Origin of the sequence: Rhodovulum viride, assembly GCF_003265965.1 — a bacterium.
Taxonomy (GTDB): Bacteria; Pseudomonadota; Alphaproteobacteria; order Rhodobacterales; family Rhodobacteraceae; genus Rhodovulum; species Rhodovulum kholense.
Window position 1 is genome coordinate 1 of the sequence record NZ_MUAV01000026.1, and the last position, 54,279, is coordinate 54,279.

Sequence of the window (54,279 nt, forward strand, 5' to 3'; positions counted from 1 at the left end):
CATGTCGGCCCCGAAAGGTTGCCGACATGGCCCGTCCGGCTCCTCAGTGGCGGCGGACGCGGACGCTGGTTTCGACCCCCAAAGCTTTGGCCAGCGACGCGAACCGCGCCTCGGCCACCTCGCCGAACAGGGCCTCGGACCCGGCGGCGAGGATCAGTTCAAGTTGCTTCTTCTTGGGGTAATGACGCAGCTCGGCCAGGCTGTCGGGCGCCTGCAGCGAGAACATCGCCCCAAAGCGCATCGCCTTGCCCAGCACCTCGGCCTGGCGGATCTGCTCGGGCTCGAGCAGCGCGAAAAGCGGCTCGAACCGGCTGCCCGCGCGGCTGTTCTTGTAGCGATGCAGCAGCGACACGCCGAGAAACACCCGTTCCCAATGTTCCAGCCCGCCCAGATTGGCCTGGGTCGCAGATTCGAAGCAGACCTCGTGGCGGTAGTCGGGATGGGCGCGCCAGGCGGTGTCGTGCAGCAGGCAGGCGGCGCGGATCAGGCGCCGCTTTTCGGGCCCGGCCGCGCCGAAGAGGGGCAGGATGAAGTTGTAAAGCCGGTTGCCGAAGCCCGGCAGCCGGGCCGAGGTCTGTTCGGCAAAGCGGCAGGCCTCGATCAGCGGGTCGCGGGCGCGCAGATCTGCGGGCATCTGTTCGAAAAGCAGCCCCTCGCGGATGCCGTAGCTCGACACAGCGATCTCGCGCGGGCGCAGATGGCCGACCAGCTTCTTCAGCACCTGCGCCGCATAGGGCACCAGCGCCATGCGGTCGGGCGAGGTGCCGGTCTTCTGGCGCAGCGCCTCGGTATCCGACGTGGCGATCCAGTCGATGGTTTCGGCCAGCGAGGTTCGCGTCATCCGGTATTCGTGCAGCACCGTCAGCGGATAGCCGCGCCGCTCCATGTCGAGCCGGGCGATGGCGCGCCAGGACCCGCCGACCAGGTAAAGCCGGGGCGGCGCGATCGGCATCGGTGCGGCCAGACGCTCGATCTCCTGCCCGATGTAGCGGTCGAGCCCCTTCTTGCCGCCGGGCACGTCGCGCAGCTTGAGCGGGCCCAGAGGCGAGGTGCCGCGCTGTCCGACGATGCCGCCCTTGAGCTCTGCCAGTTCCATCGAGGACCCGCCGATGTCGCAGACGATGCCCTCGGCGCCGGGCCAGCCCAGAAGCACCCCCTGGGCCGACAGCCGCGCCTCTTCGGTGCCGTCGATCACCCAGATCTTCAACCCGGTGGCGCGTTCGATCTCGGCGCGGAATTCGGGGCCGTCCTCGGCGTCGCGCATGGCGGCGGTGGCGACCACGGTCAAGGGCGCGGCGCCCATCGCTTCGGACAGGATCTCGAAGCGTTTCAGCGCGGCCAGCGCCCGGCGCCGCCCCTCGGGCGACAGGCGGTTGGTTTCGCTCAGGCCCGCGCCGAGCGCGCACATGACCTTTTCGTTGAAGAAATAGGCGGGGCTGCGGGCCGCGCCATCGAACACCACCATCCGGACCGAGTTCGACCCGATATCGACGACGCCGACGCGCGACAGCGCACGGGCCTCTGGCCCGCCGAACAACGCGCGTCCGAAAGGATCCCACGCCTCGGGGCGATCCTCGGCCTGTCCGTCCATGAATTGCCTCTCCTCGGGACCGCAGGGGGACTCTGCCAAAACTGGCGAGGTGGGGTCAATCCTTGACCTTCGCCAGCTGCCGCACATCGGCCGCCCCGGCCGAGCCCCGCCCCGAGAGCGAGGCGTTCTCCATGAAGAAGCGGTGGCAGTTGAAGGCATCGGGTCCCGCTTCGGCGCGCACGAAGCTGCCATCGGGCTGCATCACCCAGCTTTGCGCCTCGTCGGCGAGATTTGCCGTCATGATCTGGTCGGTGATCTGCGCCTTGACCGTGGGGTTGGTGCATTCGACCAGCGTCTCGACCCGCCGGTTGAGGTTGCGGCCCATCCAGTCGGCCGACGAGATATAGACGCGGGCGCGGTGCGAGGGCAGGCCGTGGCCGTTGCCGAAGCAGACGATGCGCGAATGTTCGAGGAACCGGCCGATGATCGACTTGACCCGGATATTCTCGGACAGGCCCTTGATGCCGGGCCGGATGCCGCAGATGCCGCGCACCACAAGCTCGATTTTCACGCCCGCATTCGAGGCCGCGTAAAGCGCGTCGATCACGTCGGATTCGATCAGCGAGTTCATCTTGGCCCAGATATGCGCGGGCCGCCCGTTGCGGGCATGGTCCGATTCCTCGGCGATCCGCTGCATCAGCGTCGATTTCAGCGACAGCGGCGAGATCGACAGGTTTTCCAGATGGGCGGGCTCGGCATAGCCGCCGACATAGTTGAAGACCTTGGTCGCGTCGCGTCCCAGCGCCGCATCGCAGGTGAACAGCGACAGGTCGGTATAGATCCGAGCCGTGATCGGGTGGTAGTTGCCGGTGCCGAAATGGGTATAGGTCACCAGTTGGTCGCCCTCGCGCCGCACGACCGTGCTGATCTTGGCATGGGTCTTGTAGTTGATGAAGCCGTAGATCACATGCGCGCCCGAGCGCTCCAGCCGGCGCGACTGGCGGATGTTGGCGGCCTCGTCGAAGCGCGCCTTCAACTCGACCAGCGCGCTGACCGACTTGCCGTCCTCGGCCGCCTCGCACAGCGCCTCGACGATGGGCGAGTTCTTCGAGGTCCGGTAGAGCGTCTGCTTGATCGCCACCACATCGGGGTCGCGCGCGGCCTGTTGCAGGAAGCGCACCACCATGTCGAAGGTCTCGTAGGGGTGGTGCAGCAGCATGTCCTTCTGGCGGATCGCGGCGAACATGTCGCCGTCATGGTCCTGGACGCGTTCGGGCACACGCGGCGTGAAGGGCGGCCACAAGAGATCGGGCCGCTCGTCGATGACCAGTTCCTTCAGATCGGCGACGCCGATGATCCCGCGCACCTCGATCACCTCTTCCTCGGTGATGTGCAGCTCGCGGATGATGACCGAGCGCAGCCGTTCGGGCGCGCCCGCCGACAGCTTCATGCGCACGACCTCGCCGCGGCGGCGGCGTTTCAGCGCGACCTCGAATTCGCGGACCAGATCCTCGGCCTCGTCCTCGACCTCGAGATCGCTGTCGCGCAGCACCCGGAAGGTACAGCTTCCGACCTCGCGATAGCCCGGGAAGAGCGAGCCCAGATGCACCAGCAACAGCTCTTCCATCGGCAGGAAGCGCTGCTGGCCGTCCTCGGCGGGCAGCCGCACGAAGCGCTGGATCTGATGCGGGATCGGCAACAGCGCCTGCAGCGGATGGCCGTCGCGGTCGCGTTCAAGCTGCAGCGCGAGGCAGAAGCCCGTGTTGGGGATGAAGGGGAAGGGGTGCGCCGGGTCGATCGCCAGCGGCGAGAGCACCGGAAACACCTTTTGCAGGAAGTAGTCTTCCAGATGCGCGCGGTCGGCCGCGGTCAGCCGCGAGCGGGTCAGGATGTGGATGCCCGCATCCTCCATCTCGCGCTTGAGCTTGTTCCAGGCGGTCTGTTGCGATTGCAGGAGCTTGCGCGCGTCGCGGTCGATCAGCACCAGCTGTTCGGCGGGCGTCAGCCCGTCGGCCGCGGGCACGATATTGCCCTTCTTGGCCAGCTCGCGCAGCCCCGCGACCCGGACGGTATAGAATTCGTCGAGGTTCGTCGCCGAAATCGAGACGAAGCGCACCCGTTCCAGAAGCGGAACCCGCGGGTTCGACGCCTCTTCGAGCACCCGCCAGTTGAAGCCCAGCCAGGACAGTTCGCGGTTATAGAAACGCTTGGGGCCGATCCGTTGGGGTTCGGGGATCTCGACCGGTTCGGGAAACGGGGCAACGAGGAAATCGGCTTGGGTCATGGCGGGCTTATGAGCAATCACTGTGACGGATGCATGACAGTTAATCATCCCCTCCGGGGCCGTTGTCCAGCACCTCGCGGGCCAGGCGGGGGCCGGGCTTGCGGCGGCTGGCCAGGGCCTCGCGGTCGATGGCGGCAACGGTTTCGGCGGCGGCGGCGAAGGACCGTTCCATCCGGTCCACCAGATAGCCGATCAGGTCGGGGCTGACGGCGATCTGGCGGTCGGCGAACAGCTTGACCAGGACCGCCGCCAGCAGCGTGTCGTCGGGCGGCTCCAGATGGGCGGTGGCGGCGGCCTCGACCCGGCTGGCCAGATCCGGCAGGCACAGCCCCCAGTCGCGGGGCGCCCGGCGCGCGGTCATCAAGAGCGTGCCGCCCTCTGCCGCCAGCAGGTTGTGCAGATGGAACAGCGCATCTTCGGCCTGCCTGCGGCCCGCGATCCGGTCGGCATCCTCGACCGCCACGGCCCCGGCGGCCGCCAGTGCGGGCAGTTCGGCCTGCGGCAGGTCGCGGGCATGGATCACCTCAGCCGAGGCCAGATCGGCCCACACATGCACCAGATGGGTCTTGCCCGAAGCCTCGGGGCCGATCAGCACCAGCTTGCGCGCTGGCCAGTCGCGCCAGCCGTCGATCTGCTGCACCGCCAGCGCGTTGGGCGGGGCCACGAAGAAGGCGGCCCGGCCGCGGGCCGGACGCACAGGAAGCTCTAGCGCCAGTTGCCGGACCATCTCAGGCCGCGTCCTCGTCGCTGTCGGGGGCGGGGGCGTCGTCGCGCCCGGCCATGCCTCGGTAAAGTCGGCTGTCCATGTATTGCGAGATGAAGAACCGGGTCAGCACCCCCAGGGCCGCCGCCACCGGCACCGCCGCCAGCAGCCCGACGAAGCCGAACAGCGATCCGAAGGCCGACAGCGCGAAGATCAGCCAGACCGGATGCAGGCCGACCGACCCGCCGACGAGCTTCGGCGTCAGGATATGGCCCTCGACCTGCTGGCCCGCGAGGAAGATGCCGCCCGCGATGGCGATCATCCACCACTCGCCCCAGAACTGGAACAGCGCGAGCCCCAGCGCCAGCGTGCCGCCCACCACCGCGCCGACATAGGGAATGAACGAGATCATCCCGGCGACGAAGCCCACGATCAGCCCGTAATTCAGCCCCAGAAGGCCCAGCGCCACCGCATAGAACACGCCCAGGATCAGGCAGACCGTGCCCTGGCCGCGGATGAAGCCCGCGAGCGTCCGGTCGATCTCGCCCGCGAGGCGGCGGATCACCGGCGCATGGTCGCGCGGCAGAAGCCGGTCGACCTCGGCCACCATCCGGTCCCAGTCCATCAGCAGGTAGAAGGTGATGACCGGCACCAGCACGACCAGCACCACCATGTCGACGATGCTGACGACCGAGGTCAGCACCCCGTTCAGAAGCTCGCCGCCCTTGGCCTGCACCGCCTCGCCGATGCCGGTCAGGGTCTTGCGGACGGTCGAGCCGTTATCCGCAAGCGAGGGGAAGCGCTCGGTCAGGAAGGCATGCAGATGGCTGGCGAGGTCGGGTGCGGCATTGACCAGCGCCACCGCCTGTTCGATCATCGAGGGCAACACCAGCAGCGCGCCCAACACGAAGATCACCAAAGCGCACAGCGTGATCGTCACCGTCGCGCCGACCCGCGAGAACCCCGCCCGTTCCAGCCGGTCGGCCACCGGGTCGAGGAAATAGGCGACCGCCATCCCCACCAGGAAAGGCATCATCACGTCGCCCAGCAGCATCAGGATCAGCACGATCGCCGCTGCCGCGATGCCCCAGTATTTTGCCTGTGCCCGGACCGGCAAGCCCATCCGCCATCTCTCCCGTATCGGTTGCAATCCGTCTTCGCCCAGACCGGCCTGCCTTGCAAGGGCGGCGCTTGTCTGGCCGTCCGCGATGACATAGGAGGGCAGGGACGTCAATTCACGAGGCCCGACCCGAAAATGCGCCTGTCCCGCTATTTCCTGCCCGTCCTGAAGGAGACCCCTTCCGAAGCCCAGATCGCGAGCCACCGGCTGATGCTGAGGGCGGGAATGATCAAGCAGGCCTCGGCCGGGATCTATTCCTGGCTGCCGATGGGCTTCAAGGTGCTCAAGAAGCTCGAGGCCATCGTCCACGAGGAACAGATCCGCGCGGGCCATATCCCGATGCTGATGCCGACGCTGCAATCGGCCGATCTGTGGCGCGAAAGCGGGCGCTACGACGCCTACGGTCCCGAGATGCTGCGGATCCGCGACCGTCACGACCGCGACATGCTGTACGGTCCCACCAACGAGGAGATGATCACCGACATCTTCCGGTCGCATGTGGGCAGCTACAAGGATCTGCCGCTGACGCTGTACCACATCCAGTGGAAGTTCCGCGACGAGGTCCGCCCGCGTTTCGGCGTGATGCGGGGCCGCGAATTCTACATGAAGGACGGCTACAACTTCGACATCGACTATGACAGCGCGATCCATGCCTATAACCGGCACATGGTCAGCTATCTGCGCACCTATGAACGGATGGGGCTGAAGGCGATCCCGATGCGCGCCGACTCGGGGCCGATCGGCGGCGACGACACCCATGAATTCCTGGTGCTGGCCGACACGGGCGAATCCGAGGTCTTCTATGACAGCGCTATCCTCGATCTGACCTTCGGCGACCGGCGCGTGAATTACGACGACCGCGCCGAATGCGCGCAGATCGTCAAGGAATGGACGACGCCCTACGCCCGCACCGACGAAACCCATGACGCGGCGCTTTACGACGCGATCCCCGAGGCGCGGCGGCGCAGCTCGCGCGGGATCGAGGTCGGCCAGATCTTCTATTTCGGCACCAAGTATTCCGAACCGATGGGCGCGACCGTCGTCAACGACAAGGGCGAACGGGTGCCGGTGCATATGGGCAGCCACGGCATCGGCGTCTCGCGTCTGGTCGGCGCGCTGATCGAGGCCAACCATGACGACCGGGGCATCATCTGGCCCGAGGGCGTCACCCCCTTCCATTGCGGTATCGTCAATCTCAAGCAGGGCGATGCCGAGGCCGACGCGGCCTGCAAGGGGATCTACAAGGCGCTGTCCGACAAGGGGCTCGAGCCGCTTTACGACGACCGCGAGGAACGCGCGGGCGCCAAGTTCGCCACCATGGACCTGATCGGCCTGCCCTGGCGGATCACCGTGGGCCCGCGCGGGCTGAAGACCGGCGTGGTCGAACTGACCTCGCGCCGGACCGGCGACAGCGAAGAGATGAGCCCCGAAGCTGCTGTTGCCCGGGTCGCCGAGATCTACGCGCCCCACCGGACCGGGTCGCACTGGGAGCCGATGGCGAAATCGAGCTTCCACACCTGGCTCTGAACCCCCGGGCGATCTGACGGGACGCAGCGGCGGGGGCTTGCGCTGCTGCGCGCGTTGGACCATTCACGCAGCAAAAGAGGTCCGGCAATTCTTGTCCCGACCGGCACTGGATGACGGGCGGGGTGCGGGATGCGCGCTGGAAAGCGGCTGGACGCTGCGTGGCGAGGGGTCCGCTACGATTTCGGGAAACCGGACTGCGCGGTCGACGTGACCTTTCGGAAAATGGAAGCCGACACCACGGTCCTGAGGGGCGCCTTGATCCGTCAAGGCTGACGGACAACCCCGGCCGGGCGATCCGGCCGGGGTCATTCCATATGGCGTCAGGCGGCGCGGCTGCGGCGGCGCAGCGCGCCCAGCCCGCCGAGCCCCGCCAGCGCGGTGCCGAAGGGCAGCAGCGCCGCGGGCAGCGGCACAGGCGCCACCTCGAGGTCGAGCCGGGCCGAGATTTCGGCATTGGACGAGATCCAGAGATACTGGTTGGCGCCCAGATCCGAGGTGCCGCCCATCGCGAAAAGACCGCCAAGCGCTGCGTTGATATCGTCAAGCGCGCCGGTCAGGTCGACCGAAACCTCGGGCATCACGCCGCCGCCGTTCGGCAGGGCGATCGAGGCCGCGCCATAGATCGTTCCGCTTGCCAGATCGGTATAGGCGCCCGCGCCCCCGGTGCCGCCAGTCAGGGCGCCGATATCGGTCGAGACGTCGTAAAGCGTGTAGGTCGCGCTGGTCGTGCTGCCCGAGGCGTAGCGGCCGTCGGCCAGGATCGTCAGCACGGCGCCGGTCACCTTGCCCGCGATCGAGGACAGATCGAACGCGAACCAGTTGTTGCGCGTCTGGTCCTCGATGATCGAATTGAGGTCGGGCGTGGCGCCCCGGTTGGAATAATACCCGCTGTCATAGGCGTCGAGCGTCACGACAGAAGCCTGGGCCGAAGCCGTCGCGCCGATGGCGGACGCGCATGCCAGAAGAGCCCGCTGAAGACGGAGTTTGGTCACGATATCACTCTCGATTTACTACTGTTCCCCCGCGCCGTTGGCGCAGCCCGACAGAAGCTTGGGGCCGGGGGCGAGTCAAAGGAAATACCCAGGATTTACATAAAATTCACGTAGTCGACGGGGGGAGCAGGGGGCCTTCAGGCCAAGGCGAACCCGTCGATCAGCCGCTTTCGCGCCAGGGCGGCGCCTGCGATCTTTCCATGTTCGCGGTAGTTGACAAGCCCGAGGCGCCCGGGATGCGGCAGCCTCCGGATCTCGATCCGGTCCGGCAGGTCCAGATACCGCGCGCTGGTCCAGGCCTGCCGCCCCAGAAGCAGCACAAGATCCACGCCCGCCTCCAGAATGAGCCGTCGGTTATGGGCCGCGCCCTGCTTCAGAAGCCGCGCGGGCCGGCTGGCCGGGGCATCGTACCAGGGGATGGCGTTCATCGGCAGATAGGCCGATAGGGGAATGCCGTTGGCCTCAAGTGCCTCCCGGCAGAGGGTCGCGGTCGGGTCGCCGTTCAGAACCCCGATCTCGCCGGTCTTCTGGGCGTTGCAGCCCGATCCGTGAATGGTGCCCGGGTCTTGCAGGATGGCGCCCAGCCGGTAGGGGCCAGAATGATAGGGCGCGATCCTCGGGATCACGCGTGGCGCGTCGGACAGGGCAGTCGTCATCGGCAGGCGGGCCTTTTCTGCGACGGGGACAAGCGCGTCCCTGGCCCCAGAAGGCCCGCCATGGCCCGCGCCCGTCAAGCCTTCACGAACGCGCGGGCGTTCCGGCGCGGCCTTGACCCCGATCCGCAAATCCTGCTCTTTGCGCCCGGAACGCCGACCGGAGAGCCCATGACCGCCGCCCCCTTCGCCCGCTTCGAATGGATGATCGCCTGGCGCTATCTGCGCGCCCGCAAGGCCGAGGGCGGGGTCAGCACCATGACCTGGATCAGCTTGCTGGGCATCACGCTGGCGGTCTTCGCGCTGATCGCGACGCTGGCCGTGCGCTCGGGCTTTCGCGAGGAATTCGTCGATACGATCCTCGGGGCCAATGCCCATGTCACGGTCTATGCCGCCAGCGAGGTCAACGAGGCCGGTGTGCGGACCCGCACCATCCCGGATTACGACCCCATCGCCGAAAGGCTGCGGGCGGTGCCCGGCGTGACCCGGGTGGCCCCCCTGATCAAGGGGCAGGTGATGGCGGCCTCGCCCGGCGGCACCGCGGGCGTCGAAGTCTTCGGCATCGCCCCCGCCGATCTGGCCACGATCCCGCGCATCGCCCATCCCGAGGCGCATGCGGGATCGCTCGACCGCTTCGCCGAGGGCATCGCCATCGGTTCTGGCGTCGCGCGCGAGCTGGGGGTCGGCATCGGCGACCGGGTCCGGCTGATATCGCCCGACGGGGTCAAGACGCCCTTCGGCACCTCGCCCCGGGTCAACGCCTACGAGGTCACCTACATCTTCACCGCCGGGCGCTACGACATCGACCGCACCCGCGTCTACATGCCCTTCGCCGAGGCCCAGAGCTATTTCAACCGCGAGGGCGTCGCCGACGAGTTCGAGGTGATGGTCGCGGACCCCGAACATGTCGACGACCTGACCTCGGCGCTGTTGCGCGCGGCGGGCGAGCGGGCGCTGATCTGGAGCTGGCGGGACGCCTCGGGGTCCTTCCTGCGCGCGCTCGATGTCGAGGACAACGTGATGTTCATCATCCTCTCGATCCTCGTGCTGATCGCGACCATGAACATCGTCTCGGGGCTGATCATGCTGGTCAAGAACAAGGGCCGCGACATCGGCATCCTGCGCACGGTGGGGTTGTCGGAAGGCTCGATCCTTCGGGTCTTCTTCATCTGCGGCGCGTCGGTCGGTGTGGCGGGGACGCTGCTCGGGGTGATCCTGGGCTGCCTTTTCGCGATCTATATCGACCCGATCTTCTCCTTGGTGAACTACGTGTCGGGCGGGGGCGTCTGGGACCCCTCGATCCGGGGCATCTACAACCTGCCCGCCAAGCTGGAACTGCAGGACGTGCTGTCGGCGGTCCTGCTGTCGCTGGGCCTGTCCTTCGTCATCACGATCTTCCCGGCCCGCCGCGCGGCCCGGATGAACCCGGTCGAGGCCCTGCGGTATGAGTGAACCTGTCCTGAGCCTCGACGCGGTCGAGAAATGCTATAATCGCGGTTTGCCGGGCGAGGTCTCGGTGCTGCGGGGCGCCTCGCTGTCGGTGGCGCCGGGCGAGGTCGTGGCCCTGGTCGCCCCCTCGGGCGCGGGCAAGTCGACGCTTCTGCATATCGCGGGGCTGCTCGATACGCCCGACAGCGGCGCGGTGCGGATCGCGGGGGCCGACATGACCGGGCAAAGCGACCGCCGCCGAACGGCGGCGCGCCGGGCCGATATCGGCTTCGTCTATCAGTTTCACCACCTGCTGCCGGAATTCACCGCGCTGGAAAACATCCTGCTGCCGCAGCTGGCGGCGGGCACGCCGCGCGCGGCGGCCGAAGCGCGGGCGATGGACCTTCTGACCCGGGTCGGCATCGCGCCCCGTGCCGGGCACCGGCCGGCGGCACTGTCGGGGGGCGAACAACAGCGCGTGGCCTTCTGCCGGGCGCTGGCCAACCGTCCGCGGCTGCTGCTGGCCGACGAGCCCACGGGCAATCTCGATCCCGGCACCTCGGACACTGTCTTCGGCGCGCTGATGGAGCTGGTGCGCGAGACCGGGCTGGCCGCGCTGATCGCGACCCATAACCTCGATCTGGCCGCGCGGATGGACCGGACCCTGCATCTGGAGACCGGACGGCTGGTCTGAGGGGCTGGCTCAAAGGGTCGGGGGACCGCTTCCGCCAAGGAAATGGCCGATGGCCTCGCGCAGCGCCTCGGCCTCTGGCAGGTCGGGCGGGCAGAGCGCGAAGGCCCCGGCCAGTTCGACCCCGATGAAGAAGGGCAGGTGCAGCGCCCGTTCGCGCGACGGAACCGCCGCGATCGGCGCCAGCAACGCGTCGAGATCGGCGCCATGGATGCCAAAGCGGATATCTGCGGTCTCGGCGCGCGGGTGGCCCACGCGCAGCGCCACCAGAAACCGCGCGATGTCGCGCACCAGCGGCATCCAGCCCGGATCGCCCAATGCCAGCCCATAGACCGCCCCGTCGCCCAGAAGCAGGTTGCGCGGCTGAAAGTCCCCGTGACAGCGGGCCTGGGTGATCGGGCGGCCCGCGACGGTCGGCAGAAACGCCTCGAGCCGGTTCGACAACTCGTCCGCCAGACGCCGGTCGGTCCGGCCGGTTCGCTTGGCGGCCAGTTCCTCGCCGCGCCGCCGCAGCCAGTAACGCCCGCCAAAGGAAAGCTGCCGCCGTTCGGTCGAGACCAGAAGAGCCAGCCAGCTGCCGGCGCGCCCGATCATCTCGTCGCGCCCGGGCCCGGCCAGCGCTTGGCTCATCGGACGACCCTCGATCAGGCGCTGCACCAGAAGCCCCTCGCCGGGCCAGGCCGCGACCAGCGGCGGCACCCGGAACGGGCCATGTCCCATATGAAGCGCCAGGCGTTGCAGATCGCGGCGCAGCGCGCGGGCGCGCTCGGGTCCCTTGGGGCCGCGCAGCAGGGTCAGTTCGGCCGGGTGGCCGTCGTAGCGGCCGATAAAGACGGCCTTGCGGGCATCGGTCTCGGTCACCCGCTCGATGGCAAAGCGGGCGATGCCGGGGCGTCGCGCCTGGATCTCCTGCACCTCGGGCGTTGCATCCAGGAGGTATTCCAGCCCGAATATATTTCGCGTCATGCGGGAAGTTTCGCCGTTGCGTGACGCAACGTCAATATCCGGACGCGTTCGGCGGCGCGAGGTCCGGCCAGGACCGCGACCGAACCGGAACCGGCCCGCGTTGAGCCCCGGGGGACGAGGCGATATGCTTGGTTCCGATCCGGCGGGGGCCTGACCCGCGGGATCGCAAAAACTGGCGCGCAATCCGGGAGAGCGGTGCGATGGAGGCCGGCGACGGCGACGATCGGGCGACCGGGACCGATCCCCGGGGCGCCCCCGGGGCGGTCGCGGACCAGCGGCGGATCATCCATGTCGACATGGACGCCTTCTTTGCCTCGGTCGAGCAGCGCGACCGGCCCGAGCTTCGCGGCCGGCCCGTCGCGGTCGGGCATGGCCGCGCCCGGGGCGTGGTGGCGGCGGCCAGCTACGAGGCGCGGGCCTTCGGCGTGCGGTCGGCCATGCCCTCGGTCACGGCCCTGCGGAAATGCCCCGAGCTGATCTTCGTGCCGCCCCGGTTCGAGGTCTACCGCGCGGTCTCGGCCCAGATCCATGCCATCTTTGCCGCCCATACCGATCGGGTCGAGCCGCTGTCGCTGGACGAGGCCTATCTCGACGTGACCGAGGCCTGTGCCGCCGGGCGCCCCGCCACCGGGATCGCCGAAGAGATCCGGGCCGAGATCCGCGCGGCGACCGGGCTGACCGCCTCGGCCGGGGTGAGCTACAACAAGTTCCTCGCCAAACTTGCCTCGGATCAGAACAAGCCCGACGGGCTGACCGTCATCCCGCCCCATCGCGCCGAGGCCTTTGTGGCGGCGCTGCCGGTGGGGCGGTTTCACGGCGTGGGGCCGGTGACGGAACAGAAGATGCACCGTCTCGGCATCCGCACCGGCGCCGATCTGCGGGCCCGGAGCCTTGCCTTTCTGCAGGCCCATTTCGGGTCGTCGGCCGCGCATTATCACGCCATTTCGCGGGGGATCGACACGCGCCCGGTGCGGCCCGACCGGCCGCGCAAGTCGATCGGCGCCGAGACGACCCTGTCGGAGGATCTGGTCGATCTTGGCGCGGCGGTCGAGGTGGTGCGGCGTCTGGCCGGGAAGGTCGCGCGGCCCGCCGCCGAAAAGCGGCTGTCCGGGCGGACCGTCACGCTCAAGGTCCGCTTCACCGATTTCGAACAGCTGACCCGGCGCCGCACCCTGTCGCGGCCGCTGGCCGAGGCGGGCGAGATTCTGGCGGTGGCCGAAAGCCTGTTGGCGGAAATCCATCCGTTTCGCCGTCCGGTCCGGCTTTTGGGTGTGACGCTGTCGGGCTTCGAGCCGCCTTCGGGTGAAACCGGTCAGCAGCTTGATCTTTTCGACGCGGTGGATGCGCCGCTGCAAGAGACCGGCGGCACCCAGTCCCGCGCCGGGACGCCCTCTCGCTGAGATGGGCGGCCCTTGCCGGTTCGGAGTGCCGATCCGGAAGGACGGCACTCTCGGGGTCATGCGCCTTTGAGCGCCCTCAGTCGGGCGCTCCGGCCGGCGCGGCTGGGGATATCAGGCCGCCAAGCCGTGCCGGGGCAGGGGCCGGCGCCTGGCAGAGTGGCCAGGGCCGGGGCGATCACTGCCCGGCCGCGCTCGCCCCCGTGGCGCGTGGCTCTCCGTTGGCGTCGGGATGACGGCCGCCCATCCGCGGGGCAAGTTCTCTTGCGCCCCGCGACAACCAAGCCCCGGGGGGCGGTGCGCCTAGGTCGGGCGGGCGGGGAGGGGGGCGGCCTTGCGGCAAGAAAGCCGGTACATGCCCCGGAACGTCTCGGGGTAGCGGTCCTCGAACCGGCCCCAGGCCGCAAGATCGGTGCCGGTGGGATCGTCGGGCGTCTCGTCGCGATAGCGCCGCATGACATCCGCGTCGAGCCCGGAAAAGCCGAGGAACTCCAGGCCGTTCCGATCCAGCATCTCGGCCAGTTCAGAGGTGATGTAATCGCGTTCCTGTACGTGAAAGATCAGGTCGCGCAGTTCCGATGTCGCGTAGAAGTCGCGAAAGCTGCAAAGCTCGGGCGCTTCGGCATAAAGCCGGTCGAGGAAGAAATCTCGTCGAAAGGCCCGCATGCCGTCAAGATCGGGACGATAGCCGACCGTGGCGATGCGGCTGCGCATCGCGATCACGGCCCGGCGGGCGGGGCGGCTGTAAAGACCGAGGCGCAGGAACCCGCCGGGACGGAGCGCCTTGACCAGAACCGCAAGGCCGGCCTCGGGGTCGCGCATGTGGTGCAGCACGCCCATCGCCTCGATCAGGTCGAAGGCGTCTTCGAGCCCGCCGAGCTTGAGGATGTCGGCATGGGCGAAGCCCAGGTTCTCGACGCCGCGCGCCCGCGCCTCTCGCAAGGCATAAGCCAGGCTTGCCCGGCTGAGGTCGATGGCCAGCACCGCTCCGCCGAGCAGGCTCAGGGCCAGCGAGATGGGATGCTGGCCGGTCCCGCAGCCCGCCACCAGCACCCGGGCCCGCGCGGGGGCAGAGGCGGTCAGGGCGGGTGGGATGGCAAGCTCTCTGGTCAGATAGGTCTTGAAATCGACCGGCGTGCGGCGGCCCAGGTGGCGCCAGCGCGGATAGGGGTTTTCCTCGTATTGGGCCTGAACGGCGGCCGAGGTGGCATCCTCGATCGCGGTCAGCGTCTCGATCCGGGGGATCAGGGCCTCTTCCTGCAGCCGGTCGAAGACCAGCAGCCGCAGCGTCGGGTCGAGCCTCTCGAGCCCCTGCGCCGCCTGCAGCGTGACCCAGGCGCGCAGCGCGGGGATGCGGTCGAGCGGCCGGTAGGCGCCCAGCACGAAAAGCGGCAGCGCCGGAACGTCCGCGCCCTCGGCAATGGCGGTCTCGATCTGGCGCTGGACCGTTTCAAGCGCCTCGGTTTCGGCCTCGGCCTCGATCCAGATGTATTCGCAGGTAAAGCTGTGCCGGGCCAGCGCCTCGGCCAGCGCGATCTGCCGGGCCGACACCGCGCGGCCGTCCCTCGCGGCCTCAAGCAGGTCGCGGCGGAGCGCGATCAGGAAGGGTTCCAGCGCGAGGCTGACGTTGAGCCGGTGATAGAGATGGGCGATGGTCAGGTTCAGAAGACCCGGCGGCACGTCGACTTTTCCGTCGGCCTTGGCTGCGAGCGCCATGAAACGCCCGGCCAGATAGGCCGAAGCGAAGCTCTGGATGGTCAGATTGCAGACCGAGGGCTCGGCCAGCGCCCGGGCCAGCGCGGCCTCGAACCGGGCGGACCGGGCGCGTTCCATGTCCGCCTTGGCCAGCGTCGCGACGAAGGCGCGCAGCGCGGCCGGGTCGGACGGCGCGCGGTCGAGTGCCGCAAGCGCCGCCGATACGCTTCCGCGCGGCGGTTTCGCCCCCACCCGGGCGCGGCTTGGAATGGGTCTGGCATGGATCGACATGGGCGGTTTCTGTCCTTTGGCGATGTCGCCGCCAGATGACCACCGCGCGGTTAAAACCGCGTGTATTGCGGCCCGCCCGGGCTAGATATCGACCTCATCGACGAAACGGGCATTCTCCTGGATATACTGAAACCGCAGCTCGGGTTTCTTGCCCATCAGCCGTTCGACCAGATCGGCGGTCTCGCCCGGTTCGTCCTCGTCGATCGACACCCGGATCAGCTTGCGCGAAGCCGGGTCCATCGTGGTTTCCTTCAGGTCCTTGGCATCCATCTCGCCCAGCCCCTTGAACCGGCTGACGTCGATCTTGCCTTTGCCGCCCAACCCCTTGGCCAGCCACATCTCTTTCTCGGCCTCGTCAAGCGCGTAGATCCGTCGCGCGCCCTGGGTCAGCCGGAACAGCGGCGGGCAGGCGAGGTACAGATGCCCCTGGTCGATCAGCGGGCGCATCTGGGTGAAGAAGAAGGTCATCAGCAGGGACGCGATATGCGCGCCGTCGACATCGGCATCGGTCATGATGATGATCTTGTCATAGCGCAGATCGTCGATGTTGAAGCGCGTCCCCAGCCCGGTCCCCAGCGCCTGGGTCAGGTCGTTGATCTCGGCGTTGGACCCCAGCTTGGACGAGGCCGCGCCCAGCACGTTCAGGATCTTGCCCCGAAGCGGCAACAGCGCCTGGGTCTTGCGGTCCCGCGCCATCTTGGCCGACCCGCCGGCCGAGTCGCCCTCGACGATGAACAACTCGGTGCCGTCGCGGCTGGTGGCCGAACAATCGACCAGCTTGCCGGGCAGGCGCAGCCGCTTGGTGGCCGATTTGCGCTGGGTCTCCTTCTCGGCCCGGCGGCGCAGCCGTTCCTCGGCGCGCAGCACGAGGAAATCGAGGATCGCCCCCGCGGCCTTGGTGTCCGAGGCCAGCCAGTTGTCGAAATGGTCGCGCACCGCGCCCTCGACCATGCGCTGGGCCTCCGTGGTGGCAAGCCGGTCCTTGGTCTGGCCGACGAATTCGGGCTCGCGGATGAAGGTCGAGACGATCGCACAGCCGCCGGTCATCAGGTCGTCGCGGGTGATCTGGGCGGCCTTGCGGTTGTTGGCCAACTCGCCATAGGCGCGCAGCCCCTTCAGGATCGCCGACCAGAAGCCGGCCTCATGGGTGCCGCCCTCGGGCGTTGGGATGGTATTGCAATAGGACTGGATGAAGCCGTCGCGCGAGGGCGTCCAGTTCACCGCCCATTCGACCGAGCCGGGCTGGCCGAACTTTTCCTGAAAGCCGACCTTGCCCGCGAACGGGCGGTCGGCATAGGTCGAGGCGCCTTCGAGGGTCTCGCTGAGGTAGTCTGCCAGCCCGCCGGGGAAGTGAAACACCGCCTCCATCGGCGTGTCGCCGTCGGGAATGGCGGTCTTCCAGCGGATCTCGACGCCCGAGAACAGATAGGCTTTCGAGCGGACCATCTTCAGCATTCGTGCCGGGCGGAAGCGGTGATGGCCGAAGATCTGCTCGTCGGCATGGAAGGTGACCGTGGTGCCGCGGCGGTTCGCGGTGGCGCCCAGCTTCTCGACCGGACCAAGCGGCACCCCGCGCGAGAAATCCTGCGCGAACAGCTCGCGGTTGCGCGCCACCTCGACCCGAAGCCGGTCCGACAGCGCGTTGACGACCGACACACCCACGCCATGCAGCCCGCCCGAGGTCTCGTAGGCCTTGCCCGAGAACTTGCCGCCCGCATGCAGCGTACAGAGGATCACCTCAAGCGCCGACTTTCCGGGAAATTTCGGATGCGGGTCGACCGGGATGCCGCGGCCGTTGTCGCGGATCGTCACCGAATGATCGACATGCAGCTCGACCTCGATCCGGGTGGCATGGCCCGCGACCGCCTCGTCCATGGCATTGTCCAGCACCTCGGCCACCAGATGGTGCAACGCCCGCTCGTCTGTGCCGCCGATATACATGCCGGGGCGCTTGCGGACGGGCTCGAGACCCTCCAGCACCTCGATCGAGGAGGCATCATAGGTGTCCCGGCTGGCGCCGGAGAGCAGATCGTCAGGCATTCTTCGCTCTATCTTGTGGATGTGCGCGCGCATCATCGCAGGTTTGGGGGGCGGGGGAAAGGGCGGCCTGTCCTTGCCGCGCTGCCCCGAAAGACAGCCGGTCTCGCGCAACAAACCGGCTCGAAACAGGGCACCTTCTTCGATTGCGGGCCATCTATCGCGCGGGGTCAGGGTTTTGTAACCGTTTTTTGAAATTTCTCAAACCGGAGCCGACCGTTTCGGGTTAGACTGGTTCCAGTTCCCCGGGAAGGAGTCGTGCATGGATCAGCTCAGCCCGCCGGCGGCGCAGTCTTCTGCGACGTTGCCCAAGACGGAGGAGAACGAGACGGGTCAGGCGCCCCTGCCGACCGTCGCAGAGCCTGCCGCCCCGGCGTCGGTCCCGCGCAAATCCACCCCGAAGGCCGCACCGCCGGTCGCCACGGCGGCCAATATCGCGCATGCCTTCGAATCCGGCGAATATCCCTATCGCACGAAGATGTCGCGCCGCAGCTACGAGGCGCAGAAGGCCAAGCTGCAGGCCGAGTTGCTGAAAGTGCAGCTCTGGGCGCAGGAGACCGGCCAGAAATTCGTGATCCTGTTCGAGGGTCGCGATGCCGCCGGCAAGGGCGGCACGATCAAGCGGTTCATGGAACATCTCAATCCGCGGGCCGCCCGGGTCGTGGCGCTGAACAAGCCCACCGAGGAAGAAAAGGGCCAGTGGTTCTTTCAGCGCTATGTGCGCGAGTTGCCGACCGCGGGCGAGATGGTGTTCTACGACCGGTCCTGGTACAACCGGGCGGGGGTCGAGCGGGTGATGGGCTTCTGCACCCCGAACGAGTATCTCGAATTCATGCGCCAGTCGCCCGAGCTTGAACGGATGTTCGTGCGCTCGGGGGTGCGGCTTTACAAATACTGGTTCTCGGTGACCCAGGAAGAACAGCGGCGGCGGTTCCGCGCGCGCCAGACCGACCCGCTGAAACGCTGGAAGCTGTCGCCCATCGACAAGGCCAGCCTCGACAAATGGGACGATTATACCGAGGCCAAGGAGGCGATGTTCTTCTATACCGACACCGCCGACGCGCCCTGGACGATCATCAAGTCGAACGACAAGAAGCGCGCGCGGCTGAACTGCATGCGCCACTTCCTGCACGGGCTCGACTATCCCGGCAAGAACCCCAAGGTCGCTCATGCGCCCGATCCGCTGATCGTCGGCCGGGCCGAACATGTGATCCACAAGGCCGAACATATCCTCGGCACCTCGCTGCATCCCGACCTGCGCAAGGGGCGCGAGGACTGATCCCTCCCGCCTTGCCCGCCCCGCACGGCGCGCCATATGGGCGGGCAGGGAGACTGGCCCATGTGGAACGACCGTTACGCCGGAGAAGACTATCTGTTCGGGACCGAGCCTTCGGCCCTGCTGAGGCACGAGGCCGCCCGGCTGCCGCCCGGCGCCGAGGTGCTGTCGGTCGCCGAGGGCGAGGGGCGGAACGCGGTCTGGCTGGCCGGGCAGGGGCACAAGGTGACTGCGGTCGAGGCCGCGCCCAACGCGCTGGCGAAGGCGCGGCGGCTGGCCGAAGCGCGCGGCGTGACGCTCGACCTGCGCGAGGCCGATATCGACCGCTGGGACTGGGCGCCCGAGGCTTTCGACGCGGTTCTGGGCATCTTCATCCAGTTCGGCGACCGCGCAGCCCAGGACCGGATCTTCGCGGGGATGCGCCAGACGCTGAGGCCGGGCGGGCTGGTTTTGTTGCAGGGCTATGCACCGCGGCAGGTGGGCTATGGCACCGGCGGGCCCGGCGATCCGGAGAAGATGTATACAGAGCCTCTCCTGCACGACCGCTTCGCCGGGTTCGAGATCCTGCTGCTGCGCGATTACGACACCGATCTTGCCGAGGGGCGGGGCCATTCCGGCCGCTCGGCGCTGGTCGAGATGGTTGCCCGAAAGCCGCGCCCGGAGGGCTGAAACCGGGCGGTCCGGCGGGGCCTCTTGCCGGGCTCGCGGGGCGGCGATATGCCCCGGGGATGGCCTCCGTTCTGCCCCTTCCCCTGTCCGCGCATCTGCGCGCGACCCTCGTGCTTGGGCTGCCGCTTGTCGGCAGCCACCTCGCGCAATTCGGCATCTCGCTGACCGATGCGGTCATGCTGGGCTGGTACGACGTGGGCGCGCTGGCGGCCGAGGTGCTGGCAACCTCGTTGTTCTTCGTGCTGTTCATCGTGATCTCGGGCTTTGCCTGGGCGGTGATGCCGATGATCGCCACTGCCGCGGCGGCGGGCGACGAAACCCAGGTGCGGCGCGTGACCCGGATGGCGCTGTGGATCTGCCTTGGCGTCGGGCTGCTGAGCCTGCCGGTCTTCTTCGTTTCGGAACGGCTTTTCCTCGCGCTGGGCCAGACCGCCGATCTGTCGGCGATGGCGCAGGACTATCTGGCCATCGCCGGGCCGGGTCTTTTGCCCGCGCTGGTGGTGATGGTGCTGAAAAGCTATCTCTCGGCGCTGGAACGCGCCCGCGTGGTGCTGTGGATCACGCTGGGCGCGGTGGCGGTCAACGCGGTCGGGAACTACCTGCTGATCTTCGGCCATTTCGGCCTGCCCGAGCTGGGTCTGCAAGGCGCGGCACTGTCCTCTCTGATCGTGAACGTCGTGTCGATGGCGGCGGTGGTGCTTTATGCGCTTTGGGCTACGCCGGAACACGAGCTGTTTCGCCGGATCTGGCGCCCCGACTGGGAGGCGTTCTGGCGCGTCTTCCGGCTGGGCTGGCCCATCGGGCTGACGAGCCTCGCCGAGGTCGGGCTCTTCGTCGCCTCCTCGGTGATGATGGGCTGGATCGGCGAGGTCGCGCTGGCCGCGCACGGGATTGCCGTGCAGATCTCTTCGGCGATCTTCATGGTTCATCTGGGGCTGTCGAACGCGGCGACGATCCGGGCGGGTGCGGCGCTGGGGCGGGGGGATCGGACCGGGCTGTACCGCGGCGCGGTGGCGGCCCTCGGGGTGTCGGCCGTCGCGGTGGCACTCTCCGTGGTGGCCTTCCTCGCCTGGCCCGAGGTGCTGGTGGGGTTCTTCCTCGACCCGGCCTCGCCCGACCGGGCGGCGGTGCTGGCGGTCGGCACCGGGCTTCTGGCGGCGGCCGCGCTGTTCCAGCTGGTCGATGCGGCGCAGGTGATGGCGCTGGGCCTCCTGCGCGGGGTGCAGGACACGCGGGTGCCGATGGTGATGGCGGGGATCAGCTACTGGCTGGTCGGCATGCCGGTCAGCTACGGGCTCGGGTTCGGGCTCGGCTGGGGCGGCATCGGCATCTGGCTCGGGCTCGCCTCGGGGCTGGCGCTGGCGGGTGTGCTGATGATGACCCGCTTCTGGTCGCGGGACTGGGTGCCCGCCCGCTGAGGCGAAGGCCCGCCGCCCCGGAAGGGCAGCGGGCGGCTGTTCAGCTCAGGCTGGCGCAGAAGTCCTGGATCCGGGTGCAGGCCTCTTTCAGCGCCTCGTCCGAGGTCGCGTAGCTGACGCGGAAGTTGGGCGACAGACCGAAGGCCGCGCCGAAGACGACGGCCACGCCCTTTTCTTCCAGAAGCGCGGTCGCGAAGACCTCGTCATTCTCGATCTTCACACCGGCGGGCGTGGTCTTGCCGATGCAGCCCGCGATCGACGGGTAGACGTAGAACGCCCCTTCGGGCACCGGGCAGTCGATGCCCTCGGCCTGGTTCAGCATCTCGACCACCATGTCCCGGCGGCGCTGGAACACCGCGTTGTTTTCGGAGATGAAATCCTGCGGCCCGTTCAGCGCCTCAAGCGCCGCCCATTGCGCGATCGAGGACGGGTTCGAGGTCGATTGCGACTGGATCTTGCCCATCGCCTTGATCAGGGGGGCGGGGCCCGCGGCATAGCCGATCCGCCAGCCGGTCATCGCATAGGCCTTGGACACGCCGTTGCAGGTCAGCGTGCGGTCGTAAAGCCCGGGCTCGACCTCGGCGGGGGTGCAGAACTCGAAATCGCCATAGGTCAGCTTTTCATACATGTCGTCCGACATGATGTGCACATGCGGATGCTTCATCAGCACGTCGGTCAGCGCCTTCAGCTGCGCGCGCGTGTACCCCGCGCCGGTCGGGTTCGAGGGCGAGTTGAAGATGAACCACTTGGTCTTGGGCGTGATCGCCGCTTCCAGAGCCTCGGGCGTGATCCGGAAGCCGTCTTCCATCCGGCCCTCGACGAAGACCGGCTCGCCGCCCGCCAGCAGCACCATGTCGGGATAGCTGACCCAGTAGGGCGCGGGGATGATGACCTCGTCGCCGGGGTTCAGCGTCGCCATCAGGGCGTTGTAAAGGATCTGCTTGCCGCCCGCGCCGACGCTGACCTGCGCCGGTTCGTAATCGAGGCCGTTGTCGCGCTTGAACTTGGCGCAGATCGCCTTTTTCAGCTCGGGCAGGCCGTCGACGGCGGTGTATTTCGTCTCGCCGCGGTCGATGGCGGCCTTGGCCGCGTCCTTGATGTTCTGCGGCGTGTCGAAATCGGGCTCGCCCGCGCCAAGACCGATGACGTCCTTGCCCGCGGCCTTGAGTTCCCGCGCCTTGGTGCTTACCGCGATGGTCGGCGAGGGTTTCACACGCGCGAGTGTCGCAGACAGGAAGGACATGGTCGTCTCCGGTTTGAAGTTGGGGTCGCTTTCTCATAGGGTGCCTTAGGACACCGTTCAAGCGGCTTTGCCGAAAGGAGCTTGCACCGATGGACACTTCCGAAAAAGACGCCACCGACTGGTATTCCGAGGATGCCGCGACCTTCGGCGACCGCGTGGTCGCCGCCCGCGAGGCGCTGGGCATGACCCAGACCGAACTGGCCAAGCGGCTGGGCGTCAAGCTCGAGACCGTGCGCGGCTGGGAGGACGACGTCTCCGAGCCGCGCTCGAACAAGCTGCAGATGCTGGCCGGCGTTCTGAACGTGTCGATCATGTGGCTGCTGAACGGGCATGGCGACGGGCTGGACGGACCCGGAGACGAGGCCGTCATCCCGGGCGACGTGCGCAGCATCCTGGGCGAGATCCGGGCGGTCCGGGCCGACATGGCGCGGCTTGCGAACCGGCTCGGGGTGCTCGAAAAGCGGCTCCGGCACGCATTGAAGGAGCATGGCTGAGATGACCGAGTCGACCGAATCCCGCCGCAAGCGGATGCATATCCGCGCCTGGCGGCGGGGCACCAAGGAGATGGACCTGATCCTCGGCCGTTATGCCGACGCCCATCTCGCGACCATGGATAGCCCCGCGCTGGAGGCCTTCGATGCGCTGCTGGCGCAAGATGATCACGCGCTTTATCAATGGGTTACAGGGCAGGTCGCGGCGCCGGACCAATTCGCGCCGCTGATCGCGCGGCTCGTGGAACGTCCCGTGAACGGGTAGGGAATTCCTGCCTTTTCCGCGTTTTAACCGAATATTCGCGACTCATTTCATATTCCTGTCCGGGCACTGCGAACGGCGGAGACAGACATGAGCATCCATTCCCCCATCCCGGAGGGCGATCATCGGGAAGTCATGACCGACTATCTCGAGGCGCTTTCCCTGGTCGAGCGGCTGCACCGGCTGCTGCTGGACGTGATCAAGGACGAGTTCGAACGCCTCGGCGTTCTCGAGCTGAACTCGGTCCAGGCCCTTCTGCTGTTCAACATCGGCGAAAACGAGGTGACCGCGGGCGAACTGAAATCCCGCGGCTACTATCAGGGCTCGAACGTGTCCTACAATCTGAAGAAGCTGGTCGAGAAAGGCTACATGCACCATCAGCGCTGCGAGATCGACCGCCGCGCCGTGCGTGTCCGCCTGACCCCCAAGGGCCGCGAAATCCGCGAAGTCGTGGGCGGGCTCTTTGCCCGCCATGCCGAGGGGCTGGTCGCCCGCCACGTCGTCGACGATGACGGCCTGCGCGAGATCACCGCCGCGCTGAAACGGATGGAACGCTACTGGTCGGACCAGATCCGGTACATCTACTGAGCCCGCCGCGGGGCCGGTCCCGGCCCCGACGGCGCCTGTCCGACGGCCATGGTCTGCAACTCGCGCAACAGCTTGCGCTCCATCGCGGCCTCGAAGTCGGAAAAGCCGCTGGCGACCTCGACAAAGGCGCCGGGGCCGCGGATCACCTCGGCCTCGAAATAGGCGACCAGCTCATCGAGCTCGGTTTCGGCCTGATCCAGCCGCAAAGACGATCCTATCCCGATGGCCAGCGCATTCACCGTGACCTCGCCGATCTCGACCGCAGCCGGGCGCGGCCCCTCGTTCGAGCTTCCGTCGCCGGTCAGATCGAGCGTGGCCTGCCAGCACTGGTCCCGGTCGGCCAGCAGTGCGGCACCCCAGCTCAGCGCCGTGCCGATCGCCGTGGTCCGCGCGGCCGATCTGCGGCCCGCGCGCCTCAGAGTGGCCGAGGCCTCTGCCAGCGCGGCGGGGCTGTCGATGACCGTCCAGGGCAGGATCAGCCGCTGGTCCAGCGTCCCGCTCCATTCATAGATCGCCAGCGCCACCGGTGCCGAGGGGATCTGCAGGAAGGCGGCCTGCACGTCGGGATGGATCAGTGCCGCGGCCAGCCCGTCGCGCTGCAGGCGGTATTCCTCGGCATCGACTGACCCCGAGACGTCAAGCCCGATCGCCAGCGCCTGGCGGCACTCGGCGGCACCGGCCGATGCGGGGGCATGCGCACTCCCCGCCAGCGCGACCAAGACCCGACACAGCCCCGGTCCCGCCCGCATCGCTCAGCCCCCGTCCCGGGGAAGGGCGAGGCGCCCGCCATAGACCCGCGCGGCGACCTCGCGCATCAGCTTGCGCCGGATCGCGCGTTCGAAATCGGAAAAGTCGCGGGCGGTCTCGACGAAGGCGCCGGGCCCGCGGATCACCCGGTCGCGGTAAAAGTCGAACACCTCGGCATCGTTCGGGCTGCCGCCGCCGATGGCCAGCCCGTTCACGGTGATGTCGCCGAAGGGAAAGCTGGCATAGGCCAGCGCGGGGCCGAAACCGTCATTGTTGATGCCGTCGCCCGACATGTCGAGCGTGCGTTCGGTGCAGTCGGGCGCACTGTCGAACAGCCTGGCCCCGAAAGCAAGGCCAAAGCCCATCGCGGTCGGGAAGGCGGCATAGGACCGGCGCGACCCGGCAATGGCCTCGGCCGCGCCCAGAATGGCCGAGGAACTGTCCAGCAGGCGCCAAGGCACCACCACGCGTTGCTGATAGCGCCCGCTCCATTCGTAGACCGCCAGCGCCACCGGGCGGTCGGGCACCGACAGGATTTCGGCCTGGACCTCGGAGGACTTCAGCGCGGCGGCCAGCCCGGCCCGCTGCAGCGCGTCCTCGCCCGGATCGACCGAAGACGAAATGTCCAGAGCCAGCAGCAGGGCCAGCCGGCAGCCGGCCTCTGCCTGGATCGGCGCAAGCGCCAGAAGGGCGGCGAGCCTTACCAATGCCCCGTATTGGGCATGCTGGCCCAGGGCTCGGCCGGGGGCAGCGACTCGCCGATCTGCAACAGCTCGACCGAGATGTTGTCGGGGCTGCGCACGAAGGCCATGTGCCCGTCGCGGGGCGGGCGGTTGATGGTGACGCCCGCTTTCATCAGGCTGTCGCACATGTCGTAGATATTCTCGACCCCGTAGGCGAGATGGCCGAAATGACGGCTGTCCGACGGCAGGCCGTCGTCGCCGTCCCAGTTGTAGGTCAGCTCGACCGGGCACTCCTCCTGTCCGGGGGGCGCCAGGAAAACGAGGGTAAAGCGGCCCTTGTCGTTCTCGATCCGCCGGGTCTCGGTCAGGCCGAGCAGCTGGTAGAAGGCCATCGAGGCGTCGAGGTCCTTCACGCGGACCATGGTGTGCAGGTAGCGAACTTTCATGCGTCTCTCCGTCTTGTGGGCTGCCATCTAGGACGGATCGGCGCGGCGGCGAGGGGCAGGCCTTTCCCTTGCGTCGCCTGGCGCCGTCGCCCCGGCGAAACGCCACCGCCCCGGTCTTGCTGCGACCGGGGCGGTGCGGCCGGGGACCGGCCTTTCGGTTTGGCGGGCTGAAGGGCCGACCGGGCGCCTTGGGTTTTGCGGGCGATCCTCAGGCCACGCGGATGCGGTTGCCCCAGGGGTCGTCGACCGAACGCCCGGTGCGGAGCGCGGCGGGGTCGGTTGCGGCCAGCACCAGTTCGGCCAGCCCGGTCGCCCCCTTGGGCCGCGTCCCGGCTCCCGCGCTGTTCCAGGTATTGGTCGCCAGGTGGTGGTGATAGCCGCCGGTCGAGAAGAAGCTGGCCTGCGGGATCTCGGCGGTGATGTCGAAGCCCAGCTCTCCGGCATAGAAGGCGCGGGCCTCGGGGATGGCGCCCACCTGCAGATGCACATGGCCGATCACCGTGCCCTCTGGCGCCCCGGTCCAGTCGCCCTCGGCGCGGCGGAGGCTGGCCAGATCGAGCGGCAGGGTCTCCATCACCACGTGGTCGCCGTCATGCAGCCAGGTCGCGCGCGGCCGGTCGGCATAGATCTCGATCCCGTTACCCTCGGGGTCGCGGAGGTAAAGCGCCTCGCTGACCAGGTGATCCGAGGCCCCCGACATCCGGACCTTCTGCGCATGGGCGTGGCGCAGCCAGCGGCCCAGATCGTCGCGGTGGGGCAGCAGGAAGGCGGTGTGGAACAGGCCCGCGGCATGGGGGTAGGGGCGGGCGGCGGTGTCGCGGCGCAGCTCGATCAGCGCGCGGCCGTCCTGGCCGAGGATCAGCTCTTCGCCCGAGCCGGAAAGGCGGTCGAGCCCCAGGATGCGCTGGTAGAAGTCGCCGATCAGGTCGATGTCGCGGACGGTCAGGGCGACGCGGTCGATGGCGACGGGGGCAATCTCGGAAGCGGTTACGGAAACGGTGTCGGTGGTCATGGCGAGAGCCTTTCTCGAATGCGAGAGGGAGGGGGCGGCCCGGCGATCCGGGCCGCGCGGGGGTCAGACCGCGGTCAGGGCGAGGGCGCCGCTGCCCAGCAGGGCCTGCACCAGCAGGGTCAGGGTCCAGAAGGCCGGGTATTCCCAGCCGCCATTCTGGTTGTTGAACCAGAAGCCGTTGGCACGGTGGGCGAACCAGCCGGCACCGGCGATCACCGGGATCAGCAGGATCGAGACGAGGCTGGTCCAGAGCCCGACGATCAGCGCGAGTCCCCCCAGGATCTCGGCGGCCATGGTCAGATAGGCAAGGGCGCCAGGCAGGCCCAGCGAGCGGAAGAAGCCCGCCGCGCCCGCCGGTTTGAAGACGAAGATCTTCAGCCAGGCATGGGCGAGAAACAGTGTGCCCAGAGCGACGCGAAGCAGCAGGGCGGCGACATCGATGGCGGTGGCAGAGCCGAAGCCGAGGTCTTGAAGGAAAGCGGTCATGATCTGTGTCCCATTGCGGTGCCGTCAGATGCGGCGTTGTGTGATGACCCCGAGATAGCGCCTTGTGAGTGTCGCCGGAATGGTATGAAATCGGGGAACACTATCGCCATTTTGAGGGTAAAAATCATGGATCTGGTCGACGGAATCCGCACCTTCGTGGCCGTGGCCGAAAGCGGGTCCTTTACGCAGGCCGGAGAACAGCTGGGCATCACCAACAAGGTGGCCAGCAAATACGTGGCCGCGCTTGAAGAGCGGTTGGGGCACGTGCTTTTCTACCGGACCACGCGTGCGGTTTCGCTGACCCATGAGGGTGCGAAATGGCTGCCCCATGCCCGCAAGGTCCTGGCCGCGCTGGAAGAGGCCGACAGCGCGTTGCGCGATCCGGCCGACGGGCTGTCGGGGCGGCTTCGGCTGACCTGCGGCACCACGATGGGCGAGCTGGTCGTGGCAGATGCGGTGCGTAGCTTTCTGGACGAACACCCGGCAATGCAGGTCGAACTGCACCTGTCGGACGCGCTGGCCGATCTGGCCGCCGGCGGGTTCGATCTGGCGGTGCGGATCGGCATTCCACAGGATTCCAGCCTGAAGATGCGGCGGATCTGCACGACACGGCTTTGCGTGGCGGCCAGCCCGGCCTATCTGGCCCGGGCCGGCTGGCCACGGCATCCGCGCGATCTGGAACGCCATGCGGCGCTTCTGGATCTGAACGAGCATCCGGCGGGGCGCTGGCAATTTCAGGACGCGGACGGGCCGCTGACCGTCGCGGTTTCGGGCCGGCTGGCCGTCAACAGTGCCTCGCAGACGATCCGGGCCGCCCTGGCGGGCGAGGGCGTGATGCGGGCCCCCGACATCTTTCTCGCGCCGCATCTGGCCTCGGGCGCGCTGGTCGAGCTGTTGCCCGGCCATGGGACGGTCGAGCATCCGCTGCACCTGCTGACCTTGCCCACGGCCTTTCGGCTGGAAAAGGTCGATGCCTTCGCGGCCGTCCTGAAACGCCATCTCGCGGGTCTCGGCTCCGGCCCCGTACCGTGACGGGCGGGACCGGGGGACCGTCAATAGCCGACGGTAAAGCGCTCGCGGACATGCGCGGGCCGTTCCAGCTCGTCGACCATCGCGATGGCGTAATCCTCGAAGGTGATGCGGCTGCCATCCGCGCCGGTCAGAAGCCGGTCCTTGCCAAGGCGGAAGGTCCCGGTCCGCGGGCCATGCACGAATAGCGCCGAGGGCGACAGGAAGGTCCAGTCGAGATCGTCGGCCTTGCGCAGCATGTCGAGATAATCGGCGCCCCGGGCGGCCTCGGCCTTGTAGGCTTCGGGGAAATCGGGCGTGTCGATCAACCGTTGCCCCGGAGCGATCTCGAGGCTGCCGGCGCCGCCGACCACCAGATAGCGTTTGACCCCCGAGGTCCGGACCGCCGCCAGCAGCGCGGGCAGGTCGGTCGCGGTGAAATGCACCGCCGAAATCACCGCGTCATGGCCCGACAGAAGCCCGACGATCCGGTCCCGATCATGCAGGTCGGCTGCCTCGGCGGTGACGCCGGGGAGCGCCGCGATCCGCTCGGGATTGCGCGCGATGGCGGTCACCCGATGGCCCCGGGCCGACAGTTCCTTGAGAATTTCCGCGCCCGCGTTTCCGGACGCCCCGACAAGAGCGACAAGTGCCATGCTGAAGTCCTTTCCTTGATCTGGCGGCGACGACCGGTGCCCGGGCCGGGGCGCCGGGACCGTGTCCCGCAAACCTTGGGGACCCGGGCGACCGGCGCGGGACAGGCGGAAGGGATCGGTCATGCTGTCTTCTGACCGGCGGCACCGGACCGCCGGGGCTACCGTCAAGATAGGTGCCGGGTTCGTCAGGGATTACCCTATGAAAAGGGCTTTCACTGTCTGCATTTTGCATACAGGCCAAACCTGAGGCAGCCGCGGGGGCAGTGCTGTCGCCTTCGGGGCGTTGCAGGAAAGCATCGCTGACGGGATCAGGCCGCCTACCGCATGTCGCGGTTTTGTAGTTCGGCCTCCATAGATATAGTCTGGTCCGACTCACCTTCTGCCGGAAAGGACGCTTGATGCCCGTCACCGAGGACCAGCTTGCCGAGATCGAGGCGCAGCGCGCCGAGACCGCGCCCACCCGCCGTGTTGTGGCGCGCGGCATGGAAGAGCGTCTTTACACCCTGCATCCGGTGCTCGATCACGGCTTCGTGCGGGTGATCGACTACATGGGCGACGATGCCGCGATCTGTCAGGCCGCCCGGGTCAGCTATGGCCGGGGCACCAAGGCGGTCAGCAATGACGAAGGCCTGATCCGCTACCTGATGCGGCACTGGCATTCGACGCCCTTCGAGATGTGCGAAGTGAAATTCCACGTCAAGCTGCCGGTCTTCGTTGCCCGGCAATGGATCCGGCATCGCACGGCCAATGTGAACGAATATTCCGCGCGCTACTCGATCCTCGACCGCGAATTCTACATTCCTGCGCCCGATGCGCTGGCAGCCCAGTCGACGGTCAACCACCAGGGCCGGGGCGAGGTGCTGGAGGGCGAAGAGGCGGCGCGGGTGCTGGAAATCCTGAAGGCGGATTCGGCACGCAGCTACGACAATTACGAAGCGATGCTGAGCCAGGACGGCCAGAAGGGGCTGGCCCGCGAGCTGGCGCGCATGAACCTGCCTGCGAACATCTATACCCAATGGTACTGGAAATGCGACCTGCACAACCTGTTCCATTTCCTGCGGCTTCGCGCCGACAGCCATGCGCAATATGAAATCCGGGTCTATGCCCAGACCATGTGCGAGATCGTGGCCGACTGGGTGCCCCTGGCGTTCAAGGCCTTCGAGGATTACCGCATGGGCGGCGTCACCCTGTCGGCCCCGGCCATGGACTGCGTCCGTCGCATGCTGAAGGGCGAGACGGTGACGCAGGAAAACTCGGGCATGTCGAAGGGCGAGTGGCGCGAGTTCGAGGCGGCGATCCGGTCTAACTGAGGCAGCTCGCGGTTCGTCCTCTTCCTGGGCAGTCCGTCGGTCCGATCCTTGCGGTGCCTCACCTGCCCGAAAGGGCGTCGGGCACGTGGGGGGCGGAGCCCGCGCTCCGTCCGTCCGGGCTTTTCCGCAGTCGTCGGTCGGAGGCGCGGGGGTGCGGGGCTGAACAAAGACCTGCTGGGCGAGAGAGCCGCTCGGGGCTCCTGCGCCGCGGAAGCCGAACCCGGGGTTGCGAAGGGCGCGGGGTGCGGGCCACCGCCGGCGGCTGAAGCCCGGGATGACCGGGGCTCATGTGGCCGACAAAGGGCCTGCGGGCCGCCGGTTGGAATGGCGGCCCGAAAGGGGTCAGAAATCGGTCCAGCCGGTTCCGGCCGCCGCGCGGCGCGGGGCCTCGATTGTGGGACCGCTGGTCCAATCCGCTTCGGCATTGGCCGGCGGTGGAAGCGACGCGCCGCCCTCGTCCAGCCGGAACCTTGCCACGAGGTCGGCCATGGTGGTCGCCTCTTCGCGCAATTGCATGCTGGCGGCGGTCGCTTCCTCGACCATGGCGGCGTTCTGCTGGGTCACCTGATCGAGCTGCGCGGTGCCCGCGTTGATCTCGGCAATGCCGACAGACTGTTCACGCGCGCCCGTGGCGATGGCGTCGACCAGTTCGGCGATATTGCCAATCCGCGCCGCCATGTCGGTCAGCACCTCGCCGGTGCGGTTCACCAGCGTCACGCCGGACGCGACATGGTCGGTACTTGCCGCGATCAAACCCTTGATCTCCTTGGCCGCATCCGACGACCGCTGGGCCAGTGCCCGCACCTCGGAGGCCACGACCGCAAAGCCCCGGCCCGCCTCGCCCGCGCGCGCCGCCTCGACGCCCGCGTTCAGGGCCAGAAGATTGGTCTGGAACGCGATGTCGTCGATCACGCCGATGATCTGGGAAATCGAATCCGAAGAATCCTTGATGCCGGTCATCGCCGCCACCGCCTCGACGACCACCGCGTTGCTTTGCTCGGCCTGGTCGTGGGCCGCCTTGACCACGCGGTCGACCTCGGCCGCGCCTTCGGCGGCCGCGCGCACGCTGGCGGTCAGCTGGTCGAGCGCCGCCGCGGTTTCTTCCAGCGTGGCGGCCTGATTCTCGGTCCGGCGCGACAGGTCGTCCGACGAGGCGCCCATCTCGGCCGCCCGCGACCGGATCGCCGTCGCGTTCAGCGCGATCGTCGCCATCATGTCGTTGAGTGTGGCGAGGGTCGCGTTGAAATCGGCCCGCAATGCCTCGTAGTCGGGAGGGAAGGGGGTCGAGAGGGTGTGCGTGAGATCGCCCGCCGCCAAGGCCTGCAAGCCGCCGGCCAGCTCCGAGACCATGGCCCTTTGTTCGTCGGCGCGGCGCCGTTCCTCGGCCTCGGCCTCGCGTTCGTGGGCGCGCAGCCGTTCCCGTTCGGCGAGGTTGTCGCGGAAGACCAGAAGCGCCCCGGCCAGCCGCGCGACTTCGCCACCGAAGAGCCGGAAGCCCGGGATCTCGACCATCTCGCCCCGGGCCAGACGGTCGGTGAGGCCGGTCAGCCGACCGATCGGCCAGACGATCAGCGCCCAGGACAGCACGATGGCCAGCACCGCAACCACGCCGCTGGCAATTGCCAGCATCATCAGCCGGTCGCGTGCCTCGCCCGCCTGAAGCAGGATGGCATCCCCCGCCTGATGGGCAGTGGCAATGGCCTCTTCGCTGGTGACCCGGACGGCCGCCGCGATCTCGCCGAGCCGGTCATTGGCGATCAGCGACCGGTCCTCGGCCTGGTCCTGGGCATCGAGAAGCGCCAACCGGGTGGCCACGATGCCGGTTTCGGCCGATGTTTCGCCCGAGATCCGGGCGATCAGCTCTTGCAGGTCGTCGGGCACGTAGCTGCGGGCGACCACCGCCTCGAGTTCGGCGACAAGCCCGTCGAGCGTGTCCTGGATCTTTGCCGCCTCGTCCGCATCCCTGGCGGTGGCCCCAAGAAAGGCGGTCGCGATCAGTTTCTCGACCGAGAGACCGATATCGGCGGTGTCGCGGATCTGCTGCACCTCGTTGGTCAGAAGCCGCTCGATCGCCTCGCCGTTGAACTGGGCTGCGTCGCGCGCGCCGGTCATCAGGTCGAAGGTCAGGTCGTCCATCGCGCCGCTCAGGGCCTTTTCGCTGGTCTCGCGCTGTTCCAGGACCAGCTCGTTCAACCCCTTGCGCAGGCGGAAGCCGCGCCGGGCGAGCTTTTCGAAAGAGTCGCGGGTCTCGACCAGCGCGGGCAGGTAGTCCTCGACCGTCTGCATCTCGGCCAGGCGGCCGAGCGCCACATCGAGGGCGTTCAGGCTGGTATCGGCCATGTCGCGCATGATCGCGGTATAGGCGGCATCCTCGGATTTCGAGATCGCCAGCGCCAGACCGCCCAGGAGGTTGATTTCGGCCCGGACCTTCAGAATCAGCGTTGCCGCGACGAAATCGGTGCCGACCAGGTGATCGAGGGTCGAGCTGACGGTTTCGCCGGTCTGCTGGCCCGCGAGGGTCATGTCATAGGCCGCGTCGTCGCTGAGCTGAAAGAGCCGCGCGCGGGTCTCTTCGGCCAGGCGTGTAAAGCTGACCACCTGACCTGTCATGCGGTCGCGGCTGTCGAAGCGAAGCCCCAGCGACTCGCGCATTTCGCGCGCGGCCGCGTCGAGACTGCTCAGCATCGGGCGCAGATCGCGCGCGACCTCGGGTGAAAGGTTGTCGATCGAACGGCCAAGCTCTTCCTCGCGCGCCTTCAGGTCGGTGAAGGAAACGTCCACGGCGGCGGGGCTGCTGGCCAGCAGCATGCCGGTCAGCGCGCCGCGGATCTCGCCGGTATGCTCGATCACCGAGACGCTGTCCTTGATGCCGGGCAGCTGTTCGCCCAGCAGACGGTCGAGCGCACCCGACATCGCGGCGAACACCATCAGGCTGATCGCGATGGCGCCGCCCGTCATGGCGCCCATGGCGAGGAAGCCGGTCGCGACCTTGAGCGCGATGCTTCCAAACACTCTTGAAACGAAACTCGCCATCGAATCCTCCGGCGTGCGAAATTCCTCTTTGCCCTGCGGAGCCCTTCGGCCCCGCGGGGCATGTCACGTCCCCGAGGGAGCGGTCCCGGCGGGGGCGAGGGTGCCGTCCCCGGTCAGGCGGTAGATCCCGACCGCATCGAGGCCCTGCCGGTCGCCGGGGCCGAAGCGCAGCACGAGACCTCCGAGATCGATGTCTCCGAGCCGGTCGAGCGCCTCGGCAAGCCTGTCGCGCGTGGGGTCGGCCCCGGCCTCGCGCAGGGCCTCGATGGCCAGGCGGCCGGAAAGATAGCCTTCGAACGAGGCGAAACCGGGTTTCGCTTCGGGAAGGACAGCCGCCAGCGCCGCGCGATAGTCTGCGGCCACCGGCAGATCCTCGTCGAAGGGGGCGGGCACGACCTCGCTGAAAAGCGTGTCCTTGGCCGCCGCCCCGGCCTCGGCCGCAAGCGTCACCGGATCGACCGTCGAAAGCGCCAGATAGCGGGTCGAGAGACCGAGATCGCCCGCAACCTTCATCAGCCGCGCGGCGGGAACCGCGCTGGCGACCAGGATCACCGCGTCGGGCGTCGCATCGGCCAGCATCAGCGCGGCGACCTTCACCGCCACGGTGTTGCGCGTATAGCGGCCCTCGGCCAAGATCCCCAGATCGCGCCGGGCCAGCGCACGGGCCACCGCGTCGCGCCCGGCGACGCCGTAATAGTCGTCCTGATAGAAGACCGCGATCCGCTTCAGACCCATCCGGTCGACCAGTTCGGCGACGGCGGCCTCGGTTTCCTGATCGTGGCTCGGGCGCAGGGTCAGCACCCGCCCGGCGGTGTCGGCGCGGGCGAAATCGGCCCCGGTGACCGGCGCGATCATCGGCATGCCGGAACGGTTCGCGACCGGCAGCACCGCCTTCAGCGTCGCGGTGCCCACCTGTCCGACGAAGGCCGCATGTGCGTCGCCCTCGGCCACGTCGCGGGCATGGATGATGGACCGGCCCGGTTCGTACCGGTCGTCGAAGGTGTCGAGCAAAAGCTTGCGGCCGCGGACCCCGCCCGCGCGGTTGACCTCGTCGAAGGCGGCCAGCAGGCCGTCGCGGATAGCGGCGCCCAGATCGCCCGACGGGCCCTCGGTCGTGGCCAGTTGGGCGAACCGGACAGAGTCGCGGTCAAAGCCGCCGGCCGCCCGGCCGGGGCCCGGCGGGCAGGCAAGGACAAGCACGAGCAGCAGGAGGGAAACGGCGCGCATCGGACACTCGGTTTCTTGAGCAATTCCGAAATGCGATACCGTTCGGGGTCTTAACATTCAGTTCAGGGGAAGGCCTCCGACGCCCATACATGCGGCGGGAACCGGCCTTTGGGCGCGACCCGCCGTCGCACCGGACCCGCCGCACCGGTTGCGTTCAGCGAGATAGCACCAGCGCGTGCAATTCGTCCTCGGACATGTCGGGGTGATCGCGGTAGGCGTCGAGCACGGCCGAGAATCGGGTCAGGTTGTCGAGGATCTGGCGTTGCGACGAGGCCGAAAGCTCGCCCTGCAAAAGCCGCAGCGCATCGTCCGTCAATTGCGGATCGGCGCCTTCGGTCAGGGATTCGACGGCCGAGCGCAGCGACAGCAGGTAGGTTTTCTGCACCTCGCGCAAGGTGGCGAGCTTGGTCATCAGCTGGCCGCCCGCGCCCCGCAGCGCCGCGCATTGTTCGGGCCGGGTGCAAAGCCGGGTCTGGTCGGCGATGCCGATCAGCTCGCTGCTCATCCGCGCCTCTTCCAGGCGCCCTGCAAGCATCGCGCCGACCAGGACCGCGCCGTTCAGAAGGTTCGACTTGGCGGCCTCGCCGAAAGCGGCGGTCGCCTCTTCGGCCGAGCGGCGCACCTCGAGTTGCAATTCCTGCAACGCGGCCTTCCGGCGGGGGTCGATTTCCTCGTCGATCATTTCGGTCAGCGTGCCCAGCGGGGTCTGGTCGGCCCCGCCGCGGCCCGCGTCTTCGGTTCGCGCGATCCAGCCCGCCTTGATCTCGCGCAGGACCGGGTCGGACCAGGCGACGCTGCGGCTGAGCACCAGCCGCAGACCGAAGGTCTCGCCTGCCGTCGCGCTGCCGTCCGAGGCACTGTAAAGCGGGTATTCGGTGCGCTCGGCCGAATAGACCTGCGCGGGTGCCGACAGGACCGAGCCGCCGCGCGTGACCAGCCCGCCCGCCTGGCCATGCTCGCGCCCGACCGCGTTCAGCCGATAGGGCTCCAGCATCAGTTCCTCGGCATTGCCGTAGACGTCGTAAAGCCCCAGCGGGTTCGGCCTCGTCAGTCCGACGGGCAGCAGCGCGCCGCGCGCCGAGCCCACCACCTTGGCATAATCGAGAAGATCGCCCTCGCCGAAGAAGCGGCGCGAGGGAAAGACGGTGGGGTCGACGGCTGCCCCGCCGCGGGCCGCGAATTCCCATTCGGTCTCGGTCGGCAGTCGCAGATAGGCCCGGCCGTCGGTTTCGGGCGGCAGCGCGTCGCGGGCCTCGGTCAGGAGCCATTCGGAATAGAGCTGCGACAGCTCGACCGCGCGGAACCACGAGAGGCCCCCCAGCGCGGTGCGGTCGATCCGTTTGGGCGGGCTGCAATCGCCCGTCAGCGCGCGGCCCTGGGCGCGGGTCATCTCGTAGCGGGCGATGTAATAGACGCTGTCGCCGGGGGCGGGGCCGGGGAAGGCGCCGCGCAGATAGGCGGTGCGCAGATAGTCGGAATAGCCCGTTTCGGGATCGGACTGGCCGACCCGGATGCGGCGGTCGGCCAGCGGGTCGTCGGCCTCGACCGGGACCACGACCCGCTGGAAGGCCATCGCCCCGCCGCAGGGCATCGGCAGGATCAGATCGGCGGGCGCAGTCCCGGCCGCGGGGTCGTACTGCGCCTTGTCCCAGGTGACCCCGGCAGCGGCCGGCGTGGCCAGAAGAAGCGACAGGCACAGGGCCGCGAACCTCATGTCTCTTCCCTCAGGACGGTGGCGGGATCGGTCGCCAGCGCCGCCCGCGCCGCCGCCAGAGAGGCGCAGCCCACGAAGGCGATCACGGCCGCCGCGATGGCCAAGGCTTCGGCGGGCGACACCGAGACCAGCCCGCCGCGCTCGGTCAGCCCGGTCTCGAACAGCCGCTCGGCCAGCGCGGCGGTCAGGCGGAACAGCAGAAAGGAAACCAAAAGCCCGATCACCGCCGTCACCAGAGCCTGGATCACCGGGAACAGCGACAGCTGCCATTGCGGCAGGCCGAGAAGCCCGAGATTGGCCAGCGTCCGGCGCGTGCGCACGACCTCGCCCCAGAAGCCGAAGACCAGCGAGGCCGCAAGCCCTGCCGCCGCCACGGCCACGGTCAGCGCCAGCGCCAGGCCCAGATTGCGCCCGAGCGTCAGTACCGAGGTCACTTCGGCGGTGCGCGCCAGCGTCCGAACGCCAAAGCGGGTTTCCAGCCGGTCCTGCAGGGGCGCCAGCCGGTCGAGCGCGGCGGCATAGACCCGCATCCCCTCGAAGCTTCCGGCGCGCCCGGCCAGCGGCTTGCCGCTGTCGATGCCATGGTCGGGCAGGGCATAGCCGTCATAGAAGGCCTCGATCAGATCGAGCAGGGCGATATCGGCCATCACCACCCGCCCGTCGATCCGCCCGGGGGGCAGCACACCCGCAACCCGCGCGTTCAGCACCAGCTGACGCGGCCGGTTTTCGGCCTGGGTGAAGATCTCGACCCCAACGCCCGCAGACAGCCCGAGTTGCGTGGCCAGCGCGGGCGAGACCGCGACCTCGTCGGGTCCCAGCCCCGGCAGCGGCGCGATCATCGGATCGCCTGTGCCGGAGGGTGCGATCAGTGCCTCCTGGCGACCACGCCCGCCCGTCGCGCGGATATTCACATAGTCGAAAAGGCTGCGGGTCTTGAGCGTAGCGAAGCGCACATCCTCCCAGCCCTGCACCTCGGCCAGATCGGCGGAGGTGAAGCTCTGATTGCCCGCGGTGTCGATCTGCAAGTTCGCGGGGTTCGCCATCAGATCGCCGATCAGCGCGTCATAGACCCCGTTCCGCACACCGAAAAGCACCAGCAGCGGCACGATCACCCCCGCCAGCACCGCGACATTGCAAAAGACAAAGATCCAGTCGCGGAAGAGCGCCCGAAGCGCGAGCGTGACCAGCAGTCTCATGCCGCCTCCCGCCCGTCTTCTGCGGCGATCAGGCGGCTGACTGGGCGCCCCGGCGCGTGATCGGGGTCAAGCGCCAGCCGGTAGCGGGTCAGCGCAAAGCGGCCAAGCAGGTCGAGATCGTGCGACGAGACGATCACTGCGCTGCCGGTACGTCCGGCGGCCTCGAAGAGAAGCGTCATCGCCTCGGCGGCGTTTTCCGGATCGAGCGCCGCGGTCGGTTCGTCCGCGATCACAAAGCGCGGCCGATGCGCCAGCGCCCGGGCGATGGCCGCGCGCTGGCGCTGGCCGATGGACAGCCGTTCGGGACGCAGCCCCGCGACCGGGCCAAGCCCGAGCCGGTCGATCAGGTCGCTGACAAGGCCGGGGTCGGGGCGGCCGCAGATCCGCTGGGGCAGCGCGACATTCTCGGAAAGCGTCAGGAAGGGCAAAAGCCCGCCCGTTTGCGGCACGAAACCGAAAAGCTGCCCGCGCAGACGCGCGATCCGGCCCCGCCGGGTCCAGAGTGCCGTCAGATCGCGCTCCGGCGCGTCGCGCGGGCAGAGCCGGTAGACCCCGCCCGGATCGGGCGCGCGCAACAGGCCCAGAAGCTCCAGCAGCAATGTCTTGCCGGTGCCGCTGGGTCCCGTCAGGCCGACGGTCTCGCCCGCGGCAATGGAAAGCTCCGGCACCCTCAGCGCGAAGCCCCGGTCGCCATCGGCAAGCGAGACCCCGAGATCGCGGAGGACAAGCGCGTCCGCCATCGGCTCAGGGCAGGATGTCGAAGGGCATGGCGAAGACCTGCTCGCCATCGGGCGCGCCCTCGTAAAGCGCGGTCCAGACGGACGGGTCGTACAGCCATTTGCGATACTGGGTCAGTTTCTGGCGCATGCCGTCGATGATCTCGCGCCGCACCATCGGGCCCGACATCCAGCGGGTTTCGTCGGTTTGCAGAAGCTGGCTACGATAGGGCAGCCGTTCGAGATATTCAAGCGCGCCGCCCAGGCTGTCGGCATCGGTCGCGACCAGTCGGTCGGGGTTCTGCGCCATCTGCGCGATGACGCCGCGCACCTGCCGGAAGAAATCCCGCGCCTCGTCCTCGCCCCGCGTCGTCTCGGCGATCCGGGTCAGGTTGTCGAGCAGCTCCGCCATGGTCGCCATCTCGTTCTTGGTGACCAGAAGCCGCGGCTCGATGGCCAGCGCATGCGGCTTTTCGGCCGCCCGTTCGGTCACCCAGCTTTCGAAGACATCGGGCGCGCGGGTGCCCTCGCGCGTGCCCAGCCAGGCCAGTTGCAGCGCATGGCCCAGGAACTCCAGATCGTCGTCGCGGTCCTCGGGGGCCTGCACCCGGGCCTGCCCCAGCGCCATCCGCACATGATCGGTCAGCGCCGTGACCAGCAACGTCACGGTGTCCTCGAAGGCCTGTTCCGAGCCGCCCTCGATGGGGTAGTAGAACTGCCGCCCGGCGAAACGCGACAGCTGCCGGTAGCGGTCGGCGGCATAGTCGTGATTGGCGGCCCCGGCATCGGTCTTGAGGTGCAGCGTCATGATGACGATGTTGCGGTCCTCGGCATCGCGCTGGATCTCGACCGGGCCGATTTCCGACCGGGCATTGGGGTCGCGCGGGTCCTTGGGCCCGGCATCGGTCACGAGGATGATGTAGCGCGCATCGAACGGGTCGCCCGAGGCCGTCTGGTCCCAGTCGGTCTGGCGGATCGCGTCCTCGACGCCCGCCAGACTGTCCTCGTTGAAGCCCGGCGAGGATACCGTTGCGGCGCGGGTATTGTCGATCGCCTCCAGCACCGGCAACTGGTTGATGCGGCGCGCGAGCGGGATCACCTGGCGCGTGCGGTAGTCGAGCCCCGGCGCGGCCTCCGGGTTGTCGCGGAACGCCTCGATCCCGAAATTGATCCGCTCGCCGATATCGGTGCCGTTGATGTCGAAGATGATCCTGGCCAGCGCCTTGCGGGTCAGCTCGATATAGGGCTGCATCGACTTGGTGGTGTCGAAGACGAAGACGACACCCGCATCGAAGCTCCCGGCCGAGGACGAGGCCTCGGCCGCCGCGGCAGCGGGCAGCTCGTCCCGAAGCGGCACCGAGGCCACCTTCAGCAACAGGTTCGGGTCATAGGTCATCGGATGCAGGTCCTCGACGAAATCGAGGATCGGCAGGATGTAGAAGCGGTCGCGGATATTGACGAAATTCTCGGGCTCGATCGAGACGACGCCATCCTCGGGGGTCAGCATCCCGGTTTCGGCCTTCTCGATCAGCCGGGCCTGGGTGTCGACCAGCGCCTCGTCTTCCATGAAGCCGCGCAGGCCCTCTTCGGTCCGGAACATCAGCGACCGGGCGCGGTCGGCGGGGTTTGTGAAGGCCGCGACGATGTTCTGTTTCCAGTCGACCACGGTCTCGGCCTCGACCCAGCCCGCGGGCTCGGCGGCCGAAGAGGGGCCGACCTCGATCCAGCCGTCCTGCCGCGCGAAGACGTAAAGCGGCTGGAAGGCCGGATACCGGCTCGATACCGCGCCGCCCGGCGCCTCGTGAAGCGCCGCCCCCGGCCGGGTCAGCACGCGCTGGTAGACGGTCGAGGTGCCCTCGATCAGCAGCGGCCGCGCCAGCGCCGAACCGGTCTCGGCCAGGACAAGCGAGAAGACGACCGCAGAAAGGGCCAGACGAAGGCGGAGGGGGCTCATGGACTGCAATACTCCTCGGCGGCGCTTCGCGACAGCGTGTCCGAGGCCGCGCGCAATTCGGGACAGAGACGGCCGAGCCGCTCCACCGCCTCGGCGCTGCCCGCAGCGCGCGCCCGGGCGTAATACTCGGCGGCTTTCGAGATGCTCGGGGTCAGGCTCAGCCCGATCTGGGTCTCGACCGGGTCGTCATTGGCGCCGTCGTCGTAGATTTCTCCGAAAAGCAGCAGCGCCCCGGCGTCGCCCGCATCGGCCCCGGCCTCAAGGGCCGCCAGCGCCTGTTGCGGCGTCACACGGGCGCCGCAGCGGTTCATCAGCGCCCGGCCTTCCGCGAAGGGCAGACCGGCAAGCCCCGCCAGAGCCCCGGCGGCACAGGGGTCGGGGGGCGGCGGGGGCGCAGGCTCGGTCTTGCGGGTTTCGGTGACGATCGGCGCGGGCGGCTGCATCAGGAACCAGGCCAGCGCGCCGCCCGCGATCAGCAGCGCCAGCACCGACAGCCCGGCGATCAGCGGCAGGCGCGAGCGGCCCGCGGGGGCGGCGGTCTCGGGCGCGGGCGCGTCGGATGCCCGGGGCTTCGGCGCCTCGGCGCCCGGCGTCCTGCCGGTCAGCGCGCCGGGACCCCGGGCCGGGGCGGCGCGCGCCACGGCAAGCCCGCCGAGCCGCGCCGCGCCGGGCATCGGGACCACGTCGTCGGGCCAGCTGACATCGGCCTCGACCCGGTTCACGCTGATCTTCAGCGCGGCATATTCCTCGATCCGGTTGACGATCTCGGGACCGATCACCAGCGTCGCGCGCCCGCCCTCCTGCACCACCGGATAGGGCCCGAACTCGGCCCGGTCCGACTGCCAGCCGTCAATCCCGAGGAAGCGTTCCGAAAAGGCGTCGAAAACCGACACCGTCGCCTCGGTCTCGGGCAGCGCGTCGGACGCGGCCGACAGTTCGGCATAGCCGCCCGAGGGGCGGCGCGGATCGGGGCGGACCGTCAGCGCCATGGCCTATGCGCCTCCCGCGCCGAAATCGGCCAGGATCTCGCCCAGCCTGAGGTTCTGCGCGATATTGACGGTCCCGGCATCAGTGTCCTTGGCATTGGCCACGAACATCGCGTCAAGCGCGAAGACCCAGTCGGTCCAGGTTTCCTCGGCGGTCGGGCGCGGCTCGGGCGGCAGGCCGTCGGCGTCGTCGGCGCCGGGGCGGGGCGCGAAGACCGGGCGGCTGCCGCCCTCCGGAAGCTCGACCCGGGCGCGCTGGGCCTCGGGCAGGGCATCGGTGCCCAGCACCGAGACGAAGCGGTTGATATGCTCGGCACAGACGATGGCGGCGGGCTCGGCCTGCTTGTCGACGGTCAGTCCGAAGGCCATCGCCTTGAGCTGGGCGCGGGCCCGGTCGACCACGCCGATCCGCCGCAGCGCATGGGTCAGCTCGGCCGAGAGCGTCGCGACCGATGCGGGGCTCAGGCCGAAATGGCCGACCGTCTCGACATCCTCGCGGAACCGCTTCAGCCCCTCGATCCAGACCTCGACCGCGCTTTCGGCCTGGAAGGTCTCGGCGGTCATGGTGCGGATGTCGGTGCCGTTGCCATTGCCGTTGCCGTTGCCGGACTTGGGGGCGGCGGCGGGCGCCTCGGCCAGCGCCAGATCGGCGCCCGCGGCCCGTCCGGGGCGCAGCGGGCGGCCGGGGCGCGCGGGTGCGGCCGCGGGCGCGGTCTCGGCCGAGGGGCGGGCGATGGCTGCGCTCGAGACCGCCTGCGAGATCCGGATCGACGAGGGCACCCGCGAGATGCGGTCCTGCACCTGATCCTGATCGACCATCAGCGCGGCCAGCACCGCGCCGAAGCGGTGCCGTTGCAGCGCGATTTCCAGCTCGTCGATGATCGCCGCCGCTGCCTCGCGCTTTTCCTCGATGCGCCGGCCGATATCGTCCGAGACATGGAAGGGCGCCAGATCGGCGGCGAGATCGCCCGCCAGCTTGTCGAGCTGGGCGCCGATCTGGCCGATCTTGCTGTCGGGGGTGCAGACCTCGGCCAGCCGCCCGATCAGGTAACTCACGCCGCCATCGTTCAGCCCGAGTGCCGCGTCCCAGGCGGCGGCGGGATCGGCGAAATGGCGCTGGACGCTGGCGGCCTCCAGGCAGCCCGCGCGCAGTTCGGCCAGCCGCGCCTCCTTTTCGGGGCGGATGCGGATCTCGCGCTTGGCGTCGTCGTAGTCGATCAGCCCGTCGACGAAGAAGTTGGGGTTGCGCAGCCAGTAGCAATTGTCGAAGGGCCGCCCCGGGGTCCAGCTTTCGACCCAGGGGTCCTTGCCGCGGCCGAATTTCTCCAGAAGCGAGGCCTGCATCCGCCGTTCGAACCGGGTTTCCTCGCCGCCAGCCGCAGCGCTTTCGCCCAGATGCTTGTCGAACTTGGTCAGCACGAAAAAGAGGATGCAGCGGCTCGCCGCGCGCTGTTTCGCGCTGGCGCCATGGGTCATCGCGATCCAGTTCTCGACCAGGCCGGGCAGGTCGAGCGTTTCCATGTTGCTGTCCGGCACGCAGAGCAGCATCGAGGTGATTTCCTGGTTTTCGACATAGCGGTCGAAGAGATAGGCGACCTTGCCGCGCAGCAAGAGCTGGGTGACCGTCTTCTCGGGCTCGGCCAGGGTCTTCGACAGCGGCTGTTCGAACCGGTTGCGGGCGCCGGGGAAGTCCAGCAGGTCGGTCTCCTCGAACAGGTCGTAGGGCCGGGTCTGCATCGGCATCACCAGCTCGGCCGCCAGCGCGCAGACGAGCGCGCGCGGCAGCTCGACCCGGGCGCCCGAGGGCAGACACAAGGGCAGGCTGTCGCCACCCGCGCCGAAAAGCCCGTGCAAGGTCTTGACGTCGATGATCGAGGTCTCGCGCGGGGTCAGGGCCGACAGCGGCGCATGCACCTCTTCGGCGTTCTGGATCTTCTGCAGCGCCTCGCCAAGCCGGATGTAAAGATCGGTGAGCGGCGCATGCCCGCCCCAGAGGATCGCGAAGAAGGCGGCGCGGTCGGCGACGCCGAGCTTCGGCGCGATCAGGGCGGCATCCTCCCAGAAGGTCTTGAGCCCGGCCGCATAGGCCGCCCGCCCGAAGCTGCGATTGACGTAATCGGCGATCTCCAGCACGTCCTCGTAGCTGACCCCCGGCACCTCGGCGCCGCCCGCTTTCGCGCGGAAGGCGGCCAGATGCGCGGTGATCGCCTCGGGCTCGGGCACGGGTTCCGACTGGTCGCCATCCATGTAGAAGGAATTGACGATGGTCCGCGCGACATCGGCCTCGGACAGCAGCACCAGCCGGATCGGAAAGCCCTCGGGGCAGGGCGCCTTGGTCATGGTGAAGCGGGTGACAAGCCCGGTCGATTCCCCTTCGCCCTCGGGATTGATCTCGCGGATATAGTCAAGCTGGCCGCCCGGCGCCTGAAAATCGGCCACCAGACGGCCGTCTTCTGGCCGCGCCAGCACCGAGACCAGGAAGGATTTCCCCGCCTGCGAGGGGCCGAAGACGCTGACCGACATCTTGGTCCGCGCCGCGCGCCCCAGCTTCTGCGCCCGACGCGCGCCCTTGCGCAGTGCCTGCACCAGCGACTTGCGGTCGAGCCCCACGGTTTCGGCATTCTCGGGGTCGGCCACCCAGTCGAGCGCCCGGCGGGCCGCGCCTTCGACCCGGGCGCATCGTTCGGCAAGCTGGTCCTTCGTCGTCATCCTGCCCCCTCAGTACCGGAACACGCCGGTGTCGATCCAGTATTCGTCGTCAAAGCCAAGCGTGTGCAGCTTCAGCACGACGTCGCCATTCTTCATCCCGCCGCCGTCGCCATCCTCGACCTGCGTGATCTCGAACGCCTCTCGCAGCGCCTCGCGTCGCAGCTTGGCCTCGGAATCCTCGCGCTCGTCATCGTCGTAATCGGCCTTCTCGAAGGTCACCCGGATCGGCGTCGGCCGCCGCTGGGCGTTCGGATTGGCGAAGTCGAGCCGGAACAGCGGCGTCGTCGTCCAGCGCTCGATGGGCAATTGCCGCGAGCCGATATGAACGGGCGAGAACATGGCGACCGTGGCGTCCTGCGCGCCGCCCTTCGTATCGAGATCGAGATCCGAGAACATCAGCTTTTCGTCGAGGATCTGGCCATTGTAATCCATCTCGCCGACGAAGCGGGCGGTCGATTTCATCTGGAAGGCGCCGGTCGTCACCTTGAAGTTCGGGATCCGGCTTTCGGACAGCGCGATCAGCATGCCGCCCACCGCGACCGTGCTTTTCGGATCGCCGATGCGCTGGGTGATCGGGTCGCGGAACGGATACCAGCGCCCGGTCTTGTAGGTATGCATCGAGACCAGCCGATAGGGCGGCACCACCAGCAGTTCCTCGACGATGGACCGCACCGCCGGCAGCCGCGAGGGCCGCCCCGTCAGCAGCACCACATCGACGCCCAGATGGTCGATGACCTCGGCCATGTTGCCCAGCACCTTCTGGAAGGCCTCGCGGGCGATGGCGTCGACATCCTCGCGCGAGGTGGTCAGCACCACATCGGCAAACCGCCAGTCCGGGGCGCCCACATCGCGCGCGGCCTGCTCGATATAGGCCAGGATCTCGTTCGAGATCAGCGGCTCGGCCGGGCCGGTCCGGGGCGGCACGACGCCATCCTCGTCGGGTTCTGGCGCGGGCCGGGGCAGGCCCAGCGTCTCGGCCACGGAAAGATCGAAGCGGTCGTATTCGGCGGCGGTCTCGCTATGGGTCAGGATCGCGACCGCCAGCGGCATCAGCGCGCGCAGCGCGAACTGGCGGCGTTTCTGCACGACCTGCTGGTCCTGCCCGCCGATATCGCCTGCGAAGAGTTCACGCAGCTTCTCGCCGACATAGCGGCCGCCCGCCGCCTCGATCGAGGTCTGAAGCCGCGGCAGCACGATGCCAGACACCACGCGTTGCAGCATGTCGTCGCCTGCAACCCGAAAGCCCTCGCGGAAGGTCTGGACCGGGTGCAGCACGCGGTTGGCCTCGGACCAGTAGGTCGAGATCATCAGATCGGTGGTGCCGCCGCCGATGTCGATGCAGGCCAGCCTGAGGCTTGGGCTCGGCGCGGCCTCGCCGGGGCGGATGCGGTCGCGGCCCTTCAGGCGCAGGAAGGCCTCGATATTGCCGTCGAATTTCTGGGTGATCTCGCTGTAGAGATAGACCAGCTGGGTGCAGCTTGCCTCGTCCCATTCGACGGTGACGGCGGGCTTGGTCTTGTAGCGGTCCAGCGCCTCGTCCATGCCCAGCATCGCCCAGACCATCTTCAGCGCGCCCTCGGCCCGGCTGCGCATGATCGCCTGTTCCTGCACCGAGGTCGCGGTGGGCAGGGTCAGGATGATGCGGTTGAGCCTACGCGGCAGGTCCGACTGCGCCCGGCGCGCGCGCGAGGCCGGATCGTTGATCTGCACCAGCGCATGGCTGAAGATCTCGGCCAGCATGAAGCCGAACAGCGACGAGCGCGAAAACCGCGGCCGGATCGCGCGGTCCGAGGGCGTGCGGCCGCGGCGGCGCAGGCGTTGCTTTTCCTCATGGCGGACCTGTTCGATCACGTCGCCCGCCTCGTTCAGCTGGCGCATTGCCGCGCGCACCGATTTGGGCAGGTTGTTCGGGTCGACATGGTTGTGAAAACGCCAGTCCTGCTGGCGCGCCTCGTCATCCCAGAGATAGCGCTTGGGCGAGGACAGCCCCGACATGGTCTCGGTGCCTTCCTCGCGCTGGATCAGCCTCAGCGCCTCGGGGCCGACGCGCACGAAGCCCGGCCACATGAAGGCGTTGCGGCGCCCCGAGCGGCTGGCGAAGCGGTCGTCGCCGAATTTCAGATCGGCGAATTCGACCCGGCTTTCGAACAGGCCCGAATAGTAAAGCTCGGGCCGCGACAGATCGCGGATCTCGAGCGGGAAGGAGCGCACCAGATCGACCCGGGATTCCCCCGGGAAGCGTTCGATCAGGATACCGCAGGTGCGCGAATTGCCCACATCCAGCACCAGATCGACATCGACCGGCGTCACCGCGTCGCGTTCCGAGACGGTGTTGACGAAGCGGATCTTCGGGATCTTCACTGCCTGGTCGATGACTTGCAGACAGGCCAGATAGCGCGCCCAATGCTCGAACTGATGCGGCAGGGTGTCTTCGGAAATGCTGCGCCCGGGCCGTTCGGCCCGCTTGAAGGACAGGAACAGCTCTTTCAGCCAGTCCGATACCCAAAGCTGCGGGTCGCGCGGCTGGCCGTCCTCGCCCTCCTCGATCCGGCGCAGGAACCAGTCCATCTGGGCGGGGTCCGAGACGAAGCGGAAATCGCGCGGGTTCTCGGCATCGGCGATCTGCGGCGCGACGTAGTGCGCCGACTGATCCTGCGCGGTCAGCGCGGTATCGAGCGCGATTTGCACCCGGTGGGTTTGCCCCGTTTCGGGATCGGGCGCGGCCAGTTCCACCACCCGCATCCGCGCCCAGGTCGAGGGGCCGGGATCGAAGCGTTCCTCGCCCGCGGGGCCGCGTTCGGATTTCATCCTGAGAACCGGCACCGGAACCCATTTCGACAGGAAGGGTTCCAGCGCTGCGGCGGGGCGGACCGAGTATTCGTCATCATCGGGCCTGGCGGCAGCTTCGAGCGGCGCGTCGAGCTCTTCGTTGCCGGTCAGCGGGATCAGCATCCGTTCGTCGGGCGCGTCGTCGACGGTGCGCTCGATGAACCGCCAGGGGCGCGCGGTCAGCTTGTCGATGGCAAAGCCGAAATCCAGCATCTGGATGCCGGAAAAGGGCACGACGGTGATGTCCTCGTGCCAGTTCACGAGCGGCCGGAGCTGTTCCTTGCGGTCAGAGATCATGGCAATCCGGGATAGTTGATGGTGGTGGTCCAGCTTTCGCCCTGACGGCTGAGGGTGCCGTTTTGCAGGGCCTCGCTGTCGGCATCGCGGATCAGCAGCTTGAAGCTGTCTGCGCCGCGCGTGCGGTCCTTGAAAAGCGTGACGGTGGCCCGGTACTGGCCCGCGGCCGGGCCGTTGAAATAGATGTTCTCGACCGGATCGGCGCTGAGCCGGTCGGCATTGCTGTCGACATCCAGATGGCCATTGCAGACGTTCTTGGCGCGATACCAGATCCGCCCGCCGGTCGGGCAGGTGACGGCCAGGTCGATATCCGAGGCGCCGGTCCAGAACAGCGAGAAGTTCAGATCGCCCCGCGTCGCGCCAGCGCCGTCAAGCGCGCGGTCGTAGCGGCTTTCCTCGACCGGGGCGGCGGCCGGTGGCGGCGGAGGCGGCGGCGGCGGGGCCGGCTGGCAGGCCCGGTCCGCGATGGCGATCTCTCGCTCGATCCGGTCTATCTGGTCCTGCAGGATCAGCGTGCTGGCATCTGCGGCCGAGGCCTCGGGCGGCGGCGCGGGGCAGAACGAGACGCCCGCAAGCCCGCGCAATCCGCAGGCCGGGACCAGAAGCGCCACGATCGCGGCCAGCATCAGCGCAAGGATCAGCCAGCCAAGCCAGAGCAGCAGCGGCCAAAGCGCGATCCCGCCGTCCCGCGTCGCGACCGCAGCGGCATCGGGCACCGTGCCGGTCCCGGCGCCGGTGGCCGACGCGTCGGCCGCAATCGTAGCGGCCGGGGCGCGCGGCGGGGTCCGGGCGGCGCCGGTCAGCTGCCCGCGCTCGGACCGCTGGCGGTCGCCGGTCCAGGCCCAGTTGACCAGAACCGGCCGTGGCGCGGGCCCGTCTCCGATGGCATGGATGCAGTCCTCTCCCGGCACCTGCAGCGCATTCCGCAGCGCCTCGGACAGCCGTTCGGCCGCGGGGCTCCCCTCGGCGCCGATCTCGTCGGCCAGCGCCCCGATATCGGCGCGCAGTGCCTCGAGCCTTTGCAGCAGCGCCCCGCGTTCTTCGGGCGCCAGCGCATCGAGCCGCCGCACCCGACCCGGGACCGGCGCATACCAGTCGTAGCGGTCGCCCTGTTCGGTCGCCACCGGCTCGGCAAAGAGGGCCGCGTGATCGGGGCCGAGCCGGTCGCGCACCGTATCGGCGATCAGTTCGTAGGACCGCTGTTCGCGGCTGCCCAGCGCGGTCAGCCCGGCCGACGAGGTGGTGACGATGAGCGCCTCGAACATCGCCGCCGTCCTATTCGCTGGGAGAGGAACGGAGGTTGAAGTTCGGCACCCCGGTCGAGGGGGCGGCCGCGCCTGCGTCCTCCGGTGTGTCGGAGGCGGCCGGGGGCACCATCGGGCGCAGTAACTGCGGCTGGCAGGGCCGGGTGACGGTTGCAGGTGTCAGCGCGGCGGATTCGAGGAAGGCCAGCAGATCGTCCGAAGACAGCGCGAAGTTCAGATTGCGCAGCGCCCCTTGCCGGACGAAGGTGTTGACCCCCACGACCCGGCCGCACATGTCGACCAGCGGCCCGCCGGAATTGCCCTGCGAGATCGGCGCCGAATGCACGACGGCGGGCGTGCCCTGCGCCAGCACCTGTTCGGCATTGACGGTGCCGTCGGTGACCGCGAGGTCCGGCACCGGGTCGGTGCCGCCCCGCCAGTCGCCCAGCAGGTCGTCGGGATAGCCCGCCGCGATCACGCTTTGCAGCTTGAGCGAATGGTCGGGCTTGAGCAGGGTGAAATAGGGCGCGTTCACCCCGTGGACCCGCAGAAGCGCGAAATCGCGCCCTGTGCTGCCGAAGGGTCCTGCGGTCTTGATGACCGTCACCGGATATTGCTGGCCGAGGCCGCGATTGGTGACGAAGATCCGGTCCTCGGGCGCGCCCTCGACGACATGATTGTTGGTCACCACAAGGTCGGGGCCGACGAAGAATCCCGAGCCGCGCTCGGCCCGCACCTGCTGGCCGGGCTGGGCATCGGCATCGGCCAGATAGCGCACGACCATCACCGTGCGCGCCTCGATCAGCTCCAGCAGCGAGGTCAGGTCCATCGCCGAGGCGCCGTCCGAGGGCACCTGCACCCGGGACGGATCGGGCGGCAGGATCGGGCGCGGATCGGCGGCGGCGCGGCTGCCGGGGGCATCGGCCGGGTTGCCGGGCTCGGGCGGCAGCAGGCCCTCGATGGTGCGACCGTCGGGCATCGTCAGCGTGCCGTCGGGGCGGCATTGCGCGCCTTCCAGCGCCGCCTGCAGCCGCGCCAGCCGCTGTTCGAGCGAGGCGTTGATCTCGGCGACGGCGGTTGCTGCGGCGGCGCGGTCGAGGGCCATGTCGGGGGCGCGGGCCGGAAAGATCCGGGTGCCGGGCATGAGCAGCCAGGCCAGCACGCCGCCTGCGATCAGAAGCAGGACCAGAAGCGGCACCCAGGCGATGGGGCCGGGCCAGACGCGCCGCACGGGCTCGGGCGCGATCGGGGCGGGGGCGATGGCGGCCCCGGCGGGACCGGCGCCAGAGACCGGAGGCGCCGCCTCGGCCCCGGCGGGCGCGGCATCGCCCCGGCGGGCCAGTGCCTCGGCGGCACTCAGCGGCGGGGCCCCGGCCAGCGGCAGGAACCGCCCCAGCGTCGCCGCGACATGGGCGCCCCGGGTGTCGGGGTCGCGGGCCATGCCGAGGGGCAGCATGCCCCAGTTCAGGATCACCGGCTGGCCGTCGACCACCCAGATATCGCCATCGGGATGGTTTGCCAGATGCAGCGCCGCGCCAAAGAGCGGCCCGTCCTCGGGATCGCTTAGATGGGCGCGGATGCCGCGCAGCCGTTCGCTCAGCGCCGCCTCGACCCGGACCCGGTCGGCTTCGTCCAGCGCGCGAAGCGGTCGGCCTTCGCCGGGATGATCGGTGTACCAGGCGACGCTGGCCGGGGCGGAATCGTTGCCGCGGCTCAGCAGCGGCTCGGCAAACAGCGCGGCCGCCTCGGGCGAGACCCGCTCGCGCAGCGCCTGGGTCAGCGCGCCATGGCTTTCCAGCGCCAGCCCGCCGCCGATCTCGAGGCACTGGCTCAGCTCGATCTGGCACTTGGTCAGGAAATGCTCGGCCATGGTCACTGGTCCTCGGTTCTGCGGCGCAGGCGGACCTCGCCGCGGCCGCCGGTCTCGGGCTGGAAATTCACGCAACTGGCGCTGCCGTCGCCCGCCAGCTCGCAGGTGATGATGCGCTGATGGATGTAGCCGCCGTCGGAACAGGGCAGATTGCCCGGTTCGCGCACCTCAAGACGCTGGTCGCCGCCCGCCAAGCCGCTCAGGTCGAGGAACTGGCCCGAGACCGCGCCCTGGCAGGTGGTGCCATTGGTGGCGGTCATCGTCTCGCGGCCATTGCCCTGGCGGTCGAAGCACATCTCCCACTGGGTGTAATGGGTGATCCGGCCGGTCTGGATGTCGCGGGTGCGGAAATCGGAATCGAGCTCCCAGCAGCCATCCAGCACGCGGATGTCGCCGCGGCTCCAGCTGCCCGGGTCGATCCCGGCGCTGTCCGGCGCGGGGGCCGGTTCGGGCTCGGGCAGAGGGGCGGGCGGGGGCGCGGGCGGCACCGCCTCGCATTGCAGCGCGGCCAGTTCGTTCTCGGTCCGGCGGATATCGCGCGTGAGCGCCAGATTGCGGTCGCGCAGCGCGTCGAGCCGCGCGGCCGCCGCGATGTCGGCGTCGGACGGACAGCTTTGCGGAAGCCATCTGTCCAGCACCGCAAGCTCGACCCGGCAGGCGGCGAGGGCCGCATATCCGGCTGCGCCGACAATGGCCAGAAGTCCCACCGCCATTCCCAAAATCGCCGCACGCAGCATCTCAATCCGCCGTCATCAAACGCATTCGCAATGCGAAATTATGCCTTGAGTTAATGGCATTTGAAACAGCGGGTCAACCGCCGCGCGGGTCCCGGACCCGAAGGCCGGGGCCCGTGCGGGCGCCGGTCGCGTCCGGGCGCCGGTCAGTTCTGCTGGAGGTTGAAATTCGGCATGCCGGTCCCGGTCGCCGAGGTCGCATTGCCGCCACCGGAAAGGCCCCCGGTGCGCAGCGCCGCGCGCATCACCGCCACCCGCTCGCCGCTCTGGCTGGGCCGGACGGCCGGGTCGGCGCCGCGGTCCAGCGCGTCGAAGGCGATGTCGTACCAGCCCTGCGCCTGGTCGGGATTGCGCGCAGTGCCGTAGCCGCCGCGCAGATGGTGGCCGACCAGCTCGGCATAGGGCCGGGCGCCGGTGCCCACCAGCATCAGCGCCGAGGCCAGCGCGACCCGGGCATCGTCGGTGCGATAGCCATAGCCCAGGCAGACCGTCGCCGCGTCGGTGATCTGGCGCATGTCGGCGCCGATGTCGCGGACGCGCCGGTCGGCGGCCTCGGTCAGTTCCACCGCCGAGCGGCTGCCAAGCTGCCCGATCTGGTCGGCCATCCGGTCCACGACCCAGCGGCAGTTCTCGGACAGGGTCTGATCGGTCATGCCGCTGCCGTCCAGCAGGTTTTCGGACCGGCTGAGAGCATAGCTGCTGGCGCTGCAGAACTGTTCGTCCATCGCCTGGCGCGCGCGGTCGGGGCCGGTGATCCCGGCCGGGGTCAGGACCGGACCGCTGGCATTGGTGACCATCTGGCTACTGGCGCAGGCATTGGCCATCGAGGCGCTGGGCGTCGGCATCTCGGGCAGGCGGGGCTGCGTCGTTTGACCGGCGGAAGCCCCCTGCACCGGGCAGCGTCCGGTCTCGCGGCAATAATCGCCGCCGCGCGTCTCGGTCTGATAGGCGCGCAAGAGCTCCTGACCATAGATCCCCGGATAGGCTGCACCGCGGCCCGCCTGCGCCCAGTTATAGGCGCCGACGAGAGTCTGCCGCTGATAGAGGTCGAGCTGGCCGGTCGCCGGATAGCCCATGTAGGTCTGATAGCGCGAGATCGCCTGGCGGGTGTTGCGGCCCATCACGCCGTCGGCGCCGCCCGCCTCATAGCCGAAATAGTTCAGCGCCTGCTGGTCGGTGCGCACCGTCGGATCGGCGACCGCGCGGGGGGCGGGCGCAGGCGCGGCGGTGCGCTGCGGGGTGCCGCTGGGTTGGGTCTGGCGGTTTCCGCCCAGCCCGCAGCGGCCCGGATTGGCCATGCAGAAGAAGGCGCCTGCGGCGATGCCCAGCTTGACGACATCGCCGGTATCGGCCCGCAGGGGGGCGGGGGCCGGCAGGCTGAGGGCTGTGGCGGTGGCGGCGATCAGGAAAGCCCTGGGTGTCATCTCGATGTCCTCCAACTCACATCCGGCGACCGGACGGTGTTTTGCCCGAACATAGCGTATCGTCAGCCGGGGTCGACCGCTGATCGGCGTCGGAGGCAGCGGTTGGACCCCGTCCCGGCAGGCGCCCGCCGATCCGGGACCCGGGCGAGGACGGCCCCTTGGGCTTGATGCCCGTGGCGGGTCTTGTGGCGGGCAGGGCTCCGGAGGCGCCCCGCCCGCTTCTCCGGCTCAGTTGCCGATGTTGAAGCTCGGCAGCGCGGCCGGGGCCGGGGCGGCGGCCCCCGCGGCCGAGGCACCGGTCAGCACCGGGGCGGGCGCTCGGCCATCGAGGGCGGCCCGCATGATCGCCACGCGCTGGGCGCTCTGGCTCGGCAGGAAGACTGGCGTGGCGCCGCTATCGAGCGCGGCGAAGGCCGTGTCATACCATCCGCGCGCCCTGGCCGGATCGGCGCCGACCCCGAACCCGTCGCGCAGATGGTGACCCAGAAGCTCGGCATAGGGCCGGGCACCGGCGCCGACCAGAAGCATCGAGGCGGCCAGCACCAGATCGGAATCGTCGGTGCGGTAGCCGTAGCCGAGACAGACCTCGCCGGTCTGGATCAGGCCCTGCGGATCGGCGCCCGCGGATTGCCGGATCTTCTGCTCGGCGGCTGCGGCCAGATCGGCCGCCTCCCGGCCGCTCAGCGCGTCGGTCTCGGGCCGCATGAAATCGACGACCTGCTGGCAGTTCTGGGCCAGCTGATCGTCGCTGACCCCGGCGCCGCTCAGCATGCTTTCGGTCGTGCTGACGGCATAGGTGCTGGCACTGCAGAACTGTTCGTCCAGCGCCTGGGTCGGGTTCGTCACCCCGGCCGGGGCGGTCACCGCCCCGCCATTGGCCGAGGACACCATCTGCACGGTCTGGCAGTGATCGGCGACCGAACGATACGCGGTGCTGTCGGGCAGCTCGAACCCGGGCAGCGCGCCCCCCGTCGTCAGCACCTGGTTCGCGACCTGCTGGGGCGCCTGGCCTTGCGGCTGCAGGAAGGGTTGCGGCGCGCCCTGCTGCGGATAGGACGGCACCGGCACCTGCGACGGCATCGCGCCATTGGCGCCATAGCCGGTTTCGGAGGGATAGCCGTTGGCCGCCGGATAGCCGGGGCCGCCCGGATAGCCGTTGGCTCCGGCATAGCCCTGTCCGCCGCCATAGGCGTTCTGGCCGCCATAGCCGCCGCCCGCACAGCGCCCGGTCTCCTGGCAGTAATTGCCGCCGCGGGCATAGCTCGAATAGGCGCGCAGAAGCTCCTGTCCCTGGATGCCGGGATAGGTCGCGTTTCCGCCCGATTGCGCCCAGTTATAGGCGCCGACGAGGGTCTGGCGCTGATAGGGGTCGAGCTGGCCGGTCACCGGATAGCCCATATAGCCCTGATAGCGCGAGATCGCGTCGCGGGTCCGGCGGCCCGTGACGCCATCGGCGCCCCCGGCATCGTAGCCGAAATAGTTCAGCGCCTGCTGGTCGGTGCGGACCGTGGGGTCGCCCGCCGGGCGGGCCGCGGTGCGGTTGCTGCGGCCCTGATTGCGGCCGTTCAGGCAGCCGGTGACCGCACAAAGGATCGCCCCGCCCACAATCACCTTGCCCAGATCGTCGGCCCGGACACGCTCTGCCGGCATCGTCAGGGCGAGGCTGGCCATCGCCGTGGTCACAAAAAACGTCCTGACACGCATTCCCTTATCCCCTGTAATTGGAAGTCAAATCTTAATCCGTTTAATCATAGCGAATTACGCCGCCCGAATCTTCCAACAAAAAGCCCGTGCGCTCAAGGCGTTCCGGGCCTTGACGAAACGCCGGGCGCGCCGGCCCGGGGCGGCTGCAGAATCGGCCGCCCCGGTACTTTCTCGGTGCTTTCCCGGTGCTTTCCGGTTGCTCTCGGGCTGTTTTCGCGCTGTTTTCCCGGGCCGTTCCGCGGCCCGGTGCGGGCGCTTTCAAGCCCCGCGATGCATGACCAGAACCGCGGCAAGCGCCAGAGCGATCCCCAGCGCGTCGCGAAGCAGAAAGCTTTCGCGGAACACCAGAACGCCCAGAAGCGCCAGCGCGATCAGCGTGGCCGAGGCATAAAGCACGGCAACCAGCGCCAGGGCGTGGTCGCGCATCAGATAGAACCAGGCGAAGGCGGGGCTGCCGTAGCAGACGGCCCCCAGCGCAAATCCCCAGGATGTGAGCCCCGTGGGCGAGGCGGATGCAATCTTTATGAGAACGTCGCCGGCAATGGTGAATGCGGTTGCCAGGGCAAGCCAGAATACCGTTTCCAAGAAAAATCTCCCGTACCGGCGCCCGACCTGCGTGACACGGTCGGCTTTCCGGCAGAAGAAACGTGAACGACCTCCCTCGCACACGCGGTCCCATCATCCGCCGGATTTCGGGCGGAAGTCAACGGGGCGTGGCGGGAGGAGGTCGCTGCCGGAAGCCCGGGCCTTCGCTTTCTCCGCGCGGCTCGCCCCTGCGATCCTGGGGCATCGCCGCGCGGAAAACGCGGGTCGGGACCTAAAAGTCCTTCCAGTCGCCGCCATTCGCGATGCGGCGCGGGGTCAGGTCCGCCGCCGGTGCCGGCGCGAAGGCCAGAGGCGTCGTTTCGCGCGGACGCACCCCGCCGCCGGTCTGGGTTTTCAGACGGAACCGGGCGACGAGGCTCTGCAGATTGCCCGCCTCCTGCTTCATCGTCACCGCGGCGGCGTTCGCCTCCTCGACCATGGCGGCGT

Annotated in this window: 44 protein-coding genes; 12 read left to right on the plus strand and 32 right to left on the minus strand. The window is 68.7% G+C overall.

Annotation, left to right across the window (positions count from 1 at the left end; all coding sequences use genetic code 11):
• Nucleotides 1-43: 43 nt before the first annotated feature.
• The 4 genes from BYZ73_RS17445 to BYZ73_RS17460 are packed head-to-tail and all read right to left on the minus strand — an operon-like array spanning nucleotide 44 to nucleotide 5,641.
• Nucleotides 44-1,591 (minus strand): Ppx/GppA family phosphatase, encoded by a 1,548-nt coding sequence (locus BYZ73_RS17445; protein WP_112316965.1) that lies wholly within the window; start codon nucleotides 1,589-1,591, stop codon nucleotides 44-46.
• A 55-nt stretch (nucleotides 1,592-1,646) separates the two neighbouring features.
• The gene (locus BYZ73_RS17450) at nucleotides 1,647-3,815 is read right to left on the minus strand and encodes an RNA degradosome polyphosphate kinase (RefSeq protein WP_112316967.1); all 2,169 of its coding nucleotides are present in this window, start codon (nucleotides 3,813-3,815) and stop codon (nucleotides 1,647-1,649) included.
• A 40-nt stretch (nucleotides 3,816-3,855) separates the two neighbouring features.
• Nucleotides 3,856-4,542 (minus strand): P-loop NTPase family protein, encoded by a 687-nt coding sequence (locus BYZ73_RS17455; protein ID WP_108028432.1) that lies wholly within the window; start codon nucleotides 4,540-4,542, stop codon nucleotides 3,856-3,858.
• 1 nt (nucleotide 4,543) lies between these two features.
• Nucleotides 4,544-5,641, minus strand: coding sequence for an AI-2E family transporter (locus BYZ73_RS17460; RefSeq protein WP_108028433.1), 1,098 nt, complete (start codon nucleotides 5,639-5,641; stop codon nucleotides 4,544-4,546).
• A 132-nt stretch (nucleotides 5,642-5,773) separates the two neighbouring features.
• Here BYZ73_RS17460 and proS point away from each other — a divergent pair, with 132 nt between their 5' ends.
• On the plus strand, nucleotides 5,774-7,165 hold the full coding sequence (proS, locus tag BYZ73_RS17465; protein ID WP_112316969.1) for a proline--tRNA ligase: 1,392 nt from the start codon (nucleotides 5,774-5,776) through the stop codon (nucleotides 7,163-7,165).
• A gap of 320 nt (nucleotides 7,166-7,485) precedes the next feature.
• Here the strand turns inward: proS and BYZ73_RS17470 are convergent, their stop codons facing one another.
• A complete protein-coding gene (locus BYZ73_RS17470; RefSeq protein ID WP_146746324.1) occupies nucleotides 7,486-8,157 on the minus strand; it encodes a hypothetical protein in 672 nt (223 codons plus the stop codon).
• A 137-nt stretch (nucleotides 8,158-8,294) separates the two neighbouring features.
• Nucleotides 8,295-8,813: a uracil-DNA glycosylase family protein gene (locus BYZ73_RS17475; RefSeq protein WP_112316972.1), complete on the minus strand. Its 519-nt coding sequence runs from the start codon at nucleotides 8,811-8,813 to the stop codon at nucleotides 8,295-8,297.
• A gap of 168 nt (nucleotides 8,814-8,981) precedes the next feature.
• On the opposite strand from BYZ73_RS17475, the gene BYZ73_RS17480 reads away from it, so the two are divergent.
• Nucleotides 8,982-10,262: a lipoprotein-releasing ABC transporter permease subunit gene (locus BYZ73_RS17480; protein ID WP_112317020.1), complete on the plus strand. Its 1,281-nt coding sequence runs from the start codon at nucleotides 8,982-8,984 to the stop codon at nucleotides 10,260-10,262.
• Nucleotides 10,255-10,932, plus strand: a complete 678-nt coding sequence (locus BYZ73_RS17485) for an ABC transporter ATP-binding protein (protein ID WP_108028437.1) — start codon at nucleotides 10,255-10,257, stop codon at nucleotides 10,930-10,932. The genes BYZ73_RS17480 and BYZ73_RS17485 overlap by 8 nt, the downstream gene beginning before the upstream one ends.
• 9 nt (nucleotides 10,933-10,941) lie before the next feature.
• Here BYZ73_RS17485 and BYZ73_RS17490 read toward each other — a convergent pair whose 3' ends face one another.
• Entirely contained in the window at nucleotides 10,942-11,895 is a 954-nt protein-coding gene (locus tag BYZ73_RS17490; protein WP_112316974.1) for a phosphotransferase family protein, read from the minus strand.
• Nucleotides 11,896-12,095: 200 nt separating this feature from the next.
• Here BYZ73_RS17490 and dinB point away from each other — a divergent pair, with 200 nt between their 5' ends.
• Entirely contained in the window at nucleotides 12,096-13,295 is a 1,200-nt protein-coding gene (gene dinB, locus BYZ73_RS17495; RefSeq protein WP_112316976.1) for a DNA polymerase IV, read from the plus strand.
• 300 nt (nucleotides 13,296-13,595) lie between these two features.
• On the opposite strand, the gene BYZ73_RS17500 is transcribed toward dinB, so the two are convergent.
• Both BYZ73_RS17500 and parE read right to left on the minus strand, forming a co-directional pair.
• Nucleotides 13,596-15,278, minus strand: coding sequence for a class I SAM-dependent methyltransferase (locus BYZ73_RS17500; RefSeq protein WP_112316978.1), 1,683 nt, complete (start codon nucleotides 15,276-15,278; stop codon nucleotides 13,596-13,598).
• 81 nt (nucleotides 15,279-15,359) lie between these two features.
• Nucleotides 15,360-17,318 carry a DNA topoisomerase IV subunit B gene (parE, locus tag BYZ73_RS17505; protein ID WP_112316980.1) on the minus strand — a complete coding sequence of 653 codons (1,959 nt, stop codon included), beginning with the start codon at nucleotides 17,316-17,318 and terminating at the stop codon, nucleotides 15,360-15,362.
• A 259-nt stretch (nucleotides 17,319-17,577) separates the two neighbouring features.
• On the opposite strand from parE, the gene ppk2 reads away from it, so the two are divergent.
• From ppk2 to BYZ73_RS17520, 3 genes are read left to right on the plus strand one after another with little or no spacing between them, the layout of a single operon-like run.
• A complete protein-coding gene (gene ppk2 / locus BYZ73_RS17510; RefSeq protein WP_112316981.1) occupies nucleotides 17,578-18,594 on the plus strand; it encodes a polyphosphate kinase 2 in 1,017 nt (338 codons plus the stop codon).
• A gap of 60 nt (nucleotides 18,595-18,654) precedes the next feature.
• Nucleotides 18,655-19,260, plus strand: coding sequence for an SAM-dependent methyltransferase (locus BYZ73_RS17515; RefSeq protein WP_112316983.1), 606 nt, complete (start codon nucleotides 18,655-18,657; stop codon nucleotides 19,258-19,260).
• Between the two features lie 59 nt (nucleotides 19,261-19,319).
• Nucleotides 19,320-20,678, plus strand: a complete 1,359-nt coding sequence (locus BYZ73_RS17520) for an MATE family efflux transporter (protein WP_108028444.1) — start codon at nucleotides 19,320-19,322, stop codon at nucleotides 20,676-20,678.
• 40 nt (nucleotides 20,679-20,718) lie between these two features.
• On the opposite strand, the gene BYZ73_RS17525 is transcribed toward BYZ73_RS17520, so the two are convergent.
• Nucleotides 20,719-21,921, minus strand: a complete 1,203-nt coding sequence (locus BYZ73_RS17525; protein ID WP_112316985.1) for a pyridoxal phosphate-dependent aminotransferase — start codon at nucleotides 21,919-21,921, stop codon at nucleotides 20,719-20,721.
• 89 nt (nucleotides 21,922-22,010) lie between these two features.
• Here BYZ73_RS17525 and BYZ73_RS17530 point away from each other — a divergent pair, with 89 nt between their 5' ends.
• The 3 genes from BYZ73_RS17530 (at nucleotide 22,011) to BYZ73_RS17540 (ending at nucleotide 23,262) form a co-directional block, all read left to right on the plus strand.
• Entirely contained in the window at nucleotides 22,011-22,415 is a 405-nt protein-coding gene (locus tag BYZ73_RS17530) for a helix-turn-helix domain-containing protein (RefSeq protein ID WP_108028446.1), read from the plus strand.
• Between the two features lies 1 nt (nucleotide 22,416).
• Nucleotides 22,417-22,677, plus strand: coding sequence for an FAD assembly factor SdhE (locus tag BYZ73_RS17535; protein WP_108028447.1), 261 nt, complete (start codon nucleotides 22,417-22,419; stop codon nucleotides 22,675-22,677).
• 87 nt (nucleotides 22,678-22,764) lie between these two features.
• Nucleotides 22,765-23,262 (plus strand): MarR family winged helix-turn-helix transcriptional regulator, encoded by a 498-nt coding sequence (locus BYZ73_RS17540; protein ID WP_108028448.1) that lies wholly within the window; start codon nucleotides 22,765-22,767, stop codon nucleotides 23,260-23,262.
• On the opposite strand, the gene BYZ73_RS17545 is transcribed toward BYZ73_RS17540, so the two are convergent.
• The 5 genes from BYZ73_RS17545 to BYZ73_RS17565 form a co-directional block, all read right to left on the minus strand.
• Nucleotides 23,256-24,011 (minus strand): DUF1194 domain-containing protein, encoded by a 756-nt coding sequence (locus BYZ73_RS17545; RefSeq protein WP_112316987.1) that lies wholly within the window; start codon nucleotides 24,009-24,011, stop codon nucleotides 23,256-23,258. The two genes, BYZ73_RS17540 and BYZ73_RS17545, sit on opposite strands and share 7 nt — an antisense overlap.
• Before the next feature lie 3 nt (nucleotides 24,012-24,014).
• Nucleotides 24,015-24,716, minus strand: a complete 702-nt coding sequence (locus BYZ73_RS17550) for a DUF1194 domain-containing protein (RefSeq protein ID WP_108028450.1) — start codon at nucleotides 24,714-24,716, stop codon at nucleotides 24,015-24,017.
• A complete protein-coding gene (locus BYZ73_RS17555) occupies nucleotides 24,710-25,138 on the minus strand; it encodes a VOC family protein (RefSeq protein ID WP_112316989.1) in 429 nt (142 codons plus the stop codon). The genes BYZ73_RS17550 and BYZ73_RS17555 overlap by 7 nt, the downstream gene beginning before the upstream one ends.
• Before the next feature lie 208 nt (nucleotides 25,139-25,346).
• Complete coding sequence (locus BYZ73_RS17560; protein ID WP_112316991.1) at nucleotides 25,347-26,150, minus strand: VOC family protein; 804 nt, start codon at nucleotides 26,148-26,150, stop codon at nucleotides 25,347-25,349.
• Nucleotides 26,151-26,213: 63 nt separating this feature from the next.
• Nucleotides 26,214-26,636: a DoxX family protein gene (locus tag BYZ73_RS17565; protein WP_112317021.1), complete on the minus strand. Its 423-nt coding sequence runs from the start codon at nucleotides 26,634-26,636 to the stop codon at nucleotides 26,214-26,216.
• A gap of 126 nt (nucleotides 26,637-26,762) precedes the next feature.
• Between BYZ73_RS17565 and BYZ73_RS17570 the strand changes: the two genes are divergently transcribed.
• Nucleotides 26,763-27,668 (plus strand): LysR family transcriptional regulator, encoded by a 906-nt coding sequence (locus BYZ73_RS17570; protein ID WP_181498097.1) that lies wholly within the window; start codon nucleotides 26,763-26,765, stop codon nucleotides 27,666-27,668.
• A 20-nt stretch (nucleotides 27,669-27,688) separates the two neighbouring features.
• Here BYZ73_RS17570 and BYZ73_RS17575 read toward each other — a convergent pair whose 3' ends face one another.
• Nucleotides 27,689-28,300, minus strand: coding sequence for an NAD(P)-dependent oxidoreductase (locus tag BYZ73_RS17575; protein WP_112316995.1), 612 nt, complete (start codon nucleotides 28,298-28,300; stop codon nucleotides 27,689-27,691).
• A gap of 398 nt (nucleotides 28,301-28,698) precedes the next feature.
• On the opposite strand from BYZ73_RS17575, the gene thyX reads away from it, so the two are divergent.
• Nucleotides 28,699-29,610, plus strand: a complete 912-nt coding sequence (gene thyX / locus BYZ73_RS17580; protein ID WP_112316996.1) for an FAD-dependent thymidylate synthase — start codon at nucleotides 28,699-28,701, stop codon at nucleotides 29,608-29,610.
• Nucleotides 29,611-29,952: 342 nt separating this feature from the next.
• Here thyX and BYZ73_RS22840 read toward each other — a convergent pair whose 3' ends face one another.
• From BYZ73_RS22840 to BYZ73_RS17660, 16 genes are all read right to left on the minus strand, one after another.
• A complete protein-coding gene (locus tag BYZ73_RS22840) occupies nucleotides 29,953-32,622 on the minus strand; it encodes a methyl-accepting chemotaxis protein (RefSeq protein WP_245943210.1) in 2,670 nt (889 codons plus the stop codon).
• An 84-nt stretch (nucleotides 32,623-32,706) separates the two neighbouring features.
• Entirely contained in the window at nucleotides 32,707-33,870 is a 1,164-nt protein-coding gene (locus BYZ73_RS17590) for an ABC transporter substrate-binding protein (protein ID WP_181498098.1), read from the minus strand.
• A gap of 154 nt (nucleotides 33,871-34,024) precedes the next feature.
• The gene (locus BYZ73_RS17595) at nucleotides 34,025-35,584 is read right to left on the minus strand and encodes a formylglycine-generating enzyme family protein (protein ID WP_112317000.1); all 1,560 of its coding nucleotides are present in this window, start codon (nucleotides 35,582-35,584) and stop codon (nucleotides 34,025-34,027) included.
• A complete protein-coding gene (locus BYZ73_RS17600) occupies nucleotides 35,581-36,780 on the minus strand; it encodes an ABC transporter permease (RefSeq protein ID WP_112317002.1) in 1,200 nt (399 codons plus the stop codon). Before BYZ73_RS17600 ends, BYZ73_RS17595 begins: the two co-directional genes overlap by 4 nt.
• Nucleotides 36,777-37,520 (minus strand): ABC transporter ATP-binding protein, encoded by a 744-nt coding sequence (locus BYZ73_RS17605; RefSeq protein ID WP_112317003.1) that lies wholly within the window; start codon nucleotides 37,518-37,520, stop codon nucleotides 36,777-36,779. Before BYZ73_RS17605 ends, BYZ73_RS17600 begins: the two co-directional genes overlap by 4 nt.
• A 4-nt stretch (nucleotides 37,521-37,524) precedes the next feature.
• Complete coding sequence (locus tag BYZ73_RS17610; RefSeq protein ID WP_112317005.1) at nucleotides 37,525-39,450, minus strand: vWA domain-containing protein; 1,926 nt, start codon at nucleotides 39,448-39,450, stop codon at nucleotides 37,525-37,527.
• Complete coding sequence (locus BYZ73_RS17615; protein WP_112317007.1) at nucleotides 39,447-40,439, minus strand: hypothetical protein; 993 nt, start codon at nucleotides 40,437-40,439, stop codon at nucleotides 39,447-39,449. Before BYZ73_RS17615 ends, BYZ73_RS17610 begins: the two co-directional genes overlap by 4 nt.
• Nucleotides 40,440-40,442: 3 nt before the next feature.
• Nucleotides 40,443-43,145 (minus strand): virulence factor SrfC family protein, encoded by a 2,703-nt coding sequence (locus BYZ73_RS17620; protein WP_112317008.1) that lies wholly within the window; start codon nucleotides 43,143-43,145, stop codon nucleotides 40,443-40,445.
• A 9-nt stretch (nucleotides 43,146-43,154) separates the two neighbouring features.
• Nucleotides 43,155-46,271 carry a virulence factor SrfB gene (locus BYZ73_RS17625; protein WP_112317010.1) on the minus strand — a complete coding sequence of 1,039 codons (3,117 nt, stop codon included), beginning with the start codon at nucleotides 46,269-46,271 and terminating at the stop codon, nucleotides 43,155-43,157.
• Complete coding sequence (locus tag BYZ73_RS17630; RefSeq protein WP_112317012.1) at nucleotides 46,268-47,536, minus strand: hypothetical protein; 1,269 nt, start codon at nucleotides 47,534-47,536, stop codon at nucleotides 46,268-46,270. The genes BYZ73_RS17625 and BYZ73_RS17630 overlap by 4 nt, the downstream gene beginning before the upstream one ends.
• Before the next feature lie 10 nt (nucleotides 47,537-47,546).
• Nucleotides 47,547-49,385: a trypsin-like peptidase domain-containing protein gene (locus BYZ73_RS17635; protein ID WP_112317014.1), complete on the minus strand. Its 1,839-nt coding sequence runs from the start codon at nucleotides 49,383-49,385 to the stop codon at nucleotides 47,547-47,549.
• Nucleotides 49,386-49,387: 2 nt separating this feature from the next.
• A complete protein-coding gene (locus tag BYZ73_RS17640; RefSeq protein ID WP_245943211.1) occupies nucleotides 49,388-50,098 on the minus strand; it encodes a hypothetical protein in 711 nt (236 codons plus the stop codon).
• A 167-nt stretch (nucleotides 50,099-50,265) separates the two neighbouring features.
• Nucleotides 50,266-51,543 (minus strand): peptidoglycan-binding domain-containing protein, encoded by a 1,278-nt coding sequence (locus BYZ73_RS17645; RefSeq protein ID WP_245943212.1) that lies wholly within the window; start codon nucleotides 51,541-51,543, stop codon nucleotides 50,266-50,268.
• A gap of 228 nt (nucleotides 51,544-51,771) precedes the next feature.
• A complete protein-coding gene (locus BYZ73_RS17650) occupies nucleotides 51,772-53,226 on the minus strand; it encodes a peptidoglycan-binding domain-containing protein (RefSeq protein ID WP_245943213.1) in 1,455 nt (484 codons plus the stop codon).
• Between the two features lie 279 nt (nucleotides 53,227-53,505).
• Complete coding sequence (locus BYZ73_RS17655; RefSeq protein ID WP_108028467.1) at nucleotides 53,506-53,832, minus strand: hypothetical protein; 327 nt, start codon at nucleotides 53,830-53,832, stop codon at nucleotides 53,506-53,508.
• A gap of 232 nt (nucleotides 53,833-54,064) precedes the next feature.
• Nucleotides 54,065-54,279 (minus strand): hypothetical protein (locus BYZ73_RS17660; protein WP_425451096.1); only part of this gene is annotated, 215 nt, incomplete at its 5' end.

What these genes read in the sequence shown, in the direction of transcription:
- BYZ73_RS17445 (WP_112316965.1), bottom strand. Translation starts at nt 1,591, where the DNA reads ATGGACGGACAGGCCGAGGATCGCCCCGAGGCGTGGGATCCTTTCGGA.
- BYZ73_RS17450 (WP_112316967.1), bottom strand. Translation starts at nt 3,815, where the DNA reads ATGACCCAAGCCGATTTCCTCGTTGCCCCGTTTCCCGAACCGGTCGAG.
- BYZ73_RS17455 (WP_108028432.1), bottom strand. Translation starts at nt 4,542, where the DNA reads ATGGTCCGGCAACTGGCGCTAGAGCTTCCTGTGCGTCCGGCCCGCGGC.
- BYZ73_RS17460 (WP_108028433.1), bottom strand. Translation starts at nt 5,641, where the DNA reads ATGGGCTTGCCGGTCCGGGCACAGGCAAAATACTGGGGCATCGCGGCA.
- proS (WP_112316969.1), top strand. Translation starts at nt 5,774, where the DNA reads ATGCGCCTGTCCCGCTATTTCCTGCCCGTCCTGAAGGAGACCCCTTCC.
- BYZ73_RS17475 (WP_112316972.1), bottom strand. Translation starts at nt 8,813, where the DNA reads ATGACGACTGCCCTGTCCGACGCGCCACGCGTGATCCCGAGGATCGCG.
- BYZ73_RS17480 (WP_112317020.1), top strand. Translation starts at nt 8,982, where the DNA reads ATGACCGCCGCCCCCTTCGCCCGCTTCGAATGGATGATCGCCTGGCGC.
- BYZ73_RS17485 (WP_108028437.1), top strand. Translation starts at nt 10,255, where the DNA reads ATGAGTGAACCTGTCCTGAGCCTCGACGCGGTCGAGAAATGCTATAAT.
- BYZ73_RS17490 (WP_112316974.1), bottom strand. Translation starts at nt 11,895, where the DNA reads ATGACGCGAAATATATTCGGGCTGGAATACCTCCTGGATGCAACGCCC.
- dinB (WP_112316976.1), top strand. Translation starts at nt 12,096, where the DNA reads ATGGAGGCCGGCGACGGCGACGATCGGGCGACCGGGACCGATCCCCGG.
- BYZ73_RS17500 (WP_112316978.1), bottom strand. Translation starts at nt 15,278, where the DNA reads ATGTCGATCCATGCCAGACCCATTCCAAGCCGCGCCCGGGTGGGGGCG.
- parE (WP_112316980.1), bottom strand. Translation starts at nt 17,318, where the DNA reads ATGCCTGACGATCTGCTCTCCGGCGCCAGCCGGGACACCTATGATGCC.
- ppk2 (WP_112316981.1), top strand. Translation starts at nt 17,578, where the DNA reads ATGGATCAGCTCAGCCCGCCGGCGGCGCAGTCTTCTGCGACGTTGCCC.
- BYZ73_RS17515 (WP_112316983.1), top strand. Translation starts at nt 18,655, where the DNA reads ATGTGGAACGACCGTTACGCCGGAGAAGACTATCTGTTCGGGACCGAG.
- BYZ73_RS17520 (WP_108028444.1), top strand. Translation starts at nt 19,320, where the DNA reads ATGGCCTCCGTTCTGCCCCTTCCCCTGTCCGCGCATCTGCGCGCGACC.
- BYZ73_RS17525 (WP_112316985.1), bottom strand. Translation starts at nt 21,921, where the DNA reads ATGTCCTTCCTGTCTGCGACACTCGCGCGTGTGAAACCCTCGCCGACC.
- BYZ73_RS17530 (WP_108028446.1), top strand. Translation starts at nt 22,011, where the DNA reads ATGGACACTTCCGAAAAAGACGCCACCGACTGGTATTCCGAGGATGCC.
- BYZ73_RS17535 (WP_108028447.1), top strand. Translation starts at nt 22,417, where the DNA reads ATGACCGAGTCGACCGAATCCCGCCGCAAGCGGATGCATATCCGCGCC.
- BYZ73_RS17540 (WP_108028448.1), top strand. Translation starts at nt 22,765, where the DNA reads ATGAGCATCCATTCCCCCATCCCGGAGGGCGATCATCGGGAAGTCATG.
- BYZ73_RS17545 (WP_112316987.1), bottom strand. Translation starts at nt 24,011, where the DNA reads ATGCGGGCGGGACCGGGGCTGTGTCGGGTCTTGGTCGCGCTGGCGGGG.
- BYZ73_RS17555 (WP_112316989.1), bottom strand. Translation starts at nt 25,138, where the DNA reads ATGAAAGTTCGCTACCTGCACACCATGGTCCGCGTGAAGGACCTCGAC.
- BYZ73_RS17560 (WP_112316991.1), bottom strand. Translation starts at nt 26,150, where the DNA reads ATGACCACCGACACCGTTTCCGTAACCGCTTCCGAGATTGCCCCCGTC.
- BYZ73_RS17565 (WP_112317021.1), bottom strand. Translation starts at nt 26,636, where the DNA reads ATGACCGCTTTCCTTCAAGACCTCGGCTTCGGCTCTGCCACCGCCATC.
- BYZ73_RS17570 (WP_181498097.1), top strand. Translation starts at nt 26,763, where the DNA reads ATGGATCTGGTCGACGGAATCCGCACCTTCGTGGCCGTGGCCGAAAGC.
- BYZ73_RS17575 (WP_112316995.1), bottom strand. Translation starts at nt 28,300, where the DNA reads ATGGCACTTGTCGCTCTTGTCGGGGCGTCCGGAAACGCGGGCGCGGAA.
- thyX (WP_112316996.1), top strand. Translation starts at nt 28,699, where the DNA reads ATGCCCGTCACCGAGGACCAGCTTGCCGAGATCGAGGCGCAGCGCGCC.
- BYZ73_RS17590 (WP_181498098.1), bottom strand. Translation starts at nt 33,870, where the DNA reads ATGCGCGCCGTTTCCCTCCTGCTGCTCGTGCTTGTCCTTGCCTGCCCG.
- BYZ73_RS17595 (WP_112317000.1), bottom strand. Translation starts at nt 35,584, where the DNA reads ATGAGGTTCGCGGCCCTGTGCCTGTCGCTTCTTCTGGCCACGCCGGCC.
- BYZ73_RS17600 (WP_112317002.1), bottom strand. Translation starts at nt 36,780, where the DNA reads ATGAGACTGCTGGTCACGCTCGCGCTTCGGGCGCTCTTCCGCGACTGG.
- BYZ73_RS17605 (WP_112317003.1), bottom strand. Translation starts at nt 37,520, where the DNA reads ATGGCGGACGCGCTTGTCCTCCGCGATCTCGGGGTCTCGCTTGCCGAT.
- BYZ73_RS17610 (WP_112317005.1), bottom strand. Translation starts at nt 39,450, where the DNA reads ATGAGCCCCCTCCGCCTTCGTCTGGCCCTTTCTGCGGTCGTCTTCTCG.
- BYZ73_RS17615 (WP_112317007.1), bottom strand. Translation starts at nt 40,439, where the DNA reads ATGGCGCTGACGGTCCGCCCCGATCCGCGCCGCCCCTCGGGCGGCTAT.
- BYZ73_RS17620 (WP_112317008.1), bottom strand. Translation starts at nt 43,145, where the DNA reads ATGACGACGAAGGACCAGCTTGCCGAACGATGCGCCCGGGTCGAAGGC.
- BYZ73_RS17625 (WP_112317010.1), bottom strand. Translation starts at nt 46,271, where the DNA reads ATGATCTCTGACCGCAAGGAACAGCTCCGGCCGCTCGTGAACTGGCAC.
- BYZ73_RS17630 (WP_112317012.1), bottom strand. Translation starts at nt 47,536, where the DNA reads ATGTTCGAGGCGCTCATCGTCACCACCTCGTCGGCCGGGCTGACCGCG.
- BYZ73_RS17635 (WP_112317014.1), bottom strand. Translation starts at nt 49,385, where the DNA reads ATGGCCGAGCATTTCCTGACCAAGTGCCAGATCGAGCTGAGCCAGTGC.
- BYZ73_RS17640 (WP_245943211.1), bottom strand. Translation starts at nt 50,098, where the DNA reads ATGGCGGTGGGACTTCTGGCCATTGTCGGCGCAGCCGGATATGCGGCC.
- BYZ73_RS17645 (WP_245943212.1), bottom strand. Translation starts at nt 51,543, where the DNA reads ATGACACCCAGGGCTTTCCTGATCGCCGCCACCGCCACAGCCCTCAGC.